The organism is Thalassospira sp. MCCC 1A02898 (assembly GCF_001618185.1).
GTDB classification, from domain to species: domain Bacteria; phylum Pseudomonadota; class Alphaproteobacteria; order Rhodospirillales; family Thalassospiraceae; genus Thalassospira; species Thalassospira tepidiphila.
In genome coordinates this window covers 804,091-855,219 of record NZ_LPXK01000001.1, presented here as the reverse complement: position 1 = coordinate 855,219, position 51,129 = coordinate 804,091, and the positions used below count along the sequence as shown (strand labels likewise).

The following is a 51,129-nucleotide window of genomic DNA, read 5'->3' as shown; positions in this document are numbered from 1 at the left end:
GGCGGTTGGTAAATGCGGTGTAACCGCCGATCCCAACAAGCTGAGCGTTGCAATTGGTGGCATTACGTTGGCCAAGAACGGTGAACGTGTTGCCGATTATGACGAAGGCCCGGTCGAAGCCCACATCAAGGGCCAGTATATCGACATCGATGCCGATCTTGGCTTTGGCGATGGTGCGGCCACTGTTTGGACCTGTGACCTGACACATGGCTATATCTCGATCAATGCGGATTACCGCAGCTAGGCGATCACGTTCCTGCGCACTAAAAAACGCCGCCTTCACTGAGGGCGGCGTTTTGCGTTTTCGGGCCGTGATCGGCAGAGGTTATCTCTTGCCGGGAATATAGCCATTTAGGATCAGGCCGACATTGGCACCTTCAAGCTCGGTTTCGCTCAGATCCGTGGCGCCAAAGGCGACGCCGGCAACGTTTGCCTTGGTCAGATTGGCGCCCTTCATCTTGGCTTCGTCAAATACCGAGTTGCGCAAATCGGCCTGTTCAAAATTGACATCCGAAAGATCCGCGTTCCAGACGACGCCGGTCTTCTCACCCTTCTTGTCGCGCTGATCGACACCGCCAAAATGAACGCCCTGGAACACACCCTCGCTACAGTCTGATCCCGCCATGCGCACGCCGTCGAGCACAGCGCCATTCATGCGGATTTTATGCATGTCGGCTTCGCGCATCGAACACATGGCAAGAATGGTATCGACAAAAAGCGTGCCGCGCAGGATGCATTTGTCAAAGACGGCCCCGGACAGGTCCATACCCGAAAAGTCCATGCCCGACAAATCGCGACCGGCAGCAATCATTGGCATGCCGGTTTTGCCGCCGGTTGCCAGCCACGTGCTATGACCGTTTACAAGTTCGCGAATGTCATCAACCAGCGGGGCCGTCGGAGTACCGCCACCGATTGAGTAGGATGTGTTGGCCTGCGACAAATCGACATCTTGCAAGTCGACATTGCGCAGGTTCGCACCGCTCAGATCCGCACCGACAAGTTCCGTCCCGGCAAGCTTCGCCCCCTTGAGGTTGGCATTGCGAAGCTTTGCGCCGTTCATCTTGCACCCGGTCAGATCAGCGCCTTCGAGGTTGACGGCAAACATGTTGGCGTCACTCATATCGGTATGCGCAAGGCGCGATCCCGACATGTTGGCACCGGCCATATTGGCCCCCCACATCATCGCACCTTCGAGGTCGGTATTAGACATGTCGGTTTCGCGTTTGACCGTGCGTTCACGAGCCCCTTCAAGAACCACCATGATGCCTGCGCGCAAATCAATGCCGTTCAGGTTGGCATTGCGCAAACTGGACCGTGCCATATTGGCCCCGCGCAGATCGGCGCGTTCAAAGGTCGAATTTTCGAGATCAGCCTCAACAAAGTTTGCGCCAAACAGATCACAGAAATCGAAACAAACGTCGCGCGCCGATGCCTGAATGAAGTTTGCACCGGGTAAGACCGCCTCTTTCAGGCTGATCTTGCTCATTTTGATGCGGGAAAGATTGCAGTTGCGCTTTTGCATGCGCACGCCGCCCGGCTTTTGATTGAGATAAAGTTGATGCTTCTTGATTGAATCAATCAATTCCGAACGCGATGACATTCAGTAGAAAACCCCAGAGATTCTAAATTAGATTCTTATTATTCTGGATTATAGAATGACGCAGTTTCACCGCAACGCAATTTGTTTAAGACATTGCGCGACATTGGGACGGTTTAAGTCTTTAAAAAGTGAGAAAAACTATCCGAACGCTTAGTGAACCCGCACCCTGGCAGGGTTGGATCCTAAACCTTACCGGGGATGATTCCGGTCAGAATCGAGCCGGTGTTGGTACCGTCAAGATCGACGTCGCTTAAGTCCGTTTCACCAAAGGCAACACCGGAAATATTGGCCTTGCAAAGCTTGGCCCCCTTCATGTGAGGCTCATCGAAAACCGAGTTTCGAAGGTCAGCGTGTGAAAAGTCCGTTGCATGAAGGTCTGCGCGCCAGACCTCGCCCGTTTTCTGTCCCTTGGCATCGCGCTGTTCGACGCCACCGAACTTGACGCCCTGAAGCACGGCCTTGGTGCAGTTGGCATAGGACATCCGCACACCGTTCATGATCGACCCGCTCAGCCGGGCGCGGGACAAATCGGCATTGCGCATCGATGCCATGACCAGAATGGTATCGACCAGCAAAACACCGCGCAGGATGCAATCATCAAAACACGCCGCTGAAAGATCAAACCCGGTGAAATCAAGTTCAGTCAGATCACGACCGGTCACATCAAGGCGTGCGCCCGATATGCCGCCACTTGTCAGCCACTCGGTATGGGCATTAAGCAAGATGCGGATATCATCGGGGAGCGGCGTTGCAGCTTTGCTGCCAATCGAGTTTGACGTATTGGCCTGCGACAGATCAACGTTCGACAGATCAACATTGCGCAGATTGGCACCCGACAAGTCCGTGCCAAGCAAAAGCGTATCCTTGAGTTTTGCACCCTTGAGGTTCGCGTTTTTGAGCTTTGCGCCCGACAGGTTGCAGCCTGAAAGATCCGCGCCGGCAAGGTTGACGGCAAACATGTTGGCGTCGCTCAGATCCGCATCGGCAAGCCGGGCACCGGACATGTTGCTTTCGGCCAGATTGGCACCGGACAGAACCGATCCCTGAAGGTCAGCATTGGTCAGATCTGTTTGTCGTTTGACCTTTTTTTCGCGTCCGGCATCGACAATCACCATCACACCGGATCGAAGATCAGCACCCGTCAGGTTGGCATTGCGCAGTTTGGCACGCGCCATGTTGGCGCCGCGCAAGTCGGCGCGCATGAAGCTTGAACCTTCGAGATTGGCCTCGACAAAGTTGGTTCCGAACAGATCACAGAAATCAAATTTGACGTCCTGGATCTGGGCCTGGATGAAATTGGCACCGGGAAGCACCGCATCTTCAAGACTGATCTTGCTCATCTTGATGCGCGACAGGTTGCCATTGCGGAGCTGCAATCGCCGACCGCCGGGCTGCTTCATGACAAAGAGCTGATGCTTTTTGATTGCATCAACCAGTTCGGTGCGTGTTGTCATCTGGTGGGCGGTACCCCCGATCAATCGGAAACAGCGCATGGACGCCGCGGTTCCAAGAATTCTTATAAAGTATACCCGTCAATGACAGTGAACATTCTGACAAAACATGACAATTAAGCCCCTTGGTTCACTGGCATAAATATATGATTACACAATACTTATCGCGTTGCATGGTTTTCTTGCGCCCTGTTGCAGATCTGACAATCGTGCGGTCGATATTGCGGGGCAATGTGTTTGCAACGGCAGCGCCATATATGGGCCGGACCACGCAGGGAACCGGCCTGTGATTTTGCGATCTTGTATGGGGTTCCGCCCGCCCCCATCTGCAAAAATGTATTTAAGAAGAAGCGGGTAAAATGCACCACATTCTGTTTGTTGATGATGATGCCAACATCCTGAGCGGATTGCGCCGACGTCTGCGCAGCACCCGTCCCGAGTGGAACCTGCATTTCGCCAATAGCGGGTCTGAGGCCATCGAACTTGCCGAAAACAAGGATCTCGACGTCATCGTGTCAGACATCCAGATGCCTGGCATGGACGGTGTGACCTTGCTTGAAACCTTGCAGAAAACCCATCCAGATGCCGTACGTATCATTCTGACCGGCCATGCCGATAACGCATCCTATCTGCGCACCATCGGCCCGGCACACCAGTTTCTGAGCAAGCCTTGCGATCATGAAACCCTGGTCGACAGTATCGAAAACGCACTGGGTCTGCGTCAGTTGTTGCGAAGCCCCGAACTTAGAACCCTTGTCGCTGGCTCCAAGAGCCTCGCCTCGCCACCCGACACCTATATGCGTCTGGAAACGGCCTTTTCGAACCCGAATTACGCGCTTGATACCATTAGTAAAATTGTTGAGTCCGATATTGCGCTGACCACCGAAGTTTTGAAACTGACCAACTCGTCCTATTTCGCAGTCACGCAGAATGTTTCGTCGGTCGCGCATGCGGTCCGGATGCTGGGGATGGAAACGCTTAAGGCACTGGCCCTTTTTGTCGGGCTATATCGCGGCTTTGACGGCCCGGCCAGTCAGGCGGCCAATCTTAAACGCCTGTGCCACCGCTCCCAGCAGATTGGCGTTACTGCGGCCCTGATTGCCGAATATGAACGGCTTCCGCGTGAAATTTGCCATGCTGTGCCATCCATCGGGATGCTTAGTCACATCGGCACGTTGATCCTTTATACCAAGCGCCCCGACGAGATGCAGGCTGTCATTGACCGTGTTGAAAAAGAAGGCATTTCAATTGATCAGGCGGAGGCCGAACAATTCGGGGCCGGACATGCCGAAATCGGTGCCTATTTGCTGGGATTGTGGGGTTTCCCGGCACCTGTCATTCAGGCCGTTGCCTATCATCATCGGCCAATGGATTTACCGCACCAGGAAATGACGGCCCTGACCGCGATCTATGTTGCGCAACATCTGACACGTGAAATTGCCGATCGCGATGCCGGACGGACGGTCGAAAGCACGATCGATCAGGAATATCTCGCCCAGATCGGCAAGCAGAGCCACATCGAAGAATGGACCAATATTGCGGCTGTTGTGTCCGGCAAATACCGCGAACTGACCAACAACTAGATCACGTGTCCTGATGTGCTCCGTCGTCAGAAAAAGGGGCAAAAAGGACACGACCCTCCACATATGCGGACTATCAAAGATCCTTTGCAGGCCCCATGTATAAGCCATGGAGCACACGCATGAGGTGAAAATGAGCGTCATCCTTTTTGTCGATGATGACAAAAATATTCTGGATGGTTTGCGTCGCCGGTTACGCTCGGTCCGGTCCGGCTGGGAGCTGCATTTCGCGCATGACGCGGAAAGCGCCTTGGCGAAGGCTGCCGAAATGGAACCGGATGTCGTCGTTTCCGACATGCGCATGCCCGGAACCGATGGCGCAGAGCTTCTGACCATGATGCAGGAAAAACACCCGCATAGCGCGCGTATCATTCTTTCGGGTTTTGCCGAGGAAGAGGCAATCCTGCGCACGGTTGGCCCGGCGCATCAGTATCTGGCCAAACCGTGTGATGATCAGATGCTGGTCGAAACCATCGAGAACGCGCTTGATCTCCGTAACCTTCTGACCAATCCGGACCTGCGTGCACTTGTTGGCGGGATTGATGCACTTGCCTCCCCGCCGATAACCTATACTAACCTTGTCAAGGCACTGGAAAATCCGCTGACCAGCAACGAGCAGCTTACCGCCATCGTGGCCTCGGACATTGCGTTGACCGCCGAGATCCTGAAGCTGACCAATTCGGCCTATTTTGCGGTCAGTCAGAAAATCACATCTGTCTCACAAGCCATCCGCATGATTGGCGTCGATACGCTTAAGGCGCTTGCGCTGTTTATCGGTCTGTTTCGCAGTTTTGACGGCCCCAAGCCGGCGGTCACGCGGATGATGCAACTGTGCAAACGCAGCCAGCAACTTGGTGTTGTCGCCACCTTGATCGCCGAGCAGGAAAAGCTTCCGAAGGAAGTGATCAGTGTCATGGCCGCTGTTGGGATGCTGAGCCATACGGGCAGTTTGATCCTTTATGCCTATCGCGCCAATGAAATGGCCGAGGTCATCAAGCGGGTCGAAACCGAAGACATTCCGATCAACGTTGCCGAACGTGATCAGTTTGGCGCAGCCCACCCGGAAATTGGTGCGTACCTTTTGGGCCTGTGGGGCTTTCCAAGCGCCATGGTGCAGACGGTTGCCTATCACCATCGCCCGCAAGACACGCGGCATACCGAAATGAACGCGCTTAGCGCAATCTATATCGCCCAGCATCTGGCACGCGAAGTCGCCATTGAAAGCCGCACCGGTCAGGCCCCCGAAAGCCGCATTGACCTTGAATATCTTGAACGTCTGGGAAAAGCCGACCGGTTGCCGGTTTGGCGCGAAATTGCCCGCGTGGTCGAAGAAAAATACCGCGAAATGGACATGTAAGGGAGAGAGATGATGACACAGAATCCCCCTGTACTCTTCGTTGATGACGATGAAAACCTGTTGATGGGACTTAAGCGCAAGCTGCGCGGCAAGTTCGATTTCGAGACAGCGGTCGGCCCGCTTCAGGCGCTTGAGAAAATCAAGGCGGGCAACAAATATGCGGTTTGTGTTGCCGACATGCGCATGCCCGACATGGACGGTGTGAAGCTACTGGCCGAGGTTGCCAAACTCAGCCCCGACACAGTCAACATGATGCTGACCGGCAATGCCGACCAGCACACAGCGGTCGAAGCAATCAACCGGGGGCATATTTTCCGCTTTTTCAACAAGCCGTGCGAGGACGAGGACCTGATTGCCGGTGTTAAGGCGGGCTTGCGGCAATATCAGTTGATCACCGCGGAAAAGGCGCTGATCGAACAGACGCTGGCGGGCAGTGTAAAGGTCCTGACCGAGGTACTGGCACAACTTAACCCGGCGATTTTTGGTAAGGCGATGCGCGCCAAGCTGTGGTGCGACACCATTGCCAAACAGATCGGCTACCCGCATCCGTGGGAGTTGGGGCTGGCCGCGTTGCTGGCGCCCATTGGCTATGTCTCCCTGCCGCCGGAAATCCTTGCCCGTCTTGGCGATGAAAAGCCGCTTCAGCCGCTTGAACGTGACGTGGTCCGTCGCACGCCCGAGGTGGCACGCAAACTGATTTCCAATATCCCGCGGCTGGAACAAGTTGCCGGCATTGTCTATCTGCAAAACCGCAATTTTGACGGATCGGGCTTCCCGGCCGAAGGGCCGCTTGGCGCGGAAATTCCGTTGGGTGCGCGGGTCCTTCGGATTTTCAACGACCTTGGCAAAATTGTCGAAAGTGATCTTGTCGTCAAACAGCACTTTGACGAGTTGCGCCACAAGCCCGAACGCTATGACCCGGAACTGCTGAACCAGATCGAGGCGATCCTTGCCCAGGAAGACCCGTCCTATGACAAAGTCGCCTATCCGACCGGGACGGAGCATGACATTTACCTCAAGAACCTGCGGATCGGGGATTTCCTGCTGACCGATATCGAAACCCGCGATGGGCATATCTTGCTGACCCATGGCAACTACGTTTCCGAGATTCAGATCCAGCGGCTGCGCGTTTTTCAGGAACTTCACCAGTTTCATGAGCCGATTCGTGTCCGGCGCGGCGGGCATGACCAGGTTGCCGGGGGCGGAGAGGCCTGATGTCTGAGAAGATTGAAAACCTGCATGACACCAAGATCCTGAGTGGCACATCCGATCTGACATCGGGGGCGGACCTTCTTGAGGCAGCCAAGGAAATTGATGCGCCAGAAGACGTTCGCGCCCACTTCCTGGCACTGATGGGCGAGCAAAAGCGCCGCAAGCTCGAAACCATGCAGCGGCTCAAGACCATTCTTGATAGCGTTGTCGAGGGGATCCTGATCATTGATGCCACTGGCATGATCCAGGACTTCAACAAATCAGCCGCCGAAATCCTGCGCGCAACCGGCGATGAGTTGCTGGGCACTTCGGTCGATGTCATGTTCATTGATCGCAAGGCAACCGTGCGCCACAAGCTTTTGAACCGCTGCATCAATATCAGCAGTGGTGTGCTGAAATATGACTATACCGAAACCATGGCGCAGCGCCTTGATGGCGACAGCTTTCCGATGGAAATCATCGTAAGTCCTGCCAATTTCGCCTCCGAGATGAGTTACCTTTACATTTTCCGCGACATCACCCGACGCAAGAATGCGGAAGTCGCGCAAAAGAAGCTTGAGGAAGACCTGCGCGAAGCCCTTAAACTTGAGGCGATTGGCCATCTGGCAGGTGGCATTGCCCATGAAATCAACACACCCAGCCAGTACATCCGTGATAACCTGAAGTTCCTCAATGACAGTTACGGGGCGCTTTCGCGCATGCTTGGTCTAGCCTTGCAGACCTTGTGGAAAAACCGCGCAAATTTGCCGCCAAATACGTTTGAGGATTTCGCCCGACAAATGCGTGATTCCGATCTTGAATTCCTGCTTGAAGAAATCCCGCATGCCACCCAGCAATCCCTTGATGGCATCAATCAGGTGGCACGCATTGTCCTGTCGATGAAGGAATTCTCCCACCCCGGCGGGACGGAAAAAACCACCACCGACATCAACCGGGTCCTGTCGAACGTGATTGTGATTTCACGCAATGAATGGAAACACAATGCCGACATCACCGAGGAATTCGATCCGGAAATCCCGCATATTCCGTGCCACATCAACGAGGTCAATCAGGTCTTCCTCAACCTGATCGTCAACGCGGCACAGGCCATTCAGGCGGCCGGGCGCAAACCCGATGAAGGTCACATCACGGTCAAGACCACGTCGCTTGATGACAGCATCCTGATTTCGATTTCCGACAACGGAACCGGTATAGCCAAGGAAAACCGGTCAAAGGTGTTCAACCCGTTCTTTACCACCAAGGAAGTTGGCAAGGGCACGGGACAGGGACTTTCGATCACCCATGACATCGTCACGGTGCGCCACGGCGGGCGCATCTGGTTTGAAACCGACATGGGAAAGGGAACGACATTCCGCGTGCTTCTGCCCGCCGAAGACCGCACCGGCAAAAAGTCCGACGAAAAATCCGAAAAAACCAAGACCTAGCGCGGGGCAAACAGGATGATCCCGGCCCCCAAAAGGCAAACCAGCAATCCGGTTACATCCCAGCGGTCGGGGGTGGTGCGTTCAACCACCCACATCCAGAAGATCGATGCCGTGATGTAAACCCCACCATAGGCCGCATAGGCCCGCCCGGCAAAGTCGGCCTCAACCCGGGTCAAAATCCAGGCAAAGACAATCAGGGATGCCACACCCGGCACGACCCAAAGGATCGATTTCCCGGACCGAAGCCAGGCCCAGAAGGCAAAACACCCGGCAATTTCGGCAATCGCCGCAAAGATATAGGCCGCAATGCTTTGCATCTGTTCCCCGTTTTGATCAGAAGGCCGGGCGCAAGTCCCCGGCATATTTGCCCGCCCAGTTGGTCAGAACCGGGGTCAGGTATTTTTTAAGGACCTCGGCCTTGGCGTCATCAATCACGCCATGTTTGCGCAGGATCGCGCCCATCGCAACTTCTGCCCCGCGCTGGGTGCCATCATCGATCTTAAGCGCCACACCAAGCCCCTGTTTGGGGAAGGCCGCGCAATAAACACCCTCTGCGCCGACCTTGACCAGTGCATCTTCACCGCATTCTTCCATGATCCCGGTGCAAAAACGCCCGGTTCCGGCAACCATGAAGGGCGCATTTGCACAGCCCTTGCGGATGCGCTTGATCGCATCAATGCGTTTGGCATCAAGGCCAACTGGGTCGGCCATGCGCGCCATGGCAAGGCCCAGATCACGCAACCGCATGCCGATCACCGGAATGCCACAGCCATCAATGCCGCGCGGGGTCGAAGACAGATCGCAATCGCCCATTTCTTCCAACACCTTGATCAGGCGTTGCTGAACCGGATGGGATTCTTCGATATAGCCGCTCGGATCTTCGCCCAACTGCTGCGCGGTCGACAGGAACCCGGAATGCTTGCCAGAGCAATTGTTGTGCGCCTTGGTCAGGCTCACATGATCGGACGCCTGTTTAATCGCGGCATTCAGGCTGAGTGAATAATGCGGGGCGCATTCCAGGGTGTCGACCGAAAGACCGATCTTCTCCAACCATGCCTTGACGGTTTGGGCGTGTTCTTCCTCGCCATTATGCGATGAGCAGGCAAGGGCGATGTGTTTGTCCTCAAGCCCGAAGGCCTCGACCGCGCCGCTTTCAACAAACGGAATGGCCAGAAGCGGCTTGATCGCCGATCGCGGATACATCAGCGCATCAATATCGCCCCCCTGATCAACCACCGTCCCGTCAGACGTCATCACGACGTAACGGCCGCGATGGAAACTTTCGACCATATCGCCGCGTGTGGCTTCGACAAGGATCGGGTTGGCAGCGATTGACTGAGGCATTTTAAAGCTCCGGCTTTGGTGGGTTGATCAGTCTATGCCTGAAACACCGGTGAAAAATCAAGTATGGCAAATCTTGCAACTGCGAAGGTGACCGCCATCTGAGGGCTGCCGTTAAACACCTTTCGGCAACGGTATGGCCGTCAGGTTCTTGTATTCCTTCAAAACCAGACTGGATTGCACATCACGCACATTGGGCATTGAAAGCAACTGATGGGTGACAAAATCGCCAAAGCTTTCGATATCGCGCGCCACGGACACCAGCAGAAAATCCTGCCGCCCCGTCATCGCCCAGCAGGACAGAATTTCCGGAAGGTCATTCATCGCGCGGGCGAAATCCTCCGCCCCCTGTTCGGTATGGCTTTGCAAGCGGACCTGAATGGTCGCCAGCACCCCAAAGCCAAGTTTCTTGCGGTCCAGAAGGGCGACCTGACGTTTGATCACACCGGATGCCTCAAGCTGTTTGACCCGACGCAAACACGGCGATGGGGACATGCCGACCATTTCAGCCAGTTGGACATTGCTGATGGCGGCGTCCTTTTGCAGGGCCTGCAGAATCCGGACATCGGTCGCGCTTAGCGTCACGTCGGTCATTTTAAACCCCAAATCAAACCAACAAGGTCACAATATGCACATCATAACCGATTTGGACGCCTTATTGGCCAGAAAATGACATTAGAGTTGATGTAAAATGATCCTTGTAAATCGGCAATAGAACCCGAAAGAGGACGGCCATGAATCAGGGAAACGATCTGCGTGGTGATTACAGCCACATCAATGACGACTACACCATCGATCAGGACTGGAGCACATATACCGAGGCCGAGCACGAACTATGGCGCAAACTTTATGACCGCCAATCGCGCATTTTGCCCGGCTATGCAGCCGAGGATTACATTCGCAATCTGATGAAACTTGATGCGGCGGATCAGATTCCGCATTTCGGCCGGGTCAGCGAGAAGCTCCATGCGGCGACCGGTTGGCATCTTGTCGCGGTTCCGGGGCTGGTGCCTGATGATGTGTTTTTTGACCATCTTGCCAATCGGCGGTTCCCGGTCACGGTCTGGCTGCGCAAGCCCGAGGAAATGGATTATCTGGTCGAACCCGACATCTTCCATGACTTTTTTGGTCATGTGCCGATGCTCTATGACCCGACCTTTGCCGATTATCTGGCGGCCTATGGCGCCAAGGGGCCCGAGGCCATTGCGATGGGCGGCCTTAAACAGTTGGCCCGGATGTATTGGTACATGGTCGAGTTTGGCCTGATCATGACCCCGCACGGATTGCGCGCCTATGGGGCAGGCATGTTGTCATCGCAAACCGAAACCATCTATTCGGTCACCGATCCCACGCCAAACCGGGTGGCGTTCGAGCTTGAACGCGTCATGGGCACGGATTATGCGATTGATGATTTCCAGAAAACCTATTTCGTTCTGGAAAGTTACGATCAGTTGTTTGACGCGATGAATGTGCCAATGGCCCCGATCTATGATCGGCTCGCCAAGAAGCCTGCGATTGATCCGGCAACCACCTTGCCGACAGACCGGATTTATCATGTGCATGGGGCCGCAGACAGCATCATTTCGCTGGGCGAGGAGACCCACAGGACCCACAGACAACAACGCCCTGCGTGAGCAGGGCGTGGCGATCCGTTTAGGACTGATCAAGGCAGGGCTGGTCTCCCAGCACTCCTAGCAGGCACTGATGGAATGACCCAGCACCCGATTGAGTTGCTCAAGCACCACTTTCGGGCTGGCGTCCTTGCTAATGAAATCGGCCGCCCCAAGCGCATCGGCTTGTGCGCGGGTGTCGGCATCATAATGGGCCGAGAAGAAGAAAACCGGCACGTTTTGGCTGTTGGGATAGCGGCGGCGAATTTCGCAGAACGCTTCAAAGCCGCTCATACCCGGCATTTCAATATCAAGGATGATGGCACGGGGATAAAGCCCGTCCAGCTGATCAATCAGATCATCGGCACAATCAAAACCGGCCACGTCATATCCTGCCCGACGCAACACTGTTTCAAGGGCTGCCTTGGCGCTGGGACTGTCGTCGGCGAACGCAACCAGTCCATCAGGACAAAATTGCGACGGCATGGCGCTGAGCGCGTTCATGGATGGCGATACTCCGAGTTTTGGGACAAGTCCAAACTGACAGACGAAAATGTCAAATTGGTTAAACCCGCCAAATTTTTGCCACGCAATGTTCCGGCTTCACCCCGATCTCGCACCCGTGCCGCGAAAGTATAAGGCCGCAATGATCGGAACCATGCGGCGCGCAAACCACGAACAGACGTGCAAAACCCCAATGTTTCCGCCGACATAACGTTACGGAAACCTGATTTGTCGGGATCGATATCCGTCTAAATAGGTATTTCCATGCCTATTTACGGAATTAGGGACAGGTGCTATAAACCGCCATGTCGCGAATGTGACCGGAAAATAGGATCGGGAATCCGGTGCGGCCGTGCCTTAGCGCACTTTGGCCAAGCCCGGAACTGCCCCCGCAACTGTAAGCGTAACGGCCTTTCTGCAGGCTTTCTCGCGAGTCAGAATACCGATGGTGTTTTCTTGGCATGAAATGGGCCGGGCGGGGTGTACCGGGTACTGGGAATCCGTAGTAGAATAGAATTTGGCAACGTTCCGTGCCCGACGCCATATAAAGACCCCATATGGAGTCGCATCAAGGCCGGGACACACCAAGCCGGGAGAAACCATGTCCGACCCGCTAAAGCTCGCATCCGAATTTCCATCTGCTGATTACGCAAGTTGGCGCAAGCTTGCCGAGGAGGCCCTTAAAGGGGCGCCGTTCGAAAAGAAGCTTGTCACCAATACGCTTGATGGCTTTTCCGTTCAGCCGATCTATACAAATGACGATCAGGATGACGCGACCCGGCTGATCCACGAAGTTCTTAATGCCACGGTCGAGCCGCGCGAAACCGTCACCGGGTGGGATATCCGCCAGCTTCATACCCATCCCGATCCCAAGGCCACCAATGCCGCGATCCTTGAGGACCTTGAAAATGGGGCGACCTCGATCACGCTAAAGCTTGACGCCGCCGCCCGCGCCGGGCGCGAAATCAGTTCTGCCGAGGTGGGCGTGGACGGAATTGCCATCCATTGTCTGGCCGATCTCGATACTGCCCTTGAGGATGTTTACACCAACCTTGCCACCGTCGGCCTTGACGCCGGGGCGGCAGGTGTTCCGGCCGCCGCACTTCTGGCAGCCCATATCGCAAATACCGATGGTGCCGACGAAGCCGCACCGGCCTTTAACATCGACCCGATCGGGACGCTGGCATCTACCGGCACCCTGCCCTGCGGCGCGCAGGACGCGGTTGATCATACGGCAAGCGTTGCGGTCGAGCTGATTGATCTGTTCCCGCTGGCGACCGCGATTTCGGTGAATGGCGCGCCATATTACAATGCCGGGGCCACCGATGGTCAGGAACTGGCCTGTTTGCTGGCAAGCGGGGTGACCTATTTGCGCGCCCTGACCGACGCCGGGATGGCGCTTGATCAGGCCGCGGGTGCGATGGTGTTTAACGTTGCCATCGGCACCGACTTCTTTGCCGGGATCGCCAAGCTGCGTGCACTTCGCATGATGTGGAGCCGCGTTCTGTCGGCATCGGGTGCCGAGGATGCAACGATTACGATCAATGCGGTTTCGGCCGAAATGGCCCTGACCAAGGTTGATCCGTGGGTCAATATGCTGCGCACCACGGTGACAAGCTTTGCCGCCGGTCTTGGCGGTGCGGATAGTGTGACCTGCCTGCCTTATGATCATCTGATTGGCCTGCCAGATGGCTTTGCGCGTCGTATTGCGCGCAACACCCAACTGATCTTGCAGGAAGAAAGCAACGTGCACCGGGTCATCGATCCGGCTGGTGGTTCGTGGTTTATTGAAAACCTGACCAAGGAATTGGCGAAGGCCGCCTGGTCGAAATTCCAGTCCCTTGAATCTTCGGGGGGTATTCTAAGTGCCCTTGCCAATGGCAGCCTGAAGACCGAGATCGAGACCGTCTGGAATGCGCGCGAAAAACGCCTGTCCACCCGTCGTGATCCGCTGACCGGTGTGTCGGAATTCCCCAATATCACAGAAGCCAAGGTAATCTGTGAAAAGCCGGACCTTGAGACGATCGTTGCAGATGCCAAGGCCCGCCAGACCAAGTTTGATGGCACGGTCGGCAACAGCCTTGATGCCATGATTGAGGCCGCCCGCGCCGGTGCCACCATCGGGCATATGTTTACCGATCTTTATGGCACCAGTGCCGCGACATGTATCGGTGCCATGCCTGCCCATCGCCTTGCCGAACGTTACGAGGCACTTCGCAAACGGTCTGATGCGCACGGATCCTTCCCGCAGGTCTTCCTGGCCAATCTTGGCAAGATCGCACAGCACACGGCACGCGCGACCTTTGCCCGCAACTTCTTTGAAGCCGGCGGGATCGAGGCGATCACCAATAACGGCTTTGCCAATGCGGATGATGTTGCATCCGCCTTTGGCAAAAGCGGGGCGAAGATCGCCATCATTTGCGGATCAGACCCGCAATATGCCGACATGGCAGCCGACGTTTCCAAGGCACTGAAATCCAAAGGAGCCAGCATGGTTTATCTTGCTGGCCAGCCGGGCGATGCGAGGTCGGCTTACGAAGCAGCCGGCATTGACGAGTTTGTCTTTGTCGGGGCCGATGTCCTTGCCATTTGCGGTGCTGCACTTGATCATCTTCTTGGCAAACAGGGGGAGAAATAACCATGACCCGCATTCCTGATTTCTCCGACCTTCCGCTGTTTGACGGCGCATCCGCCGGTGCCAAGGACCCGTTTGAAAGCACGCCCTGGACCACGCCAGAAGGCATTGATGTCAAATCATCCTATGGCCCCAAGGATCTGGATGGCATTGATCATTTAAACACCATGCCGGGCATGCCGCCGTTTTTGCGTGGCCCCTACCCGACCATGTATGTGCAGCGTCCCTGGACGATCCGCCAATATGCCGGTTTCTCCACCGCCGAGGAATCCAACGCGTTTTATCGCCGCAACCTTGCCGCCGGGCAAAAGGGGCTTTCGATTGCCTTCGATCTGGCAACCCATCGCGGCTATGACAGTGATCATCCGCGCGTCGCAGGTGATGTTGGCATGGCCGGTGTGGCGATTGACAGCATCTATGACATGCGCACGCTTTTTGATGGCATCCCGCTTGATGAGATGTCGGTTTCCATGACCATGAACGGTGCGGTTCTGCCGGTGATGGCGCTTTATATTGCCGCCGCCGAAGAACAGGGTGTGAAGCACGAACAGCTTTCGGGCACCATTCAGAACGACATTCTGAAAGAGTTCATGGTGCGCAACACCTATATCTATCCGCCGAAACCATCGATGCGGATTATTTCGGATATCTTTGCCTTTACCTCGCAAAACATGCCGAAATTCAACTCGATCTCGATTTCCGGCTATCACATGCAGGAAGCCGGTGCGACGGCTGATCTTGAGCTCGCCTATACCCTGGCCGATGGCATCGAATATGCCCGTGCCGGTCAGGCAGCAGGCCTTCCGATTGATAAGTTTGCGCCGCGTCTGTCGTTCTTCTGGGCGATTGGCATGAACTTCTTTATGGAAATCGCCAAGATGCGCGCGGCCCGCATGATCTGGGCCAAGCTGATCAAACAGTTTGATCCGCAAAACCCGAAATCGCTCTCGCTGCGCACGCACAGCCAGACGTCGGGCTGGTCTTTGACCGCCCAGGACGTATTTAACAACGTCATCCGAACCTGTGTTGAGGCCATGGCCTCCACCCAAGGCCACACACAGTCGTTGCATACCAATGCACTGGACGAAGCCTTGGCACTGCCGACTGATTTCTCGGCCCGGATTGCGCGTAACACCCAGCTGTTCCTGCAACAGGAAAGCGGCACCACCAATGTTATCGATCCGTGGGGTGGTTCATACTATGTCGAACGCCTGACCCGCGATTTGGCGGAAAAGGCATGGGCCCATATTGCCGAGGTCGAAGAACAGGGCGGCATGGCCAAGGCGATTGAAGCCGGCATTCCGAAAATGCGCATCGAAGAAGCCGCAGCCCGCACCCAGGCCCGCATTGATAGCGGCCGTCAGACTTTGGTGGGTGTGAACAAATACCGCGTCACCGATGACCGCCCGGTTGATGTGCTTCAGGTCGATAACGCCGAAGTCCGCCGTCAGCAGATCGCAAAACTCGAACGTCTGCGCGCCGAACGTGACAACGCAGCAGTTGAAAGTGCGCTGACCGCGTTGACCAATGCCGCCGATGCTGGCAATGGCAACCTGCTTGAACTCGCTGTCGAGGCGGCGCGTGCCAAATGTACGGTTGGCGAGATTTCCGATGCGCTTGAAAAGGTCTATGGCCGTCATCAGGCGGTGATCCGATCCATCTCCGGCGTTTATAAAACCGAGGTCGGCGCTGATAACGAGGCGCTGGCCAAGGTTGATCGCCTGATCACGCAGTTTGAGGCCAATGAAGGCCGCCGTCCGCGGATCCTGATCGCGAAAATGGGTCAGGATGGTCATGACCGTGGGCAAAAGGTGATTGCGACGGCCTTTGCCGATCTTGGCTTTGATGTCGATATCGGCCCGTTGTTCCAGACCCCGGAAGAAGCCGCCAAACAGGCAGTGGAAAACGATGTTCATATCGTTGGTGCCAGTTCGCTTGCCGCCGGGCACCTGACCCTTGTGCCGCAGCTGCGGGCCGAGCTTGATAAGCTTGGCCGTGAAGACATCATGATTGTTGCTGGCGGCGTGATCCCGCCGCAGGACTTCGACAAACTGTTCGAAGCCGGGGCCGAGGCGATCTTCCCGCCCGGAACGGTCATTGCCGAAGCGGCTGGCGACCTGCTAGAAAAGCTTAATCAGTCTGGCGAGGAAGCGGCCTGATCGCTGCTTCCTTCCAGCTCGACGTAACGCTTTGCTGGCGTGAAACGCGCCAAATTCAAGGAACGCTTGGTGAAAGAAACACTGCGCACCATACCTGCAGGCTCAGGCGGCACGATCAGCCCGCGCAAGGCCGTGCGCAGACGTGTGCTTTCGACCGATGAAATCGTTAAGGGTGTTCTGGCAGGCGACCGCACCATTCTGTCGCGGGCCATCACACTGGTTGAAAGCCGCAATCCCAAACATTTCGAACAGGCACAAGCCGTTCTGGCCGAACTCATGCCCAACACAGGCGGATCGCAGCGCATCGGCATTACCGGCGTGCCTGGTGTCGGCAAATCGACCTTTATCGAGGCCTTTGGCAAGAACCTGACCAAGGCCGGAAAAAAGGTTGCCGTGCTTGCGGTTGATCCGACCAGTGCGCGTTCGGGCGGGTCCATTCTGGGGGATAAAACCCGGATGAACGAGCTTTCGATTGATCCCAATGCCTATATCCGCCCATCACCCAGCAGTGGCTATCTGGGTGGGGTCAATCGCATGACGCGCGAAACCATTTTGCTGTGCGAGGCCGCCGGGTTTGATGTGGTTCTGGTCGAAACCGTGGGCGCGGGGCAAAGCGAAACCATGGTCGCGCAAATGACCGACTTCTTCCTTGTCCTGATGCTGCCCGGTGCGGGTGATGAACTTCAGGGCATCAAGAAGGGCGTTCTTGAAATTGCCGATCTGATTGCGGTCAACAAGGCCGATGCCGATCCGGCCAAGGCGCGTGAAGCAAAACGTGAGTATTCCTCAGCTTTGCGAATTATGCAGCCCACCAGCAAACATTGGCGTCCGCAATCGGTGATGGTTTCAGCGCTCATCAATGACGGGCTTGATAACATCTGGGATCTGATCAACCAGCACCGCGCTGTGATGGAAAAGGAAGGCGAGTTCACCGCCAAGCGTGCCCGCCAGCAACATGACTGGATGTGGACGATGCTGCGCGACCGGTTGCTTGAAACCTTTACCGCACGCGATGACGTGGCAAACCGACTTCAGACGCTTGAGGCGGATGTGCTTTCTGGCACGACCAACCCGACCGCGGCGGTCGAGGAATTGCTAGCTTTACTTTCCCAGCACTACTGAGAAAGCTCGCTCAAAAGCGTTATGAACTTTCCACCTTTTTGAGCAATGCTTGAGACCTTATCGATTCCAGCATCGACGCGCATGAGTTTAGTTGCAGCTGTGGCCAATGTTTCTTTTAATCCTTTTAGACTATCACCAACCTGATTCGGATAATTTGACTCTACTGCCTGTATGTCTAAAGCACTCTTGTAAATTGCACTTAGAGTGCTGCTTGAACCAAAGACCTCATAACAGTTAACTCTAATCAGAATATCTTCGATACCGTCTAAAAAAACTAACTTTACCCACTCATCAACGTCTTCACCAAAAAGGTCCGCCGCATCAAGATTGATCAGTGCAGACCTAATATCTTCGAGTTCTTTGGAGCTAAGCTGACTCATAGTGGAGTGCCGCCTTAGAACCGGAGAGATATTGCGTATTTGAAGGATTTTTTCTGGGCGAAGCACTTGGCCGACGCGATTGGAGCAAGAATCGTTTACATTTGCGAGGTTGAAAAGCTGTTCAAGAAACTTAGCCGCTTCCCTCGCATCAGTTCGTATTTCTTCGTCCAAAAATTCATCATCAGTTGCGTCCAATATGTCTGCAAACTCACGAAGTCTTTCGCCATAGACATCCATTATCAAGTGAATTGAATCCACACGTCCACTGAATTCACCTGCAATCACTTCATAGGTCTTTTGGCTCGATGGATTAGACTTCAAATTGCCAAAGAAATTGCACATATCGACGATTTCTTTCGCAGGATCTGTTACTTTAGACATATCCCACCTTCAAATATTCGTGAAAACACGCATTATTCAAACACTATTTTCCCTATAAGCAGGAGTCATTAATTTTCAAACAGCGTTCAAAGTTCTTTGATTTAAATAAAATCATCTACCTAATTGTGAAACATAGCCTCTATCGAGGAAAACAAAAGGCCGCACAAAATGCGCGGCCTCCTAGAACAGCGAACCAATGCTGGCTTACTTGGTTTCTGCAGCTTCGAGCTTTTCCTTGAGAACTTTAAGCTTCTCGACCGCATCATTGATTTCCTGATCAAGATGCTTGAGGCCTTCGCGCTTTTCGGTCGGTACGGATTCGAGCTCATCCAGGGCTTTTTCTACGATATACAGCATCCTGCAATCCTCCTTGTTTTGCTATCGGCGACGTCACTGCGGCACCGTGGGCGCCGGCAACATTCACGCTGGTTAACATAACACCCAGCATGGACCAACCGATGTGTCGTTTCAAAGACATGGATCAAGAATGATCCGAAAGTATCAACCGGCTGTCTGTTCAAGACGTTCCTGAAGGACCCGGATGCTTTCGGAGGTTGATTGCAAAACCTGTTCAAGACCGGAGAGTTTTTCACGGGCTTCGCGCGAGACTGCCTCGACTTCATCAAGCGCGCTTTCAAAGAAATAGAGCATGTTTATGCCCTTTCATTGTTGTTTTTGATGATTCAAAGCTAGCCCCCAAATTCGCTGAAACCGTGTCAGCAATGCGCTATTTCTGCCGTATTTAGGCGCGAGAGCGCGCAGGACGGCAAGGCTGATCTGTGATTTTTCACCGGCAGGTTTGGGCGGTTTGTGGTAAAACGCGCCAACTGATTTTCTGAAACTGGGTAAACCCGATGACGCACTTGGTGCTGGCACCGATGGAAGGACTTGTTGACTGGCGCGTTCGGCAATTGCTGAGTGCTGCCGGTGGGTTCGACCTGTGCGTGACCGAGTTTATCCGGGTGTCGCAAAACCTGTTTCCCGCCCATGTGTTTCACCGTTATTGCCCGGAACTTTTGAACGGTGGCAAGACGCTTTCGGGTGTGCCGGTTCTGGTTCAACTGATGGGCCATGACCCGGAACTGATGGGCGAAAACGCCGTCGTCGCGGTCGAGCTTGGCGCACCGGGCATTGATATCAATTTCGGCTGCCCGTCCAAGACCGTCAATAAGCGCGAAGCCGGTGCGTCGCTTTTGAAATGCCCGGAAAATCTGTATGAAATCGTCTCCGCCGTGCGCCGTGCGGTGCCGTATCATATCCCGGTCAGTGCGAAGGTTCGGCTTGGCTATTCCGACAAGGAAATGTTCCTTGATATTGCACGTGCGGTTGAGGCCGGTGGGGCGCAGCACCTGACTGTGCATGCGCGCACCAAGATGGAAGGCTACAAACCGCCAGCGCATTGGGAGTACCTCGCACGTATTCGCGAAGCCATTTCAATCGGCATGACCGGCAATGGTGAGATTTGGGATGTCGCGGATTATCAGAAATGCCGCGATATTTCGGGCTGCGACAGCTTTATGATCGGCAGGGGCGCCATTGCCGCCCCGGACCTTGCCTACCGGATCAAGGCATTTGAAGGCGGATCACACCTGCCCAAGGAAAGCTGGGCGGATGTTTTATCCATGTTGCTGGCCTATTGCGATCTGATGGCGTCAGATGGTGCGTCGGAAAATCATCAGGCCGGACGCATCAAACAATGGATGGCCCTGATCCGCAAAAGCCATATCCAGGGTGAAGCCTGTTTTGACGAGATCAAACGCATCCGTTCGATTAACGAACTGCGCGCCAAGCTGGAACACGATATGGCCTTGCCGGAAAATCAACGGACAAGTGACCTTATTGCTGCGGAATAGCAGGTCAATCTCACCGGGTACCCAAAAAGAAAACGGGCGGTCATCACGACCGCCCGTTTTTATTCGATCAGACTTTTGATCCTTGATCAGTTGCCAAAGCCGAAGTCATCGGCATCCAGATCATCCGGATCATTGACGCCCATCAGCGTGACAGAGGCATCGTTACCCAGTTCAATGACGACATTGCCATCGGTATCGAGATGCATGTCATTGAGGACCTGGTTGAAGTTGTTGTAGTTCCACTCCGACAGATCGATGATGTCTTCGCCCGGCTTGAAGTCGGTAATGATGTCATGCCCATCGGCTTTGCCGATCTGGAAAGTATCCCAGCCAGTCCCACCGGTCAGGGTGTCATCACCGGCACTGCCATATAGATGGTCATCACCCGAACCACCCAGCAACAGGTCATCACCGGCATTGCCCCAAAGCGTATCGTTGCCCGCACCACCATCAAGGGTGACATCGCCATAGCTTTCGGTGTCGCTGGTCAGATCAATGATGTCGTTGCCGTCACCGGCCTCGATCACTTCGATTCCGCTGATGCGGACATTGGCATCACCGTCGCTGACGTCATCATCGAGGAACAGGGCGTCATTGCCGCTGGTCATTTTCAGGGTGTCGATACCTTCACCACCGATGAAGACATCATTCGACTGGTTATAGCCACCCAGATTGACGGTCTCGCCAGTGCCAGTGTCGCCACCCTCGTTATGGCCCCAGCCATTGCCATGGAAATGGTGATGACCCCAGCCACTGTCATTCTGATGACCATCTTCGCCGGGTGACCCGTTATTGACGGCATACCAGTTGTTATCCCAAACGCCATCGGCGTTGTATTGCAGTACATCATCACCTGCCCCGCCATTGAGAACATCCTGACCAGCACCGCCCGTGATGGTATCAGCGCCCGAACCACCCCAAAGGGTATCGTTGCCAGCACCGCCATCGATCACGTCATCGCCGGCGTTGCTCCAGACGATGTCATCACCGGTGCCGCCAAGGATGGTTACATCACCATAAGACAGCGTATCACTGGTCAGATCGATGATGTCATCGCCGTTACCGGCATCAATGACTTCGATGTTGGAGATCCGCGGGCTGGTACCCGGATCGGTCAGGCGATCTTCAAGGAACAGGGCGTCGTTGCCGCTGGTCATTGCCAGGGTATCGGTGCCCGAACCGCCATCAATGATGTCTTCGGAACGGTTATAGCCCGAAAGATTGATCTGTTCGTTGGTGCCATCCATCCCCGGATCGCCAACGTTTTTGGCAGCATAACTGCCCGTCCAGCTCGCATCTTTCTGGTATTCGATGTAATCGTCACCAGCCCCGGCATCGATCAGGTCCGAACCGCGGCCACCATTGATGCTGTCATTGCCATCGCCGCCCCAGATGGTGTCATCCCCGTCGTCACCGCCAAGGATGTCATTGCCATCAAGACCCGACAGCAGGTTCGCGCCATCATCACCAAACAGGTAATCGTTGAAGTTCGAACCAATCAGATCCTCGATCGAGCTTAGCTTGTCATTGCCAACGCTGCTGCTTGCTGTGCCGCTTTCAAGGTTTGCGGCAACTGCCGTGGTCGAGTTGGCATAGCTTGCGGTATCGCGACCGGCACCCCCGACAAGGCTATCATGACCAGCACCACCCATCAGGGTGTCATTGCCGGCATCACCATAAAGCTTGTCGTCGCCATTGCCGCCTTCGATGGTGTCATCGCCATCGCCGCCATAGAGACGGTCGTTGTTTTCGCCGCCATCAATCACGTCGTTGCCCGCACCACCCAGAATGCTGTCATCGCCGGTGCCACCATTGATGGTGTCATTGCCAGCTTCGCCATACAGCTTGTCCTGACCCTGACCACCGGTGATGGTATCAGCACCGTCACCACCCCAGACGCGGTCGTCACCCGATCCACCGTCAAGGGTATCGTTGCCGGTGCCGCCGGTAATGCTGTCCTGGCCACTGCCGCCTTCGATCAGGTCATTACCGTCATCACCCGAAAGCGTGTCATCGCCGTCGCCACCATACAGGCTGTCATTGCCTTCCATGCCACTGATGGTGTCCTGGCCATTCAGGCCATAGACGGTGTCATCGCCCGCAAGGGCAGCAATCGTGTCGTTGTTGCTGGTGCCATAAAGCAGATCATCATACGGCGTCGGACCAGAGGACTGCTCGACGCCGACAAACATGTCCGCCTTAAGCTGGCTCATCGAGATGCCAACAAGCGTCAGCGTGCCCTGACCATTGAGGTTGATCACGGTGTCGTTGCCGACCTGGCTCGTCTGGTCTTGCAGATCACCCCAGTCATCAATGTCGAGCGACGCCAGATTGATTTTGTCTTCGTCGACGTCAAAGTCGGTAACGACCTTATTGCCGGAATTGTTCGATACGATGATTTCGTCCGCACCCGCACCGCCGGTGTAGGTGTCATCACCCGCGCCGCCGTCAAGCGTATCGGTGCCCGAACCACCAAGAAGCGTATCGGTGCCATCGGTTCCGGTCAGGGTGTCGTTGCCGCCCCCACCATCGAGAAGATCATTACCATTGCCACCCGACAGAACGTCATCGCCGTCGCCACCGAGAAGCGTATCGTCACCATCACCGCCAAGCAGGGTATCGTTGCCGATGCCGCCATCAAGGGTGTCATTGCCAGCATCCCCCGACAGCAGGTCGTTGCCCGCACCACCGGCGATGCTGTCATTGTCATCACCGCCATACAGAACGTCGTCGCCGCCTTCGCCATCAAGCGAGTCATTACCGGCAGATCCGTAAATGGTGTCGGTTTCATCGCCACCGGTGATGGTGTCGTCACCTTCCATGCCGTCGATGTAATCATCGCCGCCGCCGCCATCCATGACGTCGTTACCGGCATGACCGATCAGGGTATCGTCACCGGCATTGCCTTCGATGACGTCATCGCCTTCATTGCCTTCGAGACTGTCATTACCCGAACCACCGGAAATCACATCATTGCCGCTGCCACCGGTGATGGTGTCATTCCCATCGCCACCCGAAAGCGTGTCGTTGCCTTCCATGCCATTGAGCGTGTCATTGCCAGCGCCACCATCGACGGTGTCATCCCCAGCAAGGGCATCGATATAATCATCTTCGCTGGTGCCCAGCAGGACATCGTCAAACTGGGTCGGGCCACCATCATTTTCGATGCCGATGAACATATCGGATGAAACATCATTCAGGCGGACACCGCGCAGCGTGACAGAACCCTGATCGCCAAGATCAATGACCGTGTTGCCATTCACTTCGGACAGAAGCGGGGCCAGTTCCGACCAGGTACTGATATCGAGTGCATCAAGCGAGATCTGATCAACGCTGGTGTTGAAGTCCATGACGACCTTGTCACCGATCAGGCTGGTGACCTGAACAACGTCGGCACCCGAACCGGTATGGATGACGTCATCGCCTGCACCGCCATCAATGGTATCGTTGCCCTGATCGCCATAAAGCGTGTCGTTGCCCGCACCACCGTCAAGGTAGTCGTCGCCACGTTCGCCATGCAGCGTATCATTTCCTTCGCCGCCGATCAGGGTATCGGCACCGTCGCCGGTCCAGATGACGTCGTTGCCGGCACCACCATCAACGGTGTCTTCGCTGATATCGGCCTCGACATTGTCAAACGTGTCATTGCCCGCACCCAGATCAACTTCGTTGTTCTGGCTGTTGCCATAGACATAGTCGTCATGGGCGGATGCGATGACTTTTTCAAAGTTAGCAAGGATGTCACCAACCGCATCGCCGCCAAAGGCACGCCCGCCCTCACCCGGATTATGGGTATGGGCATCGGTGTCACCCAGGAAGATTTCAACGCCTTCGCCGGATCCTTCGTAACTGATGGTGTCACGGCCATCACCACCATCAAGATAATCGCCACCTGCACCACCTTCGATGGTGTCATCACCGGCACCACCGAGCAGCGTGTTGGTACCACTTGACCCGGTCAGAACATCGTCGCCGTCCGATCCGATGACATTTTCGATGTTGCTGATGGTGTCCGTTCCGGTCTCGGCCGAGGTCGCGGCACCAGCCGACAGATCCACCGTCGCACCGTTGGCAGCAGACATATCAAGCGTATCTTCGCCGGCGCCACCATCAAGGGTGTCATCGCCTGCCGCTGCCATCAGGGTATCGTCACCGGCACCGGCATCGACGACGTCGTTGCCCGCGCCATCATCAATAATGTCTGCGCCGTTGCCAGCGGCAATCGTGTTGTTGGCCGCGTCACCGGAAATGGTGTCTGCCGCAGTACTACCGATCACATTTTCAAAGCCGGAAATGGTGTCATTGCCGGTTTCGGAACTGCTTGCCGTACCGGCCACAAGGTCAACCGTCGCACCGCTGGTGGCATCACTGAGATCAAGCGTGTCGTCGCCTTCGCCACCGGCAAGGGTGTCATCACCGGCACCTGCCATGACGGTATCGTTGCCCGCACCACCATCGACGATATCGGCACCGGCACCGGCAGTGATCACGTCGCTGCCTTCGCCGCCAATGATGGTGTCATTGCCTTCGCCGCCATCAAGGATGTCGTCACCGGCACCGCCTTCAAGCAGGTCATCGCCCGCACGGCCGGAAAGGATATCGTTGCCAAGGCCGCCGGTCAGGGTGTTGTTATCGTCCGAGCCGTAAAGCCTGTCATTGCCGTTCGAACCAATCAGGTTTTCGATGCCCGAAAGCGTGTCGGTTTCGGTTGTGCCGACCTTGGCCGTGCCGGTCGCAAGATCGGCATTTATCGGGTTGCTTGCGGTACTGTAATCGGCGGTATCATTGCCGTCGCCACCAACAAGGGTGTCATTGCCCGCACCGCCCGAAAGCGTATCGTCACCGGCACCACCATCAAGGATGTTGGATTTTGTATCGCCGGCGATTGTGTCGTCATGATCAGAGCCGATGACGTTTTCGACATGATAGATCGCATCATTCCCGGCACCACCGGTTGCGGTGTAATTCGACAGATCAACATCAACTGCCGACGTCGCATCGTCATACATGACGACGTCTTCATCCGCACCACCGACAATGATGTCATTGCCCGCACCACCGCGCAGGGTATCGTCGCCGATACCACCCTGCAGCGTATCATCGCCAACACCACCATTGATGATGTCGTCGCCATAGCTGCCATCAAGGTAATCGTTACCTGCACCGCCATCCAGGTTGTCATGGCCAAGTTCGCCATTGATGATGTCGTCACCGGCGTTACCCCAAAGGGTATCGTTACCCGCACCACCATTGATGGTGACATCGCCGTACGAAATGGTGTCGCTGGTCAGATCGACCACGTCATCGCCAGAACCGGCATTGATGACCTCAACCCCGTCAAGGCGTGCGCCATCGGTCGTGGTTTCATCAATCGTGGTGTCGAAGCTGATCGAGCGGACAAAGAAGTCACTGCTGTCAGAACCGGTCGAGCCATTTGCATAGGGTTCGCTTTCAAAAGCGATATAGCGGAATTCGACCGCATTGCCGCTGCCGTCGGTGGCGTTGATGGTTGCTGTGCCGACACCATTGCTGGTGTAGTTGACCGTGCTGTCATCAAGCGTGCCGGATGCGACAAGGTTGCCGTCGGCATCAAAGGCTTTCCATGACCCGATCTCGCCGCCGCTCTCACCGGCCATCAGGTTGGAAACCTGAACCGTGGCCGTCGAGGCATCTGCACCAAGATCGACAACGATTGCTTCGCTTTCGCCGGACTGGGCATCGTGGTTGATCTGACCACCAGCGACACCGCCGCCGTCATTACCAATGCCATTGCCATCAAAGTTGACCGTGTCATCAGCCGCGGCAAGGTTCAGCTTGCCATCGCCGTCAACATAGGACGTGCCAAAGTCAAAGGCATAAAGGTTGGCATCCGACCAAGCCGCCTGAACATCAGCCGAACTTGCCGACTCTGTCAGTCCGAAGGTGCGGGTTTCGGTCGTCGGCATGGTGGTCTGACCATCACCAAGTTTCGAACCATCAAGCACCAGCGCATCACTGCTATCGGTCATATCAAGGGTGTCATTACCCTCGCCACCGATGAAGGTATCGTCTGAGACGTTCTTGCCGCTGATATCGGCAATATCGCCGGTGCCATCAACACCCGGGCTGCCGGTATTTTCGGTGCTGTCACCGCTGGTGGCTATGCCGTCGGCTTCGAAGTTCAGAACGTCGTCACCAGCCCCGCCGTCAAGGGTGTCGTCACCGGCACCGCCGCTGAGTTCGTCATTGTCGGCCCCACCCGAAAGGGCGTCGTCGCCTTCACCACCGCTCAGCGTATCTTTGCCAGCACCGCCATCAAGGCTGTCACTGCCCGTACCGCCGTCAAGGGTGTCGGCACCGTCATTGCCAAGCAGGGTGTCATCACCCGCACCACCGGCAACCGTGTCATCACCGGCAAGGGCATCGATGGTGTCATCATCATCGGTCCCTTCCAGGGTGTCGTCATACGGGGTCGCACCATCAGTGATGTTGTTGAAATCGTCAGCACTCAGGTCGCTGAGAGCAACATTGACGAAGGTCACCGTACCGCCAGCAGGCAGGGTCAGGACGGCGTCACCATTGCTGTTTTCGCTGAGCAACGGAACAAGGTCGCCCCAGTTTTCAATACCAAGATCATCAATCGAGATTTTGTCTTCGCCAGGAGTGAAGTCGCTTACGACATCATCATCGGTGCCATCGGCAAAGATGAAGGTATCCGCACCGGCACCACCGGCAACCGTGTCATCACCTGCGCCACCGTCAATAGTGTCATCCCCGGCACCGCCGCCGATAACGTTATCGCCGTTCGATCCGGTAAGCTGGTCATCACCGGCACCGCCTGTGACATTTTCAAAGTTCGAAACCTGATCATTGCCGGTTTCAGCCGAACTTGCCGTCCCCGCACCAAGGTCAACAACCGCATCACTCGATGCGTTCGACATATTCAGGGTATCAGTGCCGTCGCCGCCATCAAGGCTGTCATTGCCTGCACCGGCGATGACCGTATCGTCACCAGCACCGCCGCGAACAAGGTCACTGCCCGCGCCATCGGAAATGACGTCGTTGCCCGCACCGCCATCAATCAGATCGATGCCATCGCCACCATCAATGGTATCGGCACCGGCACCAGACGAAATGGTGTCGTTGGCGCTACTTCCCGTGATGGTGTCATCGCCTGCACCGGTGGTTACATTTTCAAAGCCGGAAATAACGTCATCACCGGTTTCACTGCTGCTGGCAGTGCCATTCTGCAGATTGAGCGCGATGTCAGCTTCGACGTCCGACATATCAAGCGTGTCAAAGCCGTCGCCACCCGATAGCGTATCGTTGCCAGCATCGCCAACGACCGTGTCATTGCCCGCACCGGCATCGACAATGTCGTTGCCCGCGCCAGCATTGATGTGGTCATTGCCATCACCGCCGCTGATGCTGTCATTGCCTTCGTTGGTCCAGACGGTGTCGTCACCCGTTCCGGCATCAACCGATACATCGCCATAGGATTCCGTCTGGCTGGTCAGATCGACAACGTCATCGCCGGCACCCGTGTCGATGACTTCAACGCCAGAAATCGACGGTGCATTCGATCCATCGGCATGATCGTTGTCGAGAATGATCGCGTCGCCACCCGCTGTCCCGACAAGGGTATCGATGCCTTCGCCACCATCAAACTGATCATCGCTTAGACCAAGGCCTTCAAGGTCGGCAACATCACCGGTGCCATCGACACCCGGGCTACCGGCGTGGTCTGTTTCATCCCCAGCCTGGCCAATACGATCCGCTTCGAACTGAAGCACGTCGTTACCGTCGCCACCATCAAGGGTGTCAGATCCTTCGCCACCGCCGAGCGTATCATTGCCGCCACCGCCAATAACGGTGTCATTGCCTGATCCGCCGCCAACGGAGTCATCACCATCGCCGCCGTCAACGGTGTCGTCACCGTCACCGCCATCGACAGTGTCATTACCGCCGCCGCCGCCGACAGAGTCATTACCTGTGCCGCCACCAACGGAGTCGTTCCCTTCCCCGCCGTCAACAGTGTCATCACCGTCGCCACCATCGACCGTGTCATTACCCGCACCGCCACCGACAGAATCATTGCCACTGCCACCGCCAACGGAATCATCGCCGTCACCACCATCCACGGTATCGTTGCCGTCGCCGCCATCGACGCTGTCATCACCTGCACCACCGTCGACAGAATCATCGCCTTCACCACCACCAAGGGTGTCTTCACCCGGCGTTCCGACATTGTCGATACCGGTGAAGTGATCCGGGGTCAGGTCGCCAACGGCCACACCCGACAGGGTCACCGTACCGCCAGATGGCAGGGTAATGACCGCGCCATCAGGGCCGTCAGACAGCAAGGGCTGCAGATCCGTCCAGGCCGAAATTCCAAGATCCGGGAGAGAAATCGCATCGGAGGTCAGATCGAAATCCGTGACAAGGTCGGCATCCGTACCGTCTTCGAAGACGAAGGTATCGGCACCATCACCGCCCGAAAGCGTATCATTGCCGGCACCGGCTGCGATGGTGTCATCACCCGCGCCGCCAGACAGAATGTCGTCACCAGCACCGCCATCAAGCGTGTCGTTGCCAGCCCCACCGTCAATGATGTTGGCATCATCGGAACCGGTAATGACGTCAGCGTCATCCGAGCCGGTGACATTTTCGAAGTTGGCAATACTGTCCGATCCGGTGTTGGCACCACTTGCCGTACCGGCCGCAAGATCGACATTAACACCCCCCGTGGTGCCCGACAGATCAAGGGTATCAATACCGTCACCGCCATCGATGTCGTCATTGCCGCCATCAAGGGTAACGGTGTCATTGCCCGCACCGGCATCAATCGTATTGTTGCCAGACGATCCGGTAATGGTGTCATCACCATCGGTCGCGATGACATTTTCAAAGCCCGAAATGCTGTCGCTGCCGGTTTCACCGCTGTTTGCGGTGCCTGCGCCAAGATCGATGGTCGCGCCATCAGCAGCCGACAAATCAAGCGTATCGTCGCCGTCCCCACCGATCAGAATATCGTCGCCGGCACCTGCTGCGATGGTGTCATTACCTGCACCACCGTCGATGGTGTCAGAACCTGCGCCGCCATCAAGAACGTCGTCACCTGCGCCGCCATCAAGGGTGTCGTTCCCGGCACCGCCATTAATGTTGTCGGCACCTTCGCCGCCCAGCAGGACGTCATTACCATCATTTGCCCAGATGGTGTCATCGCCCGCACCGCCATCGACCGTGACATCGCCATAGGAATGGGTGTTGCTGGTCAGGTCGACGACGTCATTGCCGTCGCCAGCATCGATGTTTTCGATATCAACGATGGACGGGTTGGCCGCACCGTTTTCATGATCGCGATCAAGAATGATCGCATCGTCACCGGAACCGGCAACCAGCGTGTCAGTGCCTTCGCCGCCAACGAAGCTGTCATCCGAAAGGTTCTTGCCCGCGATATCAACAACTTCGCCGGTCCCATCGGTGGTCGGGCTGCCGACATGGTCAGTGGTGTCGCCGTCGGCGGCAATGCTGTCACCTTCAAACGACAGGATGTCATCACCGGCACCGCCATCAATCAGATCGGCACCTTCGCCACCGGCAAGCGTATCATTGCCCGCACCGCCCAAAAGCGTATCGTTTCCGGCACCACCAGAAAGGATGTTGTCACCGGTCGACCCGGTCAGGGTGTCATCACCCGCACCACCTGTTGCACCTTCGATACCGTCAAGGGTATCGGTGCCATCGGTCGCTGTACCGGTGCCGTTTTCAAGATCGACAACCACACCATCGGTCTGGTCGGAATAATCGACGATATCGTCGCCTTCGCCGCCGATCAGGGTGTCATTGCCAGCACCGCCCGAAAGCGTGTCATTGCCTGCGCCACCATCGATGACGTTGTCAAATTCGTTGCCCGCCAGCGTGTCATCATGGTCGGACCCGATCAGGGTTTCGAAGCCGTCAATGCTGTCTTTGCCTGCACCACCGGTTGCAGTACCGGCATCAAGGTCGACATTCACACCACTTTCGGCGTCTTCGTAAGACAGGACATCTTCGCCCTCGCCGCCGATCAGCGTGTCATCTCCGCCCTTGCCAAAGACCGTGTCATTGCCAGCGCCACCGTCCAGAATGTTGGCGTTTTCATCACCGATCAGAACATCATCACCGTTACCGCCGGTGACGTTTTCGATGCTTTCAAGCGTATCGTTGCCAGCCTCACCGCTCGCGGTGCCAGCACCCAGATCAACGGTGACGCCATCAGAGGTGTCGGAATAATCGGCGGTGTCGGAACCTTCGCCACCACGCAGGGTATCGTCACCTGCGCCACCGATCAGCGTGTCATTGCCTTCGTCGCCATAGATATCGTCGTCACCGGCCTGACCATCGATTATGTCATCGCTTTCACGTGCGTGGATTTCGTCACTGATCTGGCTGCCGGTGATGTCATCTTCGAACTCGGTGCCAAAGATGGCGTCATAGCCAAAGAAGTTTTTCTGACCAAGATCATCGACCGAGACACCTTCAAGGGTGATGCTGTCGCCATCACCAAGGGTGATGACCGCATTGCCGTTTTCATCATCGGCCATCTGGTCACGAAGGGTGGCATAATCCTCGATGCCATAAGCAGACAGATCAATGATGTCTTTTTCGACGTCAAAGTCGGTCACGGTGTCATTGCCGCTGCCCGGCTCAAGCACGATCAGGTCTTCGCCTTCGCCGGTGATCAGGACATCATCGCCCGAACCGCCAACGAGGGTATCGTTGCCCGAACCACCATCAAGGGTGTTGATGCCGTCGCTGCCGATCAGGGTATCGGTGTAATCGGTCCCAATGACGCGTTCGAAATTCCGAACGATATCGTCGCCACCGCCGCCGGTCGCATATTCCTTGACCAGATCGACCGTGACCCCGGCATCGACATTGGAATAGTCGACGGTGTCGATATCATTTTCGCCGTTGCCACCATCCAGGATGTCATCGCCAGCATCGCCATAGACCCAGTCGCTGCCAGCACCGGCTTCGACAATATCGTCGCCTTCGCCACCGCTGATGGTGTCGTTGCCAGCTTCACCCAGGAGGATATCGCCACCGGTGCCACCATCGATGATGTCGTCGCCGGAACCGCCACTGATTTCGTCTATGCCTTCGCCGCCATCAATAACGTCGTTCCCGGCGCCAGCATTAATCGCGTCGCCACCGGCACCGCCGGAAATGGTGTTGTTGCTCTCGTCACCGGCAATCTTGTCGTTGAAGTCGGAACCAACGACGTTTTCGATGCTTGTGAAGTTGTCTGTGCCCTGACCAATTGCCTTGCCCGCACCAAGGTCAATATCCATACCTTGCGCCGCAGAGCCGTAATCTGCGGTATCAGAGCCGTCTCCACCGTCAAGAACATCATCACCTGCACCACCGGCAAGCGTGTCATCACCGTCCAGACCAAACAGCGTGTTGTTTTCGCCGTCGCCGATCAACGTGTCGTCATGAAGTGTACCGATAAGGTTTTCGACACCATCGATGGCATCATTGCCGTCATCACCCGTTACGGTCCCGGTATCAAGGTTAGCAATGATACCTGCGCCTTCGCTGGAGTAATCGGCAGTATCGATCCCGTCGCCACCCAGAAGGGTGTCTGAACCCGCATTGCCGACAAGCGTGTCATTGCCGCTACCACCGTCAAGGGTATCGTCACCCTCGCCACCGACCAAATGATCATCGCCCGCACCACCAGCAATCGTATCGTTACCACCCGAACCATCAATAACCTCATCATTGATGCCACCGGTGATCACATCATCGCCGTTCGTGCCGACAAGTGAATCGAACCCTACAAAGTTTTCGGTGCTGAGATCATCTGGCGACACGCCCCGCAAAGTAAGGGTTTCGCCACTTTCAAAGGTGATAACCGCATTGCCGTTGCCATCAACGCCGAACATTTCCTCAAGCTTGCCGTAGCCGGCAATATCGAACCCGCGCAGGTCAAGGATATCGGTCGCAGGATTGAAATCGGCGATCGTGTCGTTACCATCGCCAGGATTGAACACGACAAGATCCGAACCTTCGCCGAGGGTCAGATTGTCGTTACCAGCACCCGCATCGAATGTATCGTCGCCAGCACCACCAATGAATGTGTCGTTTTGTCCACCACCAGCGAAAGTATCGTTGAAACCGGTACCCCGGATAACTTCAATGTCTTCAACGATATCGTTGCCGGTTGCTTCGCCGCTGACGGTATTGTTTTCGGTATCAACGGCGATTGCCGACGTTGCTGCACTGTAGTCAAGTGTATCAACACCATCACCGCCGCGCAGAACATCGTCACCCTCATCTGCAATCAGCGTGTCGTCACCAGCACCGCCGTCAATGGTGTCGCTACCAATACCACCATAAATCGTATCACTTCCGGCGCCACCATCGATGATGTCGTCGCCCTGCCCGGTCGAGATCGTGTCTGAACCGTCTCCGCCAGATACAGTGTCTGTACCTTCACCGGTGTTGATAACATCGTGGCCAGCACCACCGTCAACGACGTCATCACCCAATCCACTATCGATCAGGTCATTACCCGTGCCGCCACTTACAGTGTCATTTCCGTCGCCAGTAAGGATGGAGTCATTTCCTGCACCACCATCAACGACATCGTCACCATCACCAGAATCGATGGTGTCATCGCCAACACCGCCTTTGATCGTATCGGCACCCAACCCAGTCGAGATCGTATCGTTTCCGGCACCACCGTCGATGACGTCATCACCGCTACCAGCCGTTACAACGTCAATCCCATTGCCGGCAAATACCGTATTATTACCATCGCCGGTATCGATAACGTCGTCGCCTTCTCCGGCATCGATCAAATCATCACCAACACCACCTGTTACGGTGTCATTACCAACACCCGCAAGGATGGTATTGTTGCCGCTGCCACTGTCGAAGACATCGTTGCCTTCGCCGCCATCAAGGAGGTCATCACCTGCGCCCCCGCTCAGCGTGTCGTCGCCTTCACCGCCCGATATACTGTTATTCGCATCGTCACCGGTGATGATATCGGCAAATTCGGTCCCAGTTACGTTTTCAAAGCCGGAAATTGTATCATCGCCGTCTGCACCAGATGCCGTTCCAGAAGCCAAGTCGACATTCTGTCCGCCAGTCGCAGAGGAGTAGTCGAGCGTATCCGTGCCATCGCCACCTGAAAGGGTATCGTTACCAAGCCCGCCGGTGATGACATCATTACCTGCTCGACCGTCGATGATATCTTCGCCTGCACCGCCAGAAATGATATTGCTATCAGCACTTCCGGAAATACTGTCGTTTGCGTCTGACCCGGTAACGTTTTCGAAACTGCTGACCTGATCTGTTCCGTCAACTTTATCAACGACGCCAGCTTCGAGATCTATACCAACACCGGTATTACTCTCACTGTAATCGAGCGTATCTGTTCCGGCACCTCCTTCGATAACATCGCTACCGGCGCTAACGCCAACGGTATCATCACCAGCGCCACTCAGAATGGTGTTGTCTGCATCCGAGCCTGTGATTACGTCACCAAATTGCGACCCAATGATGTTCTCGACATTCAGAACAGTATCGCCAGTCGTAGAGTCAGTTTCGCCGGTCTCTAAATTGATCGAAACACTACGCTCCGCGTCAGCGTAGGTAACGGTATCCACGCCATCACCACCGTCAATGAAGTCGCGTCCCCGACCACCGTCAAGGAAGTCATTCCCAGCACCGCCAAGCAGTGTGTCGTCGCCACCTGCACCAAACAGGGTGTCATCGCCGTCTGCACCCGAAAGGATGTTGTTTGATTGGCTGCCCGTGATCGTATCGCCGTAATCGGAGCCCGTCAGGTTTTCGATATTCTCGAGCTGGTCGTTACCGAAGCCGGTTACGCTTCCAGCCTGCAAGTCAGCTGCTATTGCGCCGTTTGCATTGCCATAATCAACGGTATCAGTGCCACCGCCGCCACGTAAGACATCGTTTCCGTCAGATGCAATAATGCTGTCATCTCCAGCACCTGCACTGATGGTGTTATCTTCACTATTGCCGGAAATCGTATCTTCGTGAGTGGACCCAATGACATTCTCGATGCTCGACAGCGTATCTTTACCGGCCGTACCGGTTGCCGTTTGAGTCTCAAGGTCCACCGAGACCCCACCTGTTGCGTTGGCGTAGCTCGCGGTATCACGCCCCTCTCCGCCTTGAAGAGTGTCATCTCCGTCGAGCCCTTCGAGAAGATCATCACCTTCGCCGCCAATCAGCAGGTTGTCCTCGTCAGAACCGGTAAGCCGATCATTACCTGCCCCGCCAACAACGTTTTCGACATTGCGAAGAACATCGTTCCCCTTGTCCGTCGCTGCAGCGCCTACTTTCAGGTCGACATTTACGTCTTCGACTTCGTAACTGTAATCGACAGTGTCATTGCCCTCACCGCCATCCAGAACGTCGTCACCATTGCCACCGATTAGCGTGTCATTGCCATCCCCACCAAGGATGCTGTCGTCTTCGTCCAGACCATAAATGGTATCGTTACCATCAAGGCCGGAGATAATATCCTGACCGTCTGTACCATAGATAGTGTCATCGCCAAGCGTACCTACGATATCGCGAACACCAATAAAGTTGTCGGCCGTGATATCTTCAATGCCAACTCCCTCAAGCACCATCGAGGTGCCTTCACCGAAATCGATAACCAGGTCACCGTTTTCGTTTTCAGACATCAACTCGAAAAGCACGCCGTAGGTGTCAATTGATAGACCTGTAATGTCTACCTTGTCTTGTTCGACATTGAAGTCTGTCACCGTGTCGGCACCGTCATCGGCGCCAACGATGTAAACATCCGCGCCAGCACCACCACTTAGCGTATCATCGCCACCACCACCGGTTATGGTATCCGCACCATCGCCCGCAGCGATAATATTTGCACCATCATCGCCGGTAATAATATCGGACTGGTTTGAACCGATTACGTTTTCAACACCAGCGAGGCTGTCTGTGCCACCTTCACTGGTCGCGCTGCCGGTCGAAAGGTCTACATTTACAGAACCACCGCCCTGGAAGCTAACCGTGTCGTTACCGTCACCACCTTCGATGGTGTCATTGCCTTCACCACCAACCAACAGGTCGTCACCACCGCCACCTTCAATTACATCATCACCAAGACCACCAATCAGGGTGTTATTGGCATCATCGCCAACAAGAATATCATCGAAGTCGGAACCGTTGACGTTTTCGATACCATCAAGCGTATCGTTTCCATCTGCGCCCGATGCTGTTCCAGATGCGAGGTCAACCGTAACTGCACCATCAGCAGCACTGTAATCAGCAGTATCTGTATCGCTGCCGCCAACAAGGACGTCATCACCAGCGCCACCGGACAACAGATCATTGCCAGCTCCGCCGAGGATCACATCATCGCCAGCACCACCAGATATGGTGTCAGCACCGGCATTACCGCTTAGGGTGTTTGCGTTATCGTCGCCCGCAATGACGTCTTTCTGACTGGAGCCTGATACGTTTTCGATGTTGCTCAGGCTGTCTTCGCCGCCAACACCACCGGTGCCTGCTGCCAAGTCGACCTGAACACCATTTCCGGAACTGTAGTCGACGGTATCTTCCCCATCACCACCATCAATGATGTCTTTGCCAAGCCCCCCCGAGAGGGTGTCATCACCATCATTGCCATAGATTGTATCCGCGCCCGCACCACCGTGGATGGTGTCATTCCCGGCAAGCCCGTCGATAATCTCTTCGAATGCTGTCCCCTGAATAACGTCATCGCCCCCGGTCGCTCCGAGAGTTTCGATACCAACGAAGCTATCAGCAGTCAGTTCATCAGGTGAAACACCAACCAGAGTCATGGAACTGTCGCCAGACGAAATGACAACATTGCCATCGTCGTCCTCACTGATCAGCTTTTTAAGTGCTTCAAAGTTGGGGATACCAAAGCTTGACAGGTCAATCTTGTCTTCAGCCAGATCAAAATCAGTCACCGTGATGTTTTCAGTAGCCTCCGTCATCACGAAGGTATCGGCACCGTCACCACCACTCACCACGTCGTTACCTGCACCGGAATTGATCGTATCATCACCGGCACCACCATCAATGGTGTTATCAAGCAACGAGCCGGTCAACACGTCGTCGTAGGCTGAACCTGTCAAGTTTTCGATCTCGACCAGCGTGTCGTTACCATCTGCGCCGGTCGCAGTCCCAACTGCAAGATTGACGTTTACGCTACCCGACGCATTTGCATATGTTGCCGTATCGGTTCCCGTACCACCGTTGAGGACGTCGTCGCCCTCTCCGCCCGCCAGCGTGTCGTTCCCGGCACCACCATAGAGCTGGTCATTACCGCCGCGACCGTCAAGGACGTCGTCACCGGCACCGCCGCGCAGAACGTTGTTGTTTTCATCACCACGAAGATCGTCGGCCCTGGCAGAGCCCGTAACATTTTCAAAATTAGAAACTGTGTCGCTATCCGCACCACTGGTCACCTGACCACTTTCAAGATCAACAGTGACGCCTACAGTACTACCTTGATAGCTCAGCGTATCTGTGCCGTCACCGCCATCAAGTTCATCACTACCGGCACCGCCAGTGATAGTGTCATCACCGTCACCGCCGAAAATTGTGTCTGTACCAGCATCGCCCGACAGCACGTCATTGCCCGACCCACCATTGATTGTGTCATTACCTTCACCGCCAATAACAGTGTCATCGCCTGCTTTTGCATTGATCACATCACTACGGCTGGTACCAGCCAACACATCTCTGTTTTCTGTGCCATCAAGCGACCGGATGCCTGCAAAATTGGCGTAGGTCAGGCTGTTCGGGTCGACACCTTCGAGTGTGATTACGGCATCACCGACAATGATTGTTGCGTTACCGGCTTCGTCTTGACCAATGAAATCAACAACATCAGAGAAGAGCTCAAGACCTTCAATACCTTGAATGTCGATGACGTCATTGGCAGGATCGAAATCGGTGACGAGGTCATCACCGCTGTCCGCCCGGATAACGAAGGTATCGGCACCTGAGCCACCGGTCAGCGTATCGTCACCACCGCGACCATCAAGCGTGTCATTGCCGCCACCACCAACAAAAATATCATCACCGCTGTTGCCAAGCATGATGTCGTCGATTGCGGTACCTTCGATCTTCTCGAAACCGGAAATCTGATCTGTGAAGTTGTTCCCTGTAACCGTGCCCGCTTCGAGATCGACCGTGACACCCGCATCGAACGATCTGGCGTCACCGGCATTGTAGCTCAGCGTATCGTGGCCTTCGCCACCGATAAGCGTGTCATCACCCTCACTGCCAAAGACGGTATCATTACCTGCACCGGTGTCGATGAAGTTGTCGTCGACACTGCCATATACAACGTCATCGCCGGAACCAGAAACAACGTTCTCAAAGCCGGAAATAGTGTCATCACCATCACCGGTCGCCGTGCCACCTGCCAGGTCAACAGTAACGCCGCCGTCTACATCTGCATAATCAACGGTATCATTACCACCGCCGCCCAATAGCACGTCATCACCGCCGCCACCGGAAATGGTGTCATCACCAGCCATACCCGAAAGCGTATTCGCACCATCATCACCGGAAATGACATCGTTGTTTGCAGACCCGGTAATATTTTCAATGTTGGAAAGCTGCGCTGTCCCGGAACCCATCGTGGCGGTTCCGTTCGCTAGATCGACATTCAGCCCGGACTCATTGCCAAAAGAAACCGTATCATTGCCATCGCCACCGTCGATGGTGTCGTTACCACCGACGCCACGAATGGTGTCGTCGCCTGCGCCCGTCGAAATGACATTGGCGTCACTGGACGCAATAACCGTGTCATCGCCAGCGCCGGTAATGACATTTTCAACACCAATCAGCGTATCATTTTCGCCGGTTTGACTGTCGCGTGCGGATCCACTGCCCAGGTTGACTTCCTGACCGCTTTCACGCGCGCTGAGATCAAGGGTGTCGCTGCCTTCACCGCCGATGAGGGTATCGTTGCCTTCTTCGCCAACGAACAGGTCGTCGCCCTCGCCGCCATCAAGGGTGTCATTGCCACCACGACCAACAAGCGTGTCATCACCCGCACCACCGCGCAAAACGTTGGTACCGTTGTCGCCGTAAAGTTCGTCATCATAGGCTGAACCGGTCGCATTCTCGATGCGATCAAGAACATCGTTGCCATCGGCACCCGTCGCAGTCCCTGTGCCAAGGTCAACCTGAACACCGCCATTCGCACCGGAATAGTCGACGGTATCAATACCTTCCTGACCACGCAGGGTATCGTTGCCCGCACCGCCAGCAACCGTATCATCGCCATAACCGCCGGAAATGACGTCATCGCCGCCCCCACCGCTGAGCGTATCGTCGCCGCCATACCCATAAAGCGCGTCACTGCCGTCTGTCCCGGCACCGACATCATTGTCTTCGGTTTCAAAGATGCGACCGAAACCGCGGAAATCATCCGCGTTCAGGCTGTCGCTGCTGACACCTTCAAGGGTGAGTGTGCCCTGATCCCCGAAATCGATAACGGTGTTGCCGTTGCCATCATCGGACATCATGGTTTGCAGGGTTGCAAAGTCCTGAATGCCGAGTTTGGAAAGATCTATAATGTCTTCCGAACCGGCAAAATCAGTGATCGTGTCATTGCCGAAATTCTCGGTCAGCTCAAAGTCGTCAGCACCCGAACCACCAGTAAGGGTGTCGTCCCCCGCGCCGCCGGTCAGCGTATCTATACCGGCACCGCCTTCAAGGACGTTGTCGGCATCATCACCCGCAATGTGATCGTCAAAGTCGGAGCCAACGACGTTTTCCACCATCTGAACGACGTCATTGCCTGCACCGCCCGTCGCGGTTTCATTGGCAAGGTCAACCGTGACGGCACTTTCGGCATCGCTGTAGCTTACGGTGTCGACACCACTGCCACCCTGGATGTGATCATCGCCCTGGCCCCCGCGCAGGAAGTCGTCACCCGATCCACCCGCCATGACATCATTGCCGGAACCGCCAACCAGAAGGTCGTTGCCAGCCCCACCCTGCAGCACGTCGTCATCATCGCCGCCAAACAGGCTGTCGCTGCCATCACCGCCCTGCAGGATGTCGTTGCCGCTTTCACCGCGCAGGACATCATTGCCGCCACCACCCTGCAAAAGGTCATTGCCAGCACCGCCTTCAAGCGTGTCATCGCCGTCATTGCCCTGAAGGGTGTCGTTTCCACTAGCCCCCCCGAGAGTGTCTGTCTCGTCGTCGCCCTGAACGACATCGGCCGCACCCGAAGGATTATTGTCAAAGGCGTTGGCATCGCCGTCATCGGCATCGGTTACGTCGCTATCCGCTTCACCTTCGGCACTGCCGGTTGTTTCACCACCCGTTGCGTCCTCGCCAGAGGTTGCATCGCCAGAGGTTTCTTGTCCGGCGTCACCTTCTGGTGCTGTGCCAGCTTCTCCGCCTTCGGTGGTGTCACCCGATGCGGTTTCTTCACCGGTGGTTTCTTGACCTGCGGTCTCACCGGACGTTGAACCCGCATCAGACGACGGCTCGCCATCAGCGGCAACATCACCTGATCCTGTCTCGTCGGAGCCTTCTGCCGGTGTTTCGTCGCTACCTTCGCCAGTGGTTTCAGAACCGGCTTGGGACTCAGTCGTCTCACCGCCGGTTTCTGCACCAGCTTCGGCACCCGCCTGGGCACCGGTGCTTGTATTGTCTTCTGTCTTCGGGCCGGTTTCGCCAGCCGGGCTGTCGGCACCGGCTTCGTCACCCGCGGTTTCTTCACTGGTCTCTGCTTCGCCAGAGGAAGCGCCCGTTCCAGCGGTCTCACCGCCGGATGTTTCACCGGTTGCTTCGTCTACCGGCTGCTCAGCACCTTCGCCCGCAGCATCACCGGAATCCGTACTGCCAATATCGGTTGCGCCACCTTCGGCATCGCCGGAATCCAGTGTATCTTCACCGCTGCCGGCAGAAGCACTGTCAGAACCAGTCTCTCCGCTGGTTTCGCCGCCAGAAGCACCCTCACCAGAAGTGTCGCTGCCCGCACCGGCTTCTGAACCTGCGCCAGAACCCGTATCAGAACCGTCAACGACTTCAGCGCTGTCTGAGCCTGAAGCCTCTTCGCCGCCCGTTGCATCACCAGAATCGGAACCACCCGTGGAAGGTTCCGTCTCACCTGATGCGGTTTCACCCGTTGTGCTATCGCCATCCGTCGATCCGGAAGTTTCGCCCGAAGACGCACCGGTTTCGTTACCGGTCGCTTCGGAACCGGATGCATCACCTGAACCGCCATCAGTTGGTGTTTCCGACGCGCTATCGCCGGTGCTGCCCGTTTCGTCTGTGCTTTCTGAACCGCCATATGTGGCCTCGCCCGAGGTGGTATCTTCCTGTGTTTCAGAACTGCCCGTTGAACCGGTTTCCGTTACCGCATCGCCAGTCGTGGTTTCACCGGAACTGCTGGAATCACTAGTGGCCCCGCCATCACTCTGGGTGGTTTCTTCACTGCCGGATGCACCGGTCGCGCCATCACCGGAAGCCTCGCCAGAGGTTTCACCAGAAGCTGCCGAGCCTGTTTCATCAGTGCTGCCGGAACCAGTTTCCGTGTCACCGGCTTCTGCACTGCCCGTGCCACTTTCGCCTGCCGCGTCACCACTTGCGGTACCATCGGTTGCGGTACCGGTATCGCTTTGCGACGAAGTTTCTTGCGCGTCATTTGCGCGACCCGCACCGGAATCGAGATTGACTTCAACACCCTGATCAGACTGGCTGTAATCAAGGGTATTTTCGCCCGCACCACCATCAATAGCGTCCGCACCGTCGCTGACGGCAAAGGTGTCATCACCATCGCCACCCGACAGGCTGTTATTGCCGGAATCACCCGTCAGAACATCATCACCCGATGTGCCACGGAGATTTTCAATATTTTCAAAGGACGTCCGATTGGCACCGGTGGCATCGGTTGAGGAACCCTGCGAAAGATCGGCGCGCACGCCGTCAGAAGCCCCGTCAAATGACAGGGTATCTTCGCCAGCACCGCCATCAATGCTGTCTGCACCGCCACCCGGCAAAATAACATCATCACCATCCGAACCGATGATGATGTCGTCGCCTGCCCCACCTTCAATGACATTGGCTTCGCCATCGGTGGAGGCAGCATCCCCGCCCTCGGTCGCGACGGAAACTTCGTTGATTTGCGGGACATCGACCAGCGTCACATTGGCAAGCTCTGCCTTCGACACGCCCTCGAAAATCACCTTGTCGCCCGTGGCAAACACGATGAAGGCATTGCCAGATGCATCTTCGCTGGCCAGCGCCATGAGTTCGCTGACACTGTCGACGCCAAGGTCGCTGAGTGCCAACTCATCTTCGTCAATGTTGAAGTCGGTGATTGTGGTTTGCTCGAAACCACTTTGGAGCACGAAGGTATCGCGTCCTTCGCCGCCGGTAACAACATCCTCACCCTCGCCCGATTCGAGAATGTCGTCGCCTTCGCCGCCAATCAGGGTGTTGTCACCACCATCGCCCACCAGAACATCGTCATAGGCAGTGCCAATCACGTTCTGGATGTTGGTGAAAACCTGCGTTGCAGCGGATTGTGAGTTGCCTTCGCCCGAAGAGCCTGCCCCAGAATCATTTTTGACCGCAGCAGAATCCCCTTCTGCGCGGTCATCAAGAACCTGATCAATGTCGGTGTCGGTAATTCCAACACCGTCGTCTTGGTTGGCGGGCGAGACCAAAACACATACTCCCTACATGGGAATTATTTTTACCAGTACTGCGGCGAACAATCGGCCCCAGAATCGACTTATACCGTAGTATAAATTAGATTTATGCGAATCATCAATAGAAAATGACTCGCCCGGGTACGGTTGATGCGTTTTTTCTCATATTTTCCGGCGTTTTGGAAGGAAAAAGCCCGGCCTGTCAGAATCTGTCAGGTTGTATAGATTCACCTGCCATGACCTATACGTTATTTACCGGATCATTGTTCGCGGAATGCGCGATCAAAGCTGGTGGTGATCGGTGAAAACAGGTAAGCGAGAATCGTTCTGGCACCCGTTACGATCTCCAACTGGGCGGGCATGCCAGGCGACAAAATCATCCCTTCATGCTCTGCCAGGCTTTCGGCATCGATCTCGACCATGGCCTGGAAATAGGATCGGCCTTCGGAGTCTGTCAGCCGGTCCGGTGAGACATCGGTTACAGTGCCCTTGACCGGCGCAAACCAGCGCTGACTGAACGATGTCACCCGGATATTGACCGGAAGACCGACTGATACGACGTCAATATCGTTCGGGGAAACGCGGGCCTCGATCACAAGCCGATCATCGGCTGGCACGATTTCAAGCACCTGTGCACCGGGCGGAATGACCCCGCCGATCGTGGTGAACTGCATGTTGGTCACCGTGCCGTTGCGCGGTGCCTTGATGTCGGAACGCACCAGGATATCCTCGGCCGAGCGCAGGCGTTCGTTCAGATCGGAAATCTCGCTTTGGATATCGCGCAATTCTGTGTTGATCGATTGCAGGTGGTCACGCATCAGCTGTGACTGGCTGGCCTTGACCTGCTGGATTTGCTGTTCAATCCGGGCAATGTCGGCGGAAAACCGACCGATATTGCCAAGGGTTTCAACCAACCGGCTTTCGAGTTGCAGCAACCGGGTCCGCCTCGCATAGCCAAGATCGACCATCGGCTTGACCATGGCGAGCTCTTCCTTGACGATCCCGACCTGCTGTTCGGCAGCGGTCTTTTGTTCGCGCGTGCCAACAATCTCGCGACGCAATTCCTTGATGCGTTCGTCATAGAGCGCAAGCTCTCCGGCAAACGCGCTGCGGCGACTGTCAAACAGGGTGCGTTGCGCATCCGTGATCGAAAAATACCGCGGATCTTCAAGTGGCGGCGGGAATGACAAATAATCATCCTGCGCCCGTTCGGCAATCAGCCGCGTCTGGGTCGCCAGCGCATTGAGATAACGGTTATTGAGCAGATCATAACTTGCCCGCGAACGCGTATCATCAAGCCTGATCAGGACATCGCCTGCCTGGACCCGCGTACCATTGCGCACAAGAATGTCGCGAATGATGCCGCCTTCAAGGTGCTGAACGCTTTGTCGGCCCGAAAATGGTGCAACCACACCACTGGCCGTGGCAGCCGAATTAACCTCGGCCGTACCGGCCCACAGAAGGACCGAGCCAAAGCCCAAGAACAGGATCAAAAAGCCGATCCGCACCAACGGCTTAACATCGGTACTAAGCTCGCGCGCGGTTGGAAGTTGCACACCACCCGACATCAGGCACCACCCTGTCGACGTTCAGCCGATCCTTCAACCACACGCAATTGCGGACGTCCGCGACGGGTATTTTGTGCACTTGGTTGTGCGCGGTCCATCGGGCGATCTTCCGCGGCGGCCGGTTTGCGGCGCGGTGCGCGCGCAGCAGCGGCGCGTTCGGCATCCTCACGCACTTTGCGCATGCGCATCGCGGCTTCTTCGCGGGCCTTGGCGATGGTCTCGGCTTCACTCATTTTGCGCTGTGGCGCAGGCTTGCGGGCCGGTTGTGCGGTGCGTTCCGGCTGGACCTTTGGTTTGGTCGCGGCGCGCTTGGGCGCAAGGTCGGCGGCACTTGCCGGACGGGCTTCACGCGACGCGCGGGCTGGCGGGTCCTTGCGGGCTGCGTTCCTTGTCGTGGTTTGCTCCTTGCTGACCGGGCGCATGGTCATCATCGTACCACCCGGGGTCGGCTGTGGCTTCATTTCTGTTTTGGCGATACCTGCCGCCTGCTTTGCGGCTTGTGCGCGACCAGAACCTGCTTCGCCAGTGGCACCGAAATCCGCGATCTCTGGTGTTTCCTCAATCCCGATTTCAGGTTCCGGCGCGCTCATGACTGCTGCCGGATGGGTATTGGGGGCCGTGTTTTTCTCAACAATCGGGCGCGGTGCGTCGGGGTTTGGCACGGCAATCTGTTTGGGGGTGATGCGCATTTGACCATCAGATGGCAACGCATCGGCCATTGGCTCGGCCGGGCGGGAAATTGGTGGCAGGCCACGTGCAATTTGACCACTTTCCGGAGCCGGTTTTGATACTGCTGATTTCGCACCACCCTTGACCGGGACAACCTGAATTTGGCCGTCGGCCAGTGCCAGAATGGCATCGGCGCGTGCCAGAATTTCGCGTTCGTGGCTGACGATAAAGGTCGTGATGCCGTTTCGGCGCAAAACCTCGATCAGTTCGCTGATATGGGTAACGCCATTGTCATCAAGGGCGGTTGTCGGCTCATCAAGCAACAGCAAACGTGGCCGCGAAAACAGGGCGGCAGCGAGTGCAATTAATTGCCGCTGCCCGCCCGAAAGATTGCGCCCCCCACGATCAACCCGCGTGTCATAACCATCTGGCAAATCCAGGATGAACTGATGCGCACCGGCCAGCTCAGCAGCCTGAATGATGTCGCGCATTTCCGCATTACCAAGACGGGCGATGTTTTCGGCAATTGTGCCCGGGAACAGGAACGGGTTTTGCGCCAGATACCCAATCTGAGCGCCCATTTCGGTACGATCTGCGCGGGATGCTTCAACATCATCGAGCTTCACCGACCCGGACCCGGGCAACCAGATGCCCATGATCAGTTTCAAAAGCGCGGTCTTGCCAACCCCGTTGAACCCTGCGATTGCAATGATCTGCCCCGGTCCAGCCTTGAACGAGAATCCCTTGAACAGCACATTGCGGCTGTTGGGCGGCGCAAAGACAAGACGATCGACACTGACCGACATGCCGCGTCCGCGCGGCATGGGTGCCGGGACCGTCTGACGTTTTTCAAGCAGGATATTATTAAGGCGCTCAAACGAACTGCGGGCCGCATTCCAGCTGCGCCATGCAGTCACTGCACCATCAAACGGCGCCAGACCGCGCATGCCAAGGATCATGGACGCCACCATGATGCCGATCGTGATGCTTTCGGACAGAACCAGATAGGCCCCAACCCCGATAAAGCAGACCTGCATGGCAAGACGGACAAAATGCGACAACGTTGTCGATGTGCCAACCCGGCGGCTGGCTTGGCCTTCCCAATAAAGCGAGTCTGACTGGTCCGCCTGCCAGCGTTGGCGGGCGGACTGGGTCATACCCATGGCTTCCATCGCCTCGGCATTGCGGACATAGGTTTCTTCCTGCGCAATACCGCGGTTCTGGCTTTCTTCGGACCGGTCGACGGAAATCTTGGCCGCGGCTTCGTTGGCAATCGCAATCACGATCAAAAGCAACGCCCCGCCACAGGCCACCATGCCAAGGCGGGTATCAAAGATGAACACAACCCCGATATAGACCGGGGCCCACATGAAATCGATCAGGGCGAACGGGCCACTGCCGGTCAGGAACCCGCGCAAACCATATAGATCGCGCAAAGGTCGCTGGCGCATCTGGCTGCCGCGTGCTGATTGCTGCACAACGTGGGCAAACAGTTCCCCACCCAGTCGAAGATCAAGTGCCGTCCCGACCCGGATCAAAACCCTTGATCGCAATTGTTCCATCGAGGCGATGAAGACCAGAACAAGGCCTATGCCAAGGGTAAGGAGGGCCAGCGTATCCACCGACCGGCTGGAAAGAACGCGGTCAAACACCTGCATGGAATAGATTGGGATCACCATGTTCAACAGGTTGATCACCATCGAGAATCCGCCGACAAGCGCGATCGACCGCCAGAACAACCGTTCCAGCGGGGTACGATCCCCTTCGCGTCCCGCATCCGATTTGCGGGTTGGTCGAATTCTATCCAACAGGCCCATCAAGTCCTTCCACTACCACCGCCCATGAAACAAGGGCAGATATCTTATATCTGTTGCCGTTGACCATTTGGCAATTGCGCATGACAAACCACCCGCGCGGCAAAGCCACAACGGGTATCCTAGCCAATGGCATACTCCCACTATTCTAGTCGAATATATAAGGATGTGTTAAGATTTCGCCGCAAAGCCCTTTATTTCATTGCCTTACCGCGCAATCACATCGCGCAATTCTTGCCAAATTCCGGCCTCGAAATTCAACCGCGTCTTGTGGCTAACAACCTGTGCTGGATCAATGCAAACAACCGATTGTTTGACATAAATTTTTCCGACCGTACCAAAGGTTGCATTTGCGTATCTGCAGTGACCATCCCTATCTTTGGATAAGACCCCCAACCCGAACCCTGACAGGCAAAACGCGAATGGCTGACAATACGCCGCAGCTTCCCGATTTCATTCAACGGTTTCTCGCCATTCAGCCCGGCGGAGTCTCCCACGCGGGCGGGCTGATGGCGTGCATGATCGGGGTGCTTGCCGCCTGCGCATGGATGCTGGGCGGGATTTCAATGATGATTTCGGCCGGTATCGCGGTTGCCCTGATGCTGGTACTTTCGCCAATGATCTCGCCAGAAATCCTGATGAAAATGCTGCGCGCCAGTCCACTGTCGGGGGAAGATTATCCCGCCATCCATGAAATGAGCCGCCTACTTTCCGAACGCGCGGAACTTGGTCACAAACCAAAATTGTTCCTGCTGCCCGGCAAGGGGGTCAATGCCATCACGACCGGCACGGACGACAACACCACAATCGCGATTTCAAGCGATGCGGTTCATGGCCTTTCCCCGCGCCAGATGCGCGCGATTTTGGCCCATGAAGTGGCGCATGCCTGGCATGGCGACACCCGTATTTTGCTGATTACCGATGTGCTGTATCGGGCAACATGGACCATCGCGCTGTTTGGGCTGGCGATCTTTATCTTTGGCGATTTTAATCCACCCGCCTGGATGATTATCCTGTTTGGTGCGGTGCCGACCATCAGCTTCCTGTTCCAGCGCGCGGTCACCCGCGACCGCGAATTTGCCGCCGATCATGGGGCAAGTGATTTGCTCAATGGCCCGGAGGACATGATTGATGCCCTTCTGCATATCGATCAGATCAACCGCAAACGTCTTGGCCTTGTGCCCTATCGCAGCACCCAGCCGCCAAGCCTGCTTGATACCCATCCATCGGTTGGGGCGCGGATCAAGGCGCTCCGCGCCCTCAAACCCGGGACCTGGCAGAAATTCTTTGAAAACCGGCGAATGCCGCCGCAATAATCGACCATGGCAATACCGGGAAATTCTGATCGTTCTGATCTTGGAAAATGCGCGATCTGTGGTCGGGCGATGATCGCAGGTCCCAGTGTTGATCGCCATCACTGGCACCCGAAATCACAGGGCGGGACTGAAACCGAATGGCTGCATCGCGTTTGCCATCGCATGATCCATCGCCTGTTTGATGAAGCCACCCTTGCACGCGACTATAACAGCCCCGACAAGCTGCTTGCCCATCCCGATATCATCAAGTTCGTCAAATGGGTGCGAAAGAAACCGGTTGATTATGTCGACTGGCCGGAAAGTGCCGGGAGTTACGGACGCAATCGCGGCAAACGGCGATAAGGCCCTGCATTGCCAACCCACCCAAAAGAACTGCCCATTTAACCATTTACCTGCGAAGATGGGCGCAATATACGCATCCATCGCGCAATCGCCGAAAGCAGGAAGAACCGATGCCAAGCCTTGATATGCTCAACGAATTGATCCCGGTCTTTGTCACGCTGTTTGTGATCATCGACCCGTTGGGTCTGGTGCCGGTCTTCATCGTCCTGACGCAGGGCACAAGTGCTGCGCACCGCCGGCGCATGGCGATCCGTGCCTGCTTGACCAGTTTCTTTATCCTAGCGGCCTTTGCCCTGATCGGCGAGGGATTGCTGGGCGTGTTTGGCATCCATATGCCCGCCTTCCGGATTGCAGGGGGAACGTTGTTGTTTTTGATCGCACTTGAAATGCTGTTTGAAAAGCGCAGCCAGAAACGTAACCAGCGCGCCGAACAGGTTCATCAGGAACTCGAAGAAGATCACGACACCGACAAGGCCGGAAAGACCGCCAAAGCCAAAACCAAGACCGCGGCCACCAAAACGGCGGACGGCCCGACCATCCCGGATGACGAGGCCGATGATGTCTCGATCTTCCCGATGTCGATCCCGTTCCTGTCTGGCCCCGGTGCCATCGCATCCGTGATGCTTCTGATGGGCAAGTTCGAAGACAATATCGCCATGCAGGCCAGCGTCATTGGCGTGGTCGCCGTCGTGATGGTGATCGCCTTTGTCTTCTTCCTGCTGGCAAACGTGGTTGCCAAACGCCTCAGCCCGACCGTTGCCACCGTGGTATCACGCCTGCTTGGTATGATCTTGGCCGCCCTCGCGGTCCAGTTCATCATTGATGGCATAAAGCAGGCGTTTTTCTAGGAAATCCGCCAAACAGCCTGCCCTGCGCCGACAATCCTTACTGTGCCGCCCAGACGTAACCGGCATACAGCACCAGCATGATGATGCCGGGTATCCGGCCAATTTGTGGACGGCGAAGCATCAGCGTCAGACCAATCGAAACCGCAATCATCACCGGAAGGTCAAACATCAGGAACCGGTCCGCGACCGGAATCGGCGACACGACCGCCGTCAGGCCGAGAATCCCCAGGATGTTGAAAATGTTCGACCCAATAATATTGCCAATCGCGATTTCGGATTGCTTTTTCAATGCAGCAATCAGCGATGTCGCGAGCTCTGGCAAGGACGTACCAACCGCAACAATCGTAAGCCCGATAAAGGCTTCGGAAACCCCAAAGGTGCGCGCGATGGTCACCGCCCCTTCGACAAGGTAATGGGCACCAACCATCAGCATGGCCAGCCCCGCGACAACCCAGACAATTGACAGCCAAACATTTGAAACTGCCTCGGGCAGATCCGTCGATGACGCGGGTTCCGAACGCGACTGGCGATAGGCAAACACCAGATAACCAATCAATGCCGCAAACATAAGCCCACCAGCGACACGGCCAAGGTCACCAAGCGCAAAGAACGGCACCAGCACGACAGCAGCACCAAGCATCACAGCGGTGTCACGACCAAGCGTGCCGCCAGATACCGCAATTGGCCAAACCACGGCAGAAACACCAACAATCAGCAAGATATTGGCAATGTTGGACCCGATAACGTTGCCAAGCGCGATATCCGGCACACCACGCAATGCCGCATCCATGGAGACAAGAAGTTCCGGCGTCGATGTCCCGAAACCGACCACGGTCAAACCGATCAGAAGCGATGACATGGAAAGTTTGCGGGCGATCCCGACGCTACCGCGCACCAGAGACTCCCCGCCAAAGAAAAGCCCGGCCAAACCGCCGAGCAACATCAGATATTCCATGACCAACGCCCTTCCAGCTCACATTGCATCAAATCTCGCTTTTGGATGCATGCTGCGTGAGTTGTACGACAATTGGGGACATTGCAAGCCCATCACGGCGTACCCCTTGAAAAAAGATTGGGTCATAAAATCTGATCCAAGCATAACGCCCAGTATTATTGTTGCTCCGTCAAGGCCAACAGCTCGTCATGCAGGGCCTTGGGGATCGTCACCCCGTTTGTCTGACTGCGTTCGCGGGCCTCAAACCGGCGTTGCGATGGCAGGCGCGCGCCCTGTTTGACGATCTCCTCAAACAAGTCTTCGGCGTGATCAAGATGCTTTTGCGCATCAGCACCAAGGAATGTTTCCGGACAAAAGGCGATGATGATTTCCCCATGATGCGGCTTACCCGGCGCATCTTCGGATGCGGCATGGGTTTCATGTCCCAGCACATCACCGATCAACGGCCCCGCCATCAAACCGATCATGGTCGAAAGTGCTGATCCCTTGTGCCCGCCAAAGGTCAGCATCGCCCCTTCAAGCGCCTTGGTCGGATCGGTGGTGGGATGACCATTTTCATCAATCGCCCAGCCTTCGGGAATTGGCCTGCCCGCGCGACGGTGCAATTCGATTTCGCCGCGCGCGATCATGCTGGTGGCAAAATCAAACGTGTAGGGCGTTTTGCCCGGACGCGGCCATGAAAAGGCAATCGGGTTGGTGCCCAGGAGCGGCTTGGCTCCGCCTGCTGGCGCGACAAAGGCATGGGTCGGTGTCATCGCCATCCCGACCAGACCGTGGGCAGAAATCTGCTCGACTTCCGGCCACAACGCTGAAAAATGGAAACAGTTATTGATCGCCAGAACCGAAATCCCACAGTGTCGCGCCTTTTCAACAAGCTGCGGCAAGCCCATTTCAAAACCCAGAAGCGAGCATCCCTTGTGCGCATTGACCCGCGTAATGGCCGGCGCCTGATCGATAATTTCCGGCAGAACATGGGTATCAAGCCCGCCATTCCGCGCGGTCTGCACACAACCCATCAGACGATAAAGTCCATGCGAATGGCACTCATCAATCTGGGCGGCAACCACGCTGCGCATGATGGCACCTGCATGTTCTTCGCCAAAGCCATTGTCCTCCAGCACGGCAAGGCTTAGCTTTTCAGCCTCTTCGATTGTCAGTGTAACAGTCTCAGTCATCGGGCTTTTCCAGTTTTGTGGGCAACTCAATCGGCAGTAATGCTTGCATGGGCCATGGCGGCGATCAAATCAGTTCGGGTCACAATGCCAATGATTTTTCCATAATCAAGAACAGGAACGGCATCACATGCGCCATCCGCCATC

The 51,129-nt window shown here is 55.9% G+C and carries 28 protein-coding genes and 1 riboswitch (1 of these 29 only partly in view); of the genes, 13 read left to right on the top strand and 15 right to left on the bottom strand.

Annotated elements, in window-relative coordinates:
• On the top strand, window positions 1-244 hold a 244-nt coding region (locus AUQ41_RS03825; protein WP_198155604.1), incomplete at its 5' end, for a bifunctional ornithine acetyltransferase/N-acetylglutamate synthase.
• Window positions 245-325: 81 nt separating this feature from the next.
• On the opposite strand, the gene AUQ41_RS03820 is transcribed toward AUQ41_RS03825, so the two are convergent.
• Window positions 326-1,600, bottom strand: a complete 1,275-nt coding sequence (locus AUQ41_RS03820) for a pentapeptide repeat-containing protein (protein ID WP_008888376.1) — start codon at window positions 1,598-1,600, stop codon at window positions 326-328.
• Between the two features lie 182 nt (window positions 1,601-1,782).
• Window positions 1,783-3,054, bottom strand: coding sequence for a pentapeptide repeat-containing protein (locus AUQ41_RS03815; protein WP_063086861.1), 1,272 nt, complete (start codon window positions 3,052-3,054; stop codon window positions 1,783-1,785).
• A gap of 356 nt (window positions 3,055-3,410) precedes the next feature.
• Between AUQ41_RS03815 and AUQ41_RS03810 the strand changes: the two genes are divergently transcribed.
• The 4 genes from AUQ41_RS03810 (at window position 3,411) to AUQ41_RS03795 (ending at window position 8,624) form a co-directional block, all read left to right on the top strand.
• The gene (locus AUQ41_RS03810) at window positions 3,411-4,634 is read left to right on the top strand and encodes a response regulator (protein ID WP_063086802.1); all 1,224 of its coding nucleotides are present in this window, start codon (window positions 3,411-3,413) and stop codon (window positions 4,632-4,634) included.
• A 130-nt stretch (window positions 4,635-4,764) separates the two neighbouring features.
• Window positions 4,765-5,988, top strand: coding sequence for a response regulator (locus AUQ41_RS03805; protein WP_063086801.1), 1,224 nt, complete (start codon window positions 4,765-4,767; stop codon window positions 5,986-5,988).
• 12 nt (window positions 5,989-6,000) lie between these two features.
• The gene (locus AUQ41_RS03800) at window positions 6,001-7,203 is read left to right on the top strand and encodes an HD domain-containing phosphohydrolase (protein WP_063086860.1); all 1,203 of its coding nucleotides are present in this window, start codon (window positions 6,001-6,003) and stop codon (window positions 7,201-7,203) included.
• Entirely contained in the window at window positions 7,203-8,624 is a 1,422-nt protein-coding gene (locus tag AUQ41_RS03795; protein WP_063086800.1) for a nitrogen regulation protein NR(II), read from the top strand. Before AUQ41_RS03800 ends, AUQ41_RS03795 begins: the two co-directional genes overlap by 1 nt.
• Here the strand turns inward: AUQ41_RS03795 and AUQ41_RS03790 are convergent.
• The 3 genes from AUQ41_RS03790 to AUQ41_RS03780 form a co-directional block, all read right to left on the bottom strand.
• Window positions 8,621-8,941: a YnfA family protein gene (locus AUQ41_RS03790; RefSeq protein ID WP_063086799.1), complete on the bottom strand. Its 321-nt coding sequence runs from the start codon at window positions 8,939-8,941 to the stop codon at window positions 8,621-8,623. The genes AUQ41_RS03795 and AUQ41_RS03790 overlap by 4 nt on opposite strands.
• Window positions 8,942-8,957: 16 nt before the next feature.
• Window positions 8,958-9,968, bottom strand: coding sequence for an asparaginase (locus AUQ41_RS03785; protein WP_063086798.1), 1,011 nt, complete (start codon window positions 9,966-9,968; stop codon window positions 8,958-8,960).
• Window positions 9,969-10,079: 111 nt separating this feature from the next.
• Window positions 10,080-10,559 (bottom strand): Lrp/AsnC family transcriptional regulator, encoded by a 480-nt coding sequence (locus tag AUQ41_RS03780; protein ID WP_063086797.1) that lies wholly within the window; start codon window positions 10,557-10,559, stop codon window positions 10,080-10,082.
• A 140-nt stretch (window positions 10,560-10,699) separates the two neighbouring features.
• Between AUQ41_RS03780 and phhA the strand changes: the two genes are divergently transcribed.
• On the top strand, window positions 10,700-11,599 hold the full coding sequence (gene phhA, locus AUQ41_RS03775) for a phenylalanine 4-monooxygenase (RefSeq protein WP_063086796.1): 900 nt from the start codon (window positions 10,700-10,702) through the stop codon (window positions 11,597-11,599).
• 57 nt (window positions 11,600-11,656) lie between these two features.
• On the opposite strand, the gene AUQ41_RS03770 is transcribed toward phhA, so the two are convergent.
• Window positions 11,657-12,079, bottom strand: coding sequence for a response regulator (locus AUQ41_RS03770; protein ID WP_008888386.1), 423 nt, complete (start codon window positions 12,077-12,079; stop codon window positions 11,657-11,659).
• A 286-nt stretch (window positions 12,080-12,365) separates the two neighbouring features.
• Window positions 12,366-12,545, top strand: a riboswitch (cobalamin riboswitch).
• 135 nt (window positions 12,546-12,680) lie between these two features.
• On the opposite strand from AUQ41_RS03770, the gene AUQ41_RS03765 reads away from it, so the two are divergent.
• From AUQ41_RS03765 to meaB, 3 genes are all read left to right on the top strand, one after another.
• The gene (locus tag AUQ41_RS03765; protein ID WP_063086795.1) at window positions 12,681-14,717 is read left to right on the top strand and encodes a methylmalonyl-CoA mutase family protein; all 2,037 of its coding nucleotides are present in this window, start codon (window positions 12,681-12,683) and stop codon (window positions 14,715-14,717) included.
• A 2-nt stretch (window positions 14,718-14,719) separates the two neighbouring features.
• Entirely contained in the window at window positions 14,720-16,873 is a 2,154-nt protein-coding gene (gene scpA, locus AUQ41_RS03760; protein ID WP_063086794.1) for a methylmalonyl-CoA mutase, read from the top strand.
• Window positions 16,874-16,942: 69 nt separating this feature from the next.
• The gene (gene meaB / locus AUQ41_RS03755; RefSeq protein WP_143588675.1) at window positions 16,943-17,995 is read left to right on the top strand and encodes a methylmalonyl Co-A mutase-associated GTPase MeaB; all 1,053 of its coding nucleotides are present in this window, start codon (window positions 16,943-16,945) and stop codon (window positions 17,993-17,995) included.
• Here the strand turns inward: meaB and AUQ41_RS03750 are convergent.
• From AUQ41_RS03750 to AUQ41_RS20645, 3 genes are all read right to left on the bottom strand, one after another.
• The gene (locus tag AUQ41_RS03750; protein ID WP_063086793.1) at window positions 17,989-18,756 is read right to left on the bottom strand and encodes a hypothetical protein; all 768 of its coding nucleotides are present in this window, start codon (window positions 18,754-18,756) and stop codon (window positions 17,989-17,991) included. The two genes, meaB and AUQ41_RS03750, sit on opposite strands and share 7 nt — an antisense overlap.
• A gap of 204 nt (window positions 18,757-18,960) precedes the next feature.
• Window positions 18,961-19,113: a hypothetical protein gene (locus AUQ41_RS20650; RefSeq protein ID WP_157092637.1), complete on the bottom strand. Its 153-nt coding sequence runs from the start codon at window positions 19,111-19,113 to the stop codon at window positions 18,961-18,963.
• A gap of 144 nt (window positions 19,114-19,257) precedes the next feature.
• On the bottom strand, window positions 19,258-19,407 hold the full coding sequence (locus tag AUQ41_RS20645) for a hypothetical protein (protein ID WP_157092636.1): 150 nt from the start codon (window positions 19,405-19,407) through the stop codon (window positions 19,258-19,260).
• A 203-nt stretch (window positions 19,408-19,610) separates the two neighbouring features.
• Between AUQ41_RS20645 and AUQ41_RS03745 the strand changes: the two genes are divergently transcribed.
• Window positions 19,611-20,609, top strand: coding sequence for a tRNA-dihydrouridine synthase (locus tag AUQ41_RS03745; protein WP_063086792.1), 999 nt, complete (start codon window positions 19,611-19,613; stop codon window positions 20,607-20,609).
• Between the two features lie 86 nt (window positions 20,610-20,695).
• Here AUQ41_RS03745 and AUQ41_RS21100 read toward each other — a convergent pair whose 3' ends face one another.
• The 3 genes from AUQ41_RS21100 to AUQ41_RS03730 form a co-directional block, all read right to left on the bottom strand.
• Window positions 20,696-42,313: a hypothetical protein gene (locus AUQ41_RS21100; RefSeq protein ID WP_063086791.1), complete on the bottom strand. Its 21,618-nt coding sequence runs from the start codon at window positions 42,311-42,313 to the stop codon at window positions 20,696-20,698.
• Window positions 42,314-42,558: 245 nt separating this feature from the next.
• Window positions 42,559-43,866, bottom strand: a complete 1,308-nt coding sequence (locus AUQ41_RS03735; protein ID WP_063086790.1) for an HlyD family type I secretion periplasmic adaptor subunit — start codon at window positions 43,864-43,866, stop codon at window positions 42,559-42,561.
• Window positions 43,866-46,352 carry a type I secretion system permease/ATPase gene (locus tag AUQ41_RS03730; protein ID WP_063086789.1) on the bottom strand — a complete coding sequence of 829 codons (2,487 nt, stop codon included), beginning with the start codon at window positions 46,350-46,352 and terminating at the stop codon, window positions 43,866-43,868. Before AUQ41_RS03730 ends, AUQ41_RS03735 begins: the two co-directional genes overlap by 1 nt.
• 419 nt (window positions 46,353-46,771) lie before the next feature.
• On the opposite strand from AUQ41_RS03730, the gene AUQ41_RS03725 reads away from it, so the two are divergent.
• From AUQ41_RS03725 to AUQ41_RS03715, 3 genes are all read left to right on the top strand, one after another.
• Complete coding sequence (locus AUQ41_RS03725) at window positions 46,772-47,665, top strand: M48 family metalloprotease (RefSeq protein ID WP_063086788.1); 894 nt, start codon at window positions 46,772-46,774, stop codon at window positions 47,663-47,665.
• Window positions 47,666-47,671: 6 nt separating this feature from the next.
• Window positions 47,672-48,007, top strand: coding sequence for an HNH endonuclease (locus AUQ41_RS03720; RefSeq protein ID WP_232308301.1), 336 nt, complete (start codon window positions 47,672-47,674; stop codon window positions 48,005-48,007).
• 110 nt (window positions 48,008-48,117) lie between these two features.
• Window positions 48,118-48,855, top strand: a complete 738-nt coding sequence (locus AUQ41_RS03715; RefSeq protein WP_063086787.1) for a MarC family protein — start codon at window positions 48,118-48,120, stop codon at window positions 48,853-48,855.
• Window positions 48,856-48,892: 37 nt separating this feature from the next.
• On the opposite strand, the gene AUQ41_RS03710 is transcribed toward AUQ41_RS03715, so the two are convergent.
• The 3 genes from AUQ41_RS03710 to AUQ41_RS03700 all read right to left on the bottom strand — a co-directional run.
• The gene (locus AUQ41_RS03710; protein WP_063086786.1) at window positions 48,893-49,810 is read right to left on the bottom strand and encodes a calcium/sodium antiporter; all 918 of its coding nucleotides are present in this window, start codon (window positions 49,808-49,810) and stop codon (window positions 48,893-48,895) included.
• A 155-nt stretch (window positions 49,811-49,965) separates the two neighbouring features.
• Window positions 49,966-50,985: an Ldh family oxidoreductase gene (locus AUQ41_RS03705; protein ID WP_063086785.1), complete on the bottom strand. Its 1,020-nt coding sequence runs from the start codon at window positions 50,983-50,985 to the stop codon at window positions 49,966-49,968.
• Window positions 50,986-51,011: 26 nt separating this feature from the next.
• Window positions 51,012-51,129 carry the end of an HPP family protein gene (locus tag AUQ41_RS03700; RefSeq protein ID WP_063086784.1) on the bottom strand. Its footprint extends 1,031 nt past the window's final position, so only the last 118 of its 1,149 coding nucleotides appear in the window; the start codon falls outside the window, past its right edge — the gene reads right to left on this strand; it ends in the stop codon at window positions 51,012-51,014.

What these genes read in the sequence shown, in the direction of transcription:
- AUQ41_RS03820 (WP_008888376.1), bottom strand. Translation starts at nt 1,600, where the DNA reads ATGTCATCGCGTTCGGAATTGATTGATTCAATCAAGAAGCATCAACTT.
- AUQ41_RS03815 (WP_063086861.1), bottom strand. Translation starts at nt 3,054, where the DNA reads ATGACAACACGCACCGAACTGGTTGATGCAATCAAAAAGCATCAGCTC.
- AUQ41_RS03810 (WP_063086802.1), top strand. Translation starts at nt 3,411, where the DNA reads ATGCACCACATTCTGTTTGTTGATGATGATGCCAACATCCTGAGCGGA.
- AUQ41_RS03805 (WP_063086801.1), top strand. Translation starts at nt 4,765, where the DNA reads ATGAGCGTCATCCTTTTTGTCGATGATGACAAAAATATTCTGGATGGT.
- AUQ41_RS03800 (WP_063086860.1), top strand. Translation starts at nt 6,001, where the DNA reads ATGACACAGAATCCCCCTGTACTCTTCGTTGATGACGATGAAAACCTG.
- AUQ41_RS03795 (WP_063086800.1), top strand. Translation starts at nt 7,203, where the DNA reads ATGTCTGAGAAGATTGAAAACCTGCATGACACCAAGATCCTGAGTGGC.
- AUQ41_RS03790 (WP_063086799.1), bottom strand. Translation starts at nt 8,941, where the DNA reads ATGCAAAGCATTGCGGCCTATATCTTTGCGGCGATTGCCGAAATTGCC.
- AUQ41_RS03785 (WP_063086798.1), bottom strand. Translation starts at nt 9,968, where the DNA reads ATGCCTCAGTCAATCGCTGCCAACCCGATCCTTGTCGAAGCCACACGC.
- AUQ41_RS03780 (WP_063086797.1), bottom strand. Translation starts at nt 10,559, where the DNA reads ATGACCGACGTGACGCTAAGCGCGACCGATGTCCGGATTCTGCAGGCC.
- phhA (WP_063086796.1), top strand. Translation starts at nt 10,700, where the DNA reads ATGAATCAGGGAAACGATCTGCGTGGTGATTACAGCCACATCAATGAC.
- AUQ41_RS03770 (WP_008888386.1), bottom strand. Translation starts at nt 12,079, where the DNA reads ATGAACGCGCTCAGCGCCATGCCGTCGCAATTTTGTCCTGATGGACTG.
- AUQ41_RS03765 (WP_063086795.1), top strand. Translation starts at nt 12,681, where the DNA reads ATGTCCGACCCGCTAAAGCTCGCATCCGAATTTCCATCTGCTGATTAC.
- scpA (WP_063086794.1), top strand. Translation starts at nt 14,720, where the DNA reads ATGACCCGCATTCCTGATTTCTCCGACCTTCCGCTGTTTGACGGCGCA.
- AUQ41_RS03750 (WP_063086793.1), bottom strand. Translation starts at nt 18,756, where the DNA reads ATGTCTAAAGTAACAGATCCTGCGAAAGAAATCGTCGATATGTGCAAT.
- AUQ41_RS20650 (WP_157092637.1), bottom strand. Translation starts at nt 19,113, where the DNA reads ATGCTGTATATCGTAGAAAAAGCCCTGGATGAGCTCGAATCCGTACCG.
- AUQ41_RS20645 (WP_157092636.1), bottom strand. Translation starts at nt 19,407, where the DNA reads ATGCTCTATTTCTTTGAAAGCGCGCTTGATGAAGTCGAGGCAGTCTCG.
- AUQ41_RS03745 (WP_063086792.1), top strand. Translation starts at nt 19,611, where the DNA reads ATGACGCACTTGGTGCTGGCACCGATGGAAGGACTTGTTGACTGGCGC.
- AUQ41_RS03735 (WP_063086790.1), bottom strand. Translation starts at nt 43,866, where the DNA reads ATGTCGGGTGGTGTGCAACTTCCAACCGCGCGCGAGCTTAGTACCGAT.
- AUQ41_RS03730 (WP_063086789.1), bottom strand. Translation starts at nt 46,352, where the DNA reads ATGGGCCTGTTGGATAGAATTCGACCAACCCGCAAATCGGATGCGGGA.
- AUQ41_RS03725 (WP_063086788.1), top strand. Translation starts at nt 46,772, where the DNA reads ATGGCTGACAATACGCCGCAGCTTCCCGATTTCATTCAACGGTTTCTC.
- AUQ41_RS03720 (WP_232308301.1), top strand. Translation starts at nt 47,672, where the DNA reads ATGGCAATACCGGGAAATTCTGATCGTTCTGATCTTGGAAAATGCGCG.
- AUQ41_RS03715 (WP_063086787.1), top strand. Translation starts at nt 48,118, where the DNA reads ATGCCAAGCCTTGATATGCTCAACGAATTGATCCCGGTCTTTGTCACG.
- AUQ41_RS03710 (WP_063086786.1), bottom strand. Translation starts at nt 49,810, where the DNA reads ATGGAATATCTGATGTTGCTCGGCGGTTTGGCCGGGCTTTTCTTTGGC.
- AUQ41_RS03705 (WP_063086785.1), bottom strand. Translation starts at nt 50,985, where the DNA reads ATGACTGAGACTGTTACACTGACAATCGAAGAGGCTGAAAAGCTAAGC.